Here is a 57671-nt window from a genome sequence, read left to right as displayed (position 1 = left end):
ATCGCGCAAAGCGCGGCGGCGGCGTTCAACCCGGCGAAGAAGTTGATCGACCAAGTGGTGGAGGGCGCGCTGATTCATGGCCTGGGCACTCGTGCGGAGCTTGAAGCCAAAGCCATCCAATTGTTCCGAGACCTGGCGCTGCCGGCCCCGGACAATATCGGCCAACGCTACCCGCACCAGGTGTCTGGCGGGCAACTGCAAAGGGTGATGGCGGCCATGGCGTTGATCAGCGACCCGTTGCTGGTGGTGCTCGACGAACCGACCACGGCCCTCGATGTCACCACCCAGATCGATGTGCTGCGAGCCTTCAAACGTGTAGTGCGTGAACGCGGGGCGACGGCGGTCTATGTTTCCCACGACCTGGCAGTGGTGGCGCAGATGGCTGATCAGATCGTCGTGCTCAACGGCGGCCAGATCTTCGAACAGAGCGCCACCGCGCCGTTACTCAAAGGCCCGGCCCATGAATACACCCGCAGTCTGCTGGCGGCGGCGCGGCCGGATACGACGATTCGCCCGCCCTGCGATATGGCGCAAGACACGCCATTGCTGACCATCAAGGGCCTGACCGCCGGTTACGGCAACAAGGACATGCACGGCATGCCGGCGATCCGCGTGCTGGAAGACATCGACTTGACTGTGCGCCGGGGCCAGGCCATCGGCGTGATCGGTGAGTCGGGGTCCGGCAAATCGACCCTCGCGCGGGTAGTGGCGGGGTTGCTGACACCGGCCCTCGGTGGGCTGACTTTCGATGGTCAGCCACTGGGCGGCAGCCTGTCCGAGCGCACCGACGAACAGTTCCGTCGCATCCAAATGGTCTTTCAAAACGCCGACACCGCGCTCAATCCGATGCACAGCGTCAGCACCATTCTGAGCCGGCCGCTGAAGATGTATTTCGGCCTTAAGGGCGCGGCGTTGCGTGAGCGTATCGGCGAGTTGCTGGACCTGGTGCGCTTGCCCCGAACCCTGGCCGAACGGCGCCCGAATGAACTGTCTGGCGGTCAAAAGCAACGGGTCAACCTGGCCCGGGCGCTGGCGGCAAAACCTGATCTGATCCTCTGTGACGAGGTGACCTCGGCGCTGGATACCGTGGTCGGAGCAGCCATTCTTGAACTGCTGCGCGACCTGCGTCAGGAGCTGGGGGTTTCCTATCTGTTCATCAGCCACGATATCTCCACGGTGCGGGCGCTATGCGATGACATTGTGGTGATGTACAGCGGCCACAAAGTCCAGGCCGGCACTCGCCAGTCATTTGCCCAGGCACCCTTCCATCCGTACACAGACCTGTTGATCCATTCGGTGCCGGAACTGCGTCAAGGCTGGCTGGAAACCTGCAGCACAACCTGCGGCACGCTGCCGCCGATTGGCGCCAAGGCCAATGTGCCGGAGTTGTGCACCTTTCTCAGCCGCTGTCCGGTGCGGGTCGATGGCTTGTGCAATAGCACGGCGCCGAACCGCCGGACCATTGATGGCGGTAGTGAAATCCTTTGCCATCATGACAGCGCCGAGTTGCTGAAAACCCAGCTGGATTTGATCACCATGACTCAGGGAGCCTATGCATGAAGGGGCGTTTTGTGAGGCTGGCCGAGCAGGGCCGGCCAACCATCAGTTTGAAGGTGGACGGTGTACCCATCGAGGCGTTGCAGGGCGACACGCTGATGGTGGCATTGCTGACCCAGGGCAACGCGTTGCGCCAATCGGAGTTCGATTCCGGCCGGCGCGCGGGTTTCTGTCTGATGGGCGCTTGCCAGGATTGCTGGGTCTGGACCCGCAGTGGCGAGCGTCTGCGTGCTTGCTCCAATGAAGTCCGTGAAGGACTGGACATCGTTACCACACAACCGGAGGCGACATGGCCACTGCACGGATAGTCATCGTTGGGGCCGGGCCGGCGGGTATTCGCTGTGCCGAGACCTTGTTGGCAGCGGGCTTCAAGCCGATCCTGATCGATGAGAATCGCCGCGATGGTGGACAGATCTATCGCCGGCAGCCCGAAGGTTTCACCAGGGATTACGCCACGCTGTACGGCACCGAAGCTGCCAAGGCTCGGGACCTGCACGAAAGTTTTGATCACCTGCGCGAACGGATCGACTACCGCCCGGACACATTGGTGTGGAACCTGACACCGAGGCAGTTGTGCTGCGTCAGCCAGGGCAAACACTCGACGGTGGATTACGATGCGCTGATCCTCTGTACCGGTGCCACCGACCGCCTGATGCCGATTGAAGGTTGGCAATTGGCGGGCACCTACAGCCTCGGCGGGGCGCAGATTGCGCTCAAGTCCCAGGCAGTTTCCATTGGCCGCAGCGTGGTGTTCATGGGCAGCGGACCGCTGCTGTACCTGGTCGCCAGTCAGTACGTCAAGGCGGGTGCGAAGGTGGCGGCGGTGCTCGACACGTCACCGCTGAGCAAACGTATCGGTGCCTTGTCGAAACTGCTGGCGCGTCCAGGATTACTGCTCGCCGGGATGAAACTGTTAGCGCAGCTATATCGGGCGAAGATTCCGGTGCACCTCGGCATCAAGCCGCTACAGGTGCTGGGCGATGCGGCCAGTGGTGTCAGTGGTGTGCGGGTGCTGACCGCACGCGGCGAGACGTTGAATGTGCAGAGCGATGCCGTGGCGCTGGGTTATCACTTGCGCCCGGAAACCCAACTGGCGGATCTGGCCGGTTGTCGCATGCGCTTCGACGAGGCGTCCGGCCAATGGTGGCTGGCGGTTGATGAGGAAGGTCGGACGTCGGTCAGCGGTGTGTATGCCGCGGGTGACGGTTCGAAGATTCGAGGTGCGGACGCCGCTGAACACGCCGGACGCCTGGTGGCCATGGCGTTGCTGGAAGACCTGCACCAACCGGTGAACGCCGGTTTGCGCGATGAACAACGCCACGCCTTGGCGGTGATGGACCGGTTTCGCCTCGGTTTGGCTCAGGCGTTTCCCTGGCCGGCCGAACTTGCCAAAGCCTTGCCGGACACCGCCATCGTTTGCCGTTGCGAGATGATCAGTGTTGGTGAACTGCGCCGTACAGTCAGCGAGAAGGGCGCCTGCGAAGTCAATCGTGCCAAGGCATTCAGTCGGGTCGGCATGGGCCGTTGCCAGGGCCGTTATTGCTCCCAGGCCGGTGCGGAGGTGATCGCTGCAGCGGCCGGTGTCAGCGTGCAACAGGTTGGACGCCAACGCAGCCAGGCGCCGGTCAAACCCCTTTCGATGCTCACCGAGGAGGTGTCGCCATGACCGTACACAAAGCCGATGTCGTTATCGTCGGCGGTGGCCTGATGGGCTCGGCGGCAGCGTTTTTCCTGCGCCAGCGCGGGCAATCGGTGATCCTGCTGGAGCGCGACCAGATTGGTCAGTACGCCAGCGGCGTGAACTTCGGCAATGTCCGGCGTCAGGGGCGGTATCTGGGCCAATTGGAACTGGCCAACCGTTCCTGGGCGCTGTGGAAGCGCCTGCCGGAATTGATCGACGATGACCTTGAGTTCATCGCCAGCGGCCACATGCGTGTGTGTTATCGCGAAGATGAAATCGCCGAGCTGGAGGCCTATGCCGCGGCGCCTGAGGCGGCGCAACTGGATCTGAGGATTTATCGCGGTGCCGAGTTGCATCGGCGTTTTCCATTCCTCGGGCCGGATGTGAAGGGTGGCTCCTATGCGCCCCACGACGGTCACGCCAATCCACGTCTGGCAGCCCCGGCGTTTGCCCGGGCGGCACGGCGTCTCGGCGCGCAGATCGAGGAGCAGACTGAAGTGGCCGAGGTGCAAAAGGTCGGTGGCGAGTTCAGCGTCACCACCACTGACGGTCGCCAGTTCAGCGCCGCACAACTCTTGATCACCGCCGGGGCCTGGGGGCAGAAGCTGTCACTGCAATTCGGCGAACCGGTGCCGCTGGACACCCACGGCCCCCAAATGGCCGTGACCGAACCGGTGCCTTACGCCTTGCCAACAGTGATCGGCGTGTACACCAAGATTCCCGAGGAAGTGATTTACTTCCGCCAGATCCCTCGCGGCAACATTGTCATCGGTGGCGGCTATCGCAGTAAACCGGACATGCTCAATCGTCGGGCCTACGTGGAGCCGCGCAGCATTCTCAACCAGGTCAATCAAATGCGCCGCCTGCTGCCGGGTGTCGGCAACCTGAACATCATCCGGGTCTGGAGTGGCATCGAAGGCTACCTGCCGGATTCCCTGCCGGTGATGGGCCCGAGTGGCACCGTCGACGGCTTGTTCTACGCGTTCGGCTTCTGCGGTCACGGCTTCCAGCTCGGCCCGGGCGTCGGCGACGTGATGGCCGAACTGATCAGCACCGGCAGCACCAGCACTTCGATTGAGCCGTTCTCCATCCGCCGATTTGCCCTTTCAGCCGAGCAACGGAGCATGGCCTCATGAAACCCCGCGTACTGGATATCCTCAAACGCTTGATGGCCTTCGACACCGTGTCGTCGGAGTCGAACATGGCCCTGATCGACTACGTGCGCGACCTGCTGCTGACCAAGGGCATCGAGTCGCTGATCGTCAAGGACGAGACCGGCAGAAAAGCCAATCTGTTCGCCAGCACCGGCCCGCGAGAGTTGCCAGGAATTCTGCTGTCCGGGCATACCGACGTGGTGCCTGCGGCGGGGCAGGCGTGGACCTTTCCAGCGTTCCAGGCGACGGTGCTGGATGGCAAGATTTACGGTCGCGGCAGTTGCGACATGAAAGGCTTCATCGCCTTGGCCATCGACGCGATGCTCGACGCCGCCGACCATTCCCTGAGCCGACCGTTGCAACTGGCGCTGTCCCATGATGAAGAGATCGGTTGTGTCGGCGTGCGACGGTTGCTGGACGTGTTGCATCTGGCACCGGTGCGGCCGTTTCTGTGCATGATCGGTGAACCGACCAACATGCAATTCGTGCTCGGGCACAAGGGCAAGGGCTCCTACCGCACCTACTGTCGTGGCCTGGAAGCGCATTCTTCCCTGGCACCGCGCTCGGTCAATGCTATTCACGTGGCGTGCGATTTCATCACGGCACTTCGCCAAAGTCAGCTCCAACTGCAAGAGCAGGGCGCCCAGGATGCGGACTACGACGTACCCTACAGCACCGTGCATGTCGGGCAAATTGTCGGCGGCAAAGCTCTGAACATCGTGCCGAACCTGTGCACCCTGGATTTCGAAGTGCGCAACTTGCCGGCCGACGACCTGGATCAGTTTCTGGAACAGATGCGAGAGCGTGCAGAGGTGATCGTTCGTGAGGCCAAGCGCCTGTCCAGTGTTGCGGACATCGAGATCGAAACCCTGAACGTCTACCCCGGCCTCGACACCCACCCGAGCGTCGAAGCGGTGCGCTTTCTGAAGAGCTTCGCCGCGCCGGATACCGGTACATCCAAGGTTTCGTTTGGTACCGAAGGCGGGTTGTTCAAGCAGCGTCTGGATGTGCCAGTGGTGGTTTGCGGGCCGGGGTCGATTGAACAGGCGCACAAGCCGGACGAGTTTATCGAGATCAGCCAGATGGAGGCTGGGGAACGGTTTCTTGAAGGGTTGCTCGGTTCCCTGAAATTGTAGAACGGTGGTGTTGATAGGTTCTAGGGCAAACAGAGATCAAGTGTGTGAGCGAGCTTGCTCGCGATTGCGGACTATCAGTCAACATCAATGTTGAATGTCGGGCCCTCATCGCGAGCAAGCTCGCTCCCACAGGGTTTTGCGTTTGTCTGACAGGCCTTATATCCCCTCGGTAGAGCCTGCCGTCCCACCCCGATTTTCAGCATCCAACACCGCCCAAATGGCGCTTTCAGCATCCTCATCCGAAGCATCACCCTAGACTGGAACGTGTCTCGGATCAGGACTCGACCATGCTCAAGAATCGTTTGAAAGACCCCAGCCTTTTGGCAGAACTCGCGTATGTGGACGGGCAGTGGATCGGCGCCGACAACGACGCGACCCTGGACGTCATCGACCCAGCCAGCGGCCAGTTGCTGGCTCGCGTGCCGGCCATGCAAGGCGCGCAAACCCGTTGTGCCATCGAAGCCGCCGAAAAAGCCTGGCCCGCCTGGCGCGCACGACCGGCAGCAGAACGTGCGGCGCTGTTGGAGCGCTGGTATCAAGCCATGATCGACAACCTCGACGACCTGGCGCTGATCATGACCTGCGAACAGGGTAAACCGCTGAACGAGGCCAAAGGCGAAATCCGCTACGGTGCTGGTTTCGTCAAATGGTTCGCCGAAGAGGCCCGGCGGGTCTACGGCGAAACCATGCCGGCCCCCAGCAGTGACCGCCGACTGCTGACACTCAAGCAACCGGTTGGAGTTTGCGCCGCGATTACCCCGTGGAACTTCCCCAACGCGATGATCACCCGCAAATGCGCACCTGCCTTGGCGGCCGGCTGCCCAATCATCGTCAAACCCTCGGACCTGACGCCGTTGTCGGCCCTGGCCCTGGCGGTACTGGCCGAGCGTGTCGGCATTCCGGCCGGGGTGTTCAACGTGTTGACCGGCATGCCCGCCGGGATCGGCGAGGAGCTGACCGGCAACCCGGCGGTACGGAAAATCTCCTTTACTGGCTCGACCGCTGTCGGTCGGCTGCTGATGCGCCAGAGCGCCGAGCACATCAAGCGCTTGAGCCTGGAGCTGGGCGGCAACGCGCCGTTCATTGTGTTCGACGACGCTGACCTTGAGCAGGCTGTGGCCGGGATCATGCTCAGCAAGTTTCGCAACGCAGGCCAGACCTGTGTCTGCGCCAACCGGATTCTGGTGCAGGACGGCATCTACGAGCGCTTCGCTCAACGTCTGGTGGAGGAGGTGGGCAAACTCAAGGTCGGCAATGGTCTGGACGCCGATGTCACCATCGGGCCGCTGATCAACCCGGCTGCCGTGAGCAAGGTCGCCCGACACATCGACGATGCCTTGAGTCAGGGCGCGCGGTTGCTCTGCGGCGGTATTCCTGATGGCGACAGTCAGTTCGTGCAGCCCACGGTTCTGGGCGATACCCACGCCGGCATGCTGTTGGCCAACGAAGAAACCTTCGGCCCGGTGGCGCCGCTGATGCGCTTTACCGACGAAGCCGAAGCGCTCGCGCTAGCCAATGCAACCCCTTACGGCCTGGGTGCCTACTTCTTCACCCAGGACCTGCGCCGTTCCTGGCGTTTCGGTGAGGCGCTGGAGTTCGGCATGGTCGGGCTCAACACCGGGATCATTTCCATGGAAGTCGCCCCGTTCGGCGGCATCAAGCAGTCAGGCCTGGGCCGTGAAGGCAGCAAGTACGGCCTGGACGAATACCTGGAAGTCAAAGCCTTCCACATCGGTGGGCTGTAACCCGACCCACGATGGCACAGACATTTTGCGAGGCATGATCGATGAGCAAGACATTCAAAATCGCCGCGATTGCCGGCGATGGTATTGGCAAGGAAGTGCTGCCGGAAGGGTTGCGGGTGCTGGAACAGGCCGCGAAGAAATGGCAGCTGGATTTGAGCATCGAAGTGCTCGACTGGGCACACTGCGATTACTACCTGGAACACGGGCAGATGATGCCCGATGACTGGTTTGAACAGCTCAAGGGTTTCGATGCGATCTACTTCGGTGCCGTGGGTTGGCCGGACAAGGTGCCGGACCACATTTCGTTGTGGGGTTCACTGCTGAAGTTTCGCCGCGACTTCGACCAGTACGTGAACATTCGCCCGGTGCGCCTGTTTCCTGGCGTGCCGTGCCCACTCGCCGGACGCAAACCGGGGGACATCGATTTCGTGGTGATCCGCGAGAACACCGAGGGTGAATATTCCTCGGTCGGCGGCAAAATGTTCGAAGGCACCGACCATGAGTTCGTGCTGCAGGAATCGGTGTTCACCCGCCGTGGCGTCGACCGGATTCTCAAATACGCCTTTGACCTGGCACAGACCCGACCCCGCAAGCGGCTGACGGCGGCGACCAAGTCCAACGGGATCTCGATCAGCATGCCGTATTGGGATGAGCGCACCGCATTGATGGCTGAACAATACCCGGACATCACCTGGGACAAACAGCACATCGACATTCTGTGCGCGCGTTTCGTGCTGCAACCGGACCGTTTTGATGTGGTGGTGGCGTCGAATCTGTTCGGCGACATTCTTTCCGATCTCGGGCCGGCCTGCGCCGGCACCATCGGTATCGCGCCGTCGGCCAACCTCGATCCCGAGCGGCGCTTTCCGTCGTTGTTCGAGCCGGTGCATGGCTCGGCGCCGGACATATACGGGCAGAACATCGCCAACCCGATTGCGATGATCTGGTCCGGGGCGTTGATGCTGGATTTCCTGGGCCACGGTGATGAGCGTTATCGCGCAGCGCATGACGGCATTCTCAAGGCCATCGAGCGGGTTATCGCCGAGGGCCCGATTACCCCCGATCTGGGAGGGCAGGGCTCGACCCAGGATGTCGGTATGGCAATCGTTGCAGCACTTTGAACTGAGGCAACAACAGATCGGCTTGGAAGCCTTCTTCATTTCTGCTACTTCACCCTTTTAGCCCGTCCACACTGCGGGCTTTTTTTATCACATCCAATATATGAACCTTGTTTTTCGCTCAAAATACTGAGCCGCAGAGTTCCACGGAGTTCTGTAAGTGAGTGAAATCGGGAGCTGGCGGGAACTGCTGAAATGCAGGCTCGTGAGGTAATAACCTCACAGCCTGACACCCGGATTGTTTGTGAGCCGCAATACCGGCAGCGGCAAGTATGTTCTATGCGCGCGAAGGGAGGCCTGGCGCTTCGCCAAACCCGATGATTGCTTTGGTTTCCAGGTACTCTTCAAACCCGTAGACACCATACTCACGACCATTACCAGAGCGCTTGTAGCCGCCGAACGGAGCCATTGGATTCCACGCAGGGTAATTCAAATGCACTTGTCCGGCTCGGATACGAGAGGCAACGGTACGTGCAAGATCAAGGTCCTGAGCCTGAACATGGGCACCCAGACCATATACCGTATCGTTTGCGATAGTGACCGCCTCATCGACCGTCTCATAGGGAATGATGCACAGCACTGGACCAAAAATTTCTTCTTGGGCGATCCGCATTCCGGAATCCACCTCGGAAAAAACAGTCGGTCGGGCGTAGAAGCCCTTTTCATGGCCCGGCACACGTCCTGGTCCGCCGCAAACGAGTTTTGCGCCCTCATCAAGGCCAGCCTCGATCATTGCTTGCACGCGATTGAACTGGGCTCCGTTGGCGATAGGACCCAGCACCGTATCTTCCGACTGCGGGTCACCAACGATGATTGCATTGACGGTTGCTGCAGCCAGAGATTCGACCTCGGCCAGCCTGTCCTTTGGGACGATCATTCGTGTCGGGGCGCTGCAGGACTGTCCGACGTTGCGAAACGCAGACATCACTCCCAGCGGGACCGCTTTGGCGAAGTCGGCATCGGGAAGCAGAAGATTCGGCGACTTGCCTCCCAGCTCTTGTGTGACGCGTTTCACCGTATGGGCGGCCGCCTGTGCAACCAGAGCGCCTGCGCGGTTTGAGCCGGTTATGGAAATCATGTCGATATCGGGATGCGCCGCCATGGCTGCGCCGACCTCGGGACCACTTCCGTTCACCAGATTGAAGACGCCGGGCGGTAGGCCTGCGTCATGCACCAGTTGTGCAAAAAGAAGGGCGCTCAGAGGCGACAGTTCGCTTGGCTTCAGGACTACTGTGCATCCGGCAGCAATAGCCGGAGCGACTTTCGCGGTGATTTGATACAGCGGCCAGTTCCACGGGGTGATAAGGCCGCAGACGCCTATTGGTTCGCGTTGGATCGCGGTGCCGTCTTCAACCGTTTGGAAACGATAGGTCGACAGGAGATCACGTGCGACCCGAACGTGTTCGGCCGCCAGTGGCACTTGCATCGCCCGTGCGAATCCGATGGCAGCGCCCATTTCGAGAGAGAGGGCCTGTGCAAGAGCCTCTTTGCGCTCAAGGATAAGTTCGTAGATCTTTCCAAGGATAAGCGCACGCGATTCTGTCGAGGAAGCAGACCAACCAGGAAACGCTGCCCGTGCCGCGGCTACTGCCTGATCAACATCCTCGGCAGACCCTCGCGCGACCTGCGCAACGACCTCTTCACTTGCCGGATTGACCACCGGCAAACTTGCCGGGATTGCAGGGGAAGACCAACGGCCGTTGATATAAAACTTGTGAGATGTTTCCGGATCAACGCTGTAGCTATTCGAAGATTGTGTTGTCATCCAACTAGCTCCTTGGAGCGGTAATAGGCACTGCGAACAGCATGGCCGGGGAGGTAGTGAGTCACCAGAGCATCGCCGTCGCGACCAGTACATCCTTATGCCCTGTTTCCTCAATAAGCTAACAAAGCGGGCCAGGCAACATATGCCGTTATTCAAGTCGGCAAGGGATAATCTGCTGTATCTGCCTCGCTAACGTTGCATCAATGCAACTGAGCCGTTTACGTTGGTATTGCGTGCGATAAAATCCTTGCTGGTGGTCGTGATCGCTAGCCGATAGCTTGTGTAACCAGAGCAAACTGCTTGATTCCACCGCTTGATTGCGGGGGGACTCCGAGAACCATTCGCGGTGCTCTGTCGACGCATTGCAACCCCAGGCTCTCCAGCCAGTCGGCCAACCCGCAATCGGCCAGAATGTCGAAGCGAACAAAGGCACCAGGTATCAAGCGCAGAAGGTGGGTAATCAAGTGTTGGGCCTGTTCCAGGTTTTGCGCGACAACCGGACCAATGATATGGCCACGACCAAAACGACGGAGCAGGGCAGTACCTTGCAGTTTTCCATCCACGTCGATGCCGACCACGTACTCGGCCATCGGGAGCAAATCGTTAAGTACCGTTGTGCGGTCCAGGCCGCTACCAGCATTGGCCAATTCAATCAGCTTCGGGTAATCGGCCGGGCCTGATGCGCGGCAATACGAGCCCTTGATCAAAGGGATCAGCGCAGGTACCTGTGGCACGCCTTGATGCTGCTGGATTCGCGCGAAGTCGACGAATCCCATGCTTGCATAAAGCGGTGCGCCTGACTCGGTGGCATTGAGAATTGGCGTGCGTGGAGCAGTGGCTTCCAGGCACAGGTTCATCAGTCGACGTCCGATCCCCTTACCTTGGTGCTCATCACTCACGATCACTAGGCCGATTGAGGAATAAGCGCCTTGATGGCAGGCGAATGCTACGCCGACCAACTGTCCGTTATGTTCCGTGACAAAGCCTTCGGACGTGCGCTGTACCATGGCCCAGTCTTCTTCTCGGTGAGGCCATTTCAGGTGCAAGGAGAGGGCGTGTGCCGCGGGCATGTCCGCCGCGGTTACAGCGCGGTACAGATAGGCAGAGTCTGACGTTGCAGGCATGTAGCCTCCTTGAAGATGGCGACCTTGAGCGGGGCGATCAGGGCGTTGCGGTGTGCGGCTCATATAAGTTTGCCTGTGCTGAGGAGGCTCGCAGATAAAGGCATCGCAATCGCGGATGGGTCAGTAAACCGACGGATATCGAATGGACTGATCAAGGTGCTGGTACTGCCGGTGCTGATCAGTTCGGCCATCACGTCGCCGACGCCCGGGCCAAGCTGGAAGCCATGGCCGCAGAAGCCGAAGGCGTAGAACAAGCCGTCGACGGTGCCGCTGGGGCCGATGACCGGCAGGGAGTCTGGCGTATAGCTCTCGATGCCGCTCCACACCCGGATGATGTTCAGCTTTTCGGCCCCTGGCAGCAGGCGGCGCATTTGCCGCATCTGGTTGAGCAGGCTTTCCGGCTGGAAGTAGGCTCGCCGGTTGAGCATGTCCGGTTTGCAGCGGTTGCCGCCGCCGATGATGATGTTGCCGCGGGGGATCTGGCGGAAGTAGATCACCTCTTCCTTGATTTTGGTAAACACGCCAATCACCGTCGGCAAGGCGTAGGGCACCGGCTCGGTCACCGACATTTGCGGACCATTGGGTTCCAGCGGCACCGGTTCGCCGAATTGTTCGGACAGCTTGGCGGCCCAGGCGCCCGCGGTGATCAACAGTTGCTGGGCGACGAACAGCTGACCATCGGTGGTCGTGACGTGGAATTCGTCATCGACCTTCTGCACCTCGGCGACCTCGGTGCGTTCTTCGATCCGCGCGCCGAGGCGCCGGGCTGCCCGGGCAAACGCCGGCGCTGCCAGACGCGGGTTGGCGTGACCATCGTGAGGCGCGTAGGAACCGCCCTTGACCTCCGGGCCGAGGAACGGGAAGCGTGCATGCAAAGCCTTGCCCGTGAGGATCTGCAAGTCCAGTTCACGGGCCTCCGGGGCCGCCGCATAGTCCTCCAGTTCAGCAATTTCATCTTCGCGATAACACACACGCATATGGCCGCTGGCGATGAACTCTAGGTCGTCGTCGATCAGCTCCGGCAGTCGTTTCCACAGCGCCCAGGAACGGTTGGCCAATTCCAATTGGCCCAGATACCGCCCCTGGCGTCGCACGTTGCCGAAGTTCACGCCACTGGCGTACTGACCGATCTGGTCACGCTCCAGCAGGGTGACTGAGTGCCCACGCCGGCGCAGGAAAAACGCCGACGTCGAGCCCATGATGCCGCCGCCGATAATCAGAACATCGCTTTTTTGCGGTTTCATAATGGCTCCTCGATGATCGTCATTGGTAAGGGTTTGACCGGGGCCTGACTCCGTTGCCGACCGACCTGTTGCACACTGACGCCGGCCGCAGCGGCAATCACTTCGGCCCCGGCCTGAGAGCAATACCGGCCCTGGCAACCGTCATTGGCAGGTTTCCTTTTGTTCACCGCGGGCCAGCGCTTCGATTTCGATCAAGTAACCATGATGCAGGACCGGAACGGGCACCACGGCGCGTGCAGGCCGATGTTCACCCAGGTAACGGGCATAAATTCGATCAAAGGTGGGCCAGTGTTCTATCCCTACGACATAGACCGTGACCTTCAGGAGATCACTCGTGCTCCGGCCCGCTTCGCGGAGGATCGCCACGAGGTTGTCGAGGGCGATTGATGTTTGAACCTCAAACGGTTGGTCGGCACTGTGGTCGCCATTCGCGCGTACCGGCAGTTGCCCGGACACATATAAAACACCCTCGTGCGCGACCGCCTGGGAGTAATGTCCACCCGGAGCTGCGGCGTTAGCCGTTTGGATTAAGTCGATCGAACCTGCTTGATTACCAGCCATGTAAGCGACTCCATGTGTGCACGACGCCCTCGGCGTCACAAGCGTGATAGTCCGGGAATTGCGCGCCTGTGGCACATGCATGGTTGGGCAGAATGCGCAGACGGCTGCCGATGGGGAAGCGCGTTACGATGTTGGCGCTCTCGGCCGTTCCAAGAGTGATGATGCCGTGTTCCTGGTTGGCGCCAGTGACCAGCGCGCCCTCGATCCAGTCGCCAGCTTCGGTACACACCTGTCCGTAACCGAAGTCCTGTCGCTGGCGCTGCGTGCCTCGATCACGACTCATGGCCATCCAGCCGGCATCGGTGATGATCCAGCCTTTATCTTGCTGGTGGCCGATGACGGTGGTCAGCACGCTCAGTGCCAACTCGTCTGTCTGGCAGACGCCGATGTTGCGCATCACCAGGTCGAAGAACACATAAACGCCTGCGCGTACTTCAGTGACGTCTTCCAGGCTCAGTGCCGATAGTGCCGTGGGAGTGGAGCCGATGCTGACCTCCGGGCACACCAGCCCGGCTTCGCGGATTCTTTTGGCGGCACTGACGCAGAGGAAGCGTTCTTGTTCGGCCAAAATCTGCAGCGCTTCAAGATTGTCGAGTTCGTAGCTGGATCCGGCGTGGGTCATCACGCCTCGCAATTGCATGCCCCCTTCGGAAAGGACCCGTGCGACGTCTATGAGTGCATTGTCTTCAACGGTCAGACCTGATCGATGGCCGTCGCAATCTATTTCGATCCAGACCTCGAATCGTTCGTCGTTCTGCTGTCCGAAGGAGACGATGGCTTGAGCCCCGATGACGCTGTCGGTGAGCATGCTCAGCCGGCAGCCTTTGCGCCTGAGTGTCAGTGCCTGGGCCAATTTGCCAGGCGCTATTGCAACGGCATAAAAAATGTCGCTGATGCCTTCAGCGAAACAATGCTCAGCTTCTTTCAGGGTGGAAACTGTGACGCCGCTTGCGCCAGCGGCTATCTGTGCCTTGATCACGGGGAGGCATTTGCTGGTCTTGATGTGCGGGCGCAAACGCACACCCAGGGTGTCCATGCGTTGCTGCATGCGCTGGATATTGCGCTGCATTCGCGAGACATCGACTATCGCGACGGGGGTATCGAGGGAGGCAATAGAAGTTGGCATGACAGAACTCGGGTGGCTGGGTACAGGGGCCACTCTACTCAGCTGTCATTAAGTTATGGTTCAATGGATAGTCATCAATCATTAAGTAAAATTGAATGATCTCCGTCGAAGACCTACGTCTGGCTGTAACGCTGGCGCGCTCCGAGTCTTTAAGCGCTGCTGCCAGAATTCTGAATGTCTCACCACCGGCGTTGTCCATGCGTCTGCGTAAGCTGGAGACGCTGCTCGGTCTGACCTTGGCTAATCGCGATGCCCGGCGCCTGAGTCTCACCGCCGATGGCGAGCGTTTCTCCCGAGAAAGCGCGCTCTTGCTGGAACAGTTGGAGGCGCTTCCGGAATCTTTCAAGCAGCAAGACGAGCGACTGGTTGGCACACTCAGGTTAGCGGCGCCGTTCGGCTATGGTCGACAACGCATTGCGCCGCTGCTGGCTCGTTTTGCCAGGTTGCACCCACAACTGTGCCTGCACCTGGATTTGCGCGAAACGCCATGGCCAGATCGTCACGACAGCGATGCTGTGATTCACATCGGTCACCTCAATGACAGCCTGTGGATCGCCAAGCCTCTCACGCAAAACAACCGATGGTTATGCGCCAGTCCGGCCTATCTAGAGCATCACGGTGTGCCGTCGTCGCCGGACCAACTCACCGAGCATCGTTACATTTGCATTCGTGAAAATGATGAAGATGTCACGCTGTGGCATATGCGTAAGGGGGCGGAGCGGAAAACGCTGCGCATCGAACCCATGTTGTTGAGTAACGACGGAAGCGTAGCTCGGCGTTGGGCCGAGCAAGGCTTGGGGTTGGTTTTACGTTCGCAATGGGACGTAAGTGACGCTATTGCCAGCGGCAGCCTGATACGGGTGATGGCGGATTGGCAATTCGACAGCGCTCCGATCAACCTGTTGGTCCCCTCACGCAAACTTCGCAGTCCGCGTGTACAGGCGTTAGTGGCATTTCTGGAAGCTGCGTTGAAAGCATGATCGGGGTGATCGCCGAGGTGCCAATCACGCCGGACGTGGGCGGGAAGGGCTCAACACAGAAGGTGGGCGGAGCAATTGCCGAGCGACTTTGATCCACGCCGCTGATCCACCGTGGACTTGACCATGCCTGCTCCCACAGTGGATTTGCGCGGTATTCAGTAACCCAGGGTGCGGTCGATCTCACCCACCATCGGCTCTCCACGTTGATGTCGCCGAATATTCTCCAGCAACACCCTGAACGCACTTTCCGGCTGGGTCATGGCCGCGATGTGCGGGGTCAGCAGAATCTTTGGATGGTGCCAGAATGGATGATCCGCCGGCGCCGGCTCTTGCTGTAGCACGTCGATGACCGCGCCGCTGAGTTGCCCGGTGTCCAGGGCCGCCAGCAGATCACTTTCCACCAGATGCCCGCCACGGCCCATGTTGATCAGCGCCGCGCCATGGGGTAGTTGGCGAAACAGTTTTTCATCGAGAATGCCCTGGGTTTGTTCGGTCAGCGGCAGCACGCACAATAAAATGTCGCACTGGCTAAGGAACGCAGGCAGTTGCTCATTGCCGGCATAGCAATCCACATCAGGAATCTGATGGACACTGCGGGCCCAACCTGACAATGCAAACCCCAGGGGGCGTAACGCCGCCAGAATCTGCTGGGCCTGGGTGCCGAGGCCCATGATCCCGATCCGACGCTTGTTCGCCGGTTGCAGCAAGTGCGCCTGCCAGCAGCGAGCCATTTGTTGCTGGCGATAACGGAGCATGTCCCGATGCAGGCTCAACACAGCGAAACAGGCGTACTCGCACATGCCCCGGGTGATGCCCGGATCCAGCAGGCGCACCAGCGGCAAACTGATGGGCAAGCGTGCGAGATCCAGTTGATCGACCCCGGCGGACAGGGCGAACAGCACTTTAAGATTGGGCAGCAACGCCTCAAAATCGTCGGGCGCCTGCCAGGCGGCCAGATACTCGATGTCCGTGGGGTCGCCGATGTCCGGCCAGGCGCGCCATTCGATATCCGGGGCGTGCTCGGCGAACAGCGCTTTCCACTGCTCGCCGCGTACAGGGTCAGCTTTGTAAAGCAGGGCCATGGGCATTTCCTGAAAGGGTGAAGGTGCTCTCCATCCTCGCGCAATGCCAGCGCAGGATCTGTCGAAAGCACCGGGTTAAACGGGTTGCACGAGGTTTTATTGGCGATGCTCCGGCAGATTCGGCCTGCTGAAGGAATCTGCCGTTTGGCAGGGTGAAAACAGTTGATCCGAATTTCTCAGGGGCCAAGTTCGGCGTAGATCGTTTCGCGCAAGGCTTAACCTGAACACCATCGCAACCACCTCCCGGTTGCCGGACTCACGATGGGATATGCCATGAATAGCAAAGTCGACGAAACCCCTCATTTGCTCCGTCAGCGCGATCAATTCGTGCCACGTGGCCTGATTACCGCTCACCCATTGGTGATCGATCGCGCCCAAGGTGCCGAATTGTGGGATGTGGACGGCAAGCGCTACCTGGACTTCGTCGGCGGTATTGGCGTGCTAAACATCGGCCACAATCACCCAAAAGTGGTTGCGGCCGTGCAGGCACAATTGCAAAAGGTCTCCCACGCCTGTTTCCAGGTGGTTGCGTATAAGCCTTACCTCGATCTGGCCCAACGCCTGTGCGAAATGATAGGCGGTCAGGACGCTTATAAAGCAGCGTTCTTCACCTCAGGCGCCGAAGCCGTGGAAAACGCGATCAAGATCGCCCGCGCCCACACCAACCGTTCGGCCGTTATCGCCTTTCGCGGCGGCTTCCACGGTCGCACCTTGCTTGGCACTACGCTGACCGGCATGAGCCAGCCTTACAAGCAGAACTTCGGGCCGTTCGCGCCGGAGGTGTTCCACACCCCGTACCCGAATGCCTATCGCGGTGTCGGCAGCGACATGGCGCTCAAGGCTCTCGACGAGTTGTTCGCCACTCAGGTGGCGCCGGAGCGGGTCGCGGCCATCATTATCGAGCCGGTGCAGGGCGATGGCGGTTTCCTCTCGGCACCGGCGGAGTTTCTCCAGGCTCTGCGTGCTCTGACTGAAAAGCACGGCATTGTGTTGATCCTCGATGAAATCCAGACCGGTTTCGGCCGTACCGGCAAATGGTTCGGTTTCCAGCATGCCGGGATTCAGCCGGATCTGGTGACGGTCGCCAAGAGTTTGGCAGGTGGATTGCCGCTGTCGGGTGTGGTCGGCAAGGCAGCGATCATGGACGCCCCGCTGCCAGGCGGTCTGGGCGGCACCTACGGCGGTAACGCGTTGTCCTGCGCTGCGGCACTGGCGGTGATAGAAGCCTACGAGCAAGAACAATTGCTTGCCCGGAGCGAAGCACTGGGCGAGCGTTTGCGCCAGGGGCTGTTGCGTTTGCAGGCTCGTCACTGGCAAATCGGCGACGTACGCGGCACCGGTTTCATGTTGGCGCTTGAGCTGATCAAGGATGACGAGGCTCGCACACCAGACGCCGACTTGAATCAGCGGCTGATCGATGAAGCCCGGGCCGGCGGCTTACTGGTGATCAAATGCGGTGTCCACCGAAACGTGCTGCGCTTCCTCGCGCCGTTGGTGACAGCAGATGAACAGGTCGACGAAGCCTTGCAGATTCTGGAAGCCGCATTGGCACGCGTCTTGAAATGAGTTCGTGCCCGCTCGAGGCGGTGCCGCAAGGCATCGCCCGTGCGCGTTTATGGAGCATGGATGAAATGCATCATCGGAGGCTTTGCACATCATGGGGCTGACTGAATATCGAGCGTTGCTCATTCATTGCGACGAGGTTCTGGTCGATCGGGATTCGGGAGTCTGGGCGGCATTGCAACCCTTGCTCGACAGCCGGGGCGGACACCCGGACAAGGAACAGGTGCTGGCCGAATACAGCGAGGTGTTGCGCGCACTGTATCCGCGCTTCGGTGAACTGGGTTTTAGTGGTCTGCTGTGTTTCGCCCATCGCCAGTTGGCTGAATGCTGGGGGCTCAAAGCCAGCTGGGAGGAGGGCATGAGCTTTGCCCGTTCGGTCGCCAATTGGTCGCTGTTCGAGGATGCGCCGGGGGCGATGCTGTACCTGCGCAAGTTCTATCGCCTGCTGGTGCAGGGCGATCGGGATGTTGAAGATCGAGCGCTGCTCTGTGAGCGGCTGGGGATTATGCCCGACGATTTCATTTCACTGGCCAGCGATCCATTGCAGGATCAGGATTGGTTAAAAGCCAACGGACTTGAAGCCGGAGATATCCTGCAAGTGACGCGGCCTTCTGCCGGTCGGCGGTTGGCCGCCAATGTATGCCTGATCAGTCGTGCACGTGAAAATAAGCCATCCCCTTGCGCGGCGGATTACTGCATCAACAGCATGGCGGATCTGGTGGCTCAGCATCAGCTGTCTTTACGGCGCTGATTTTGCTAGAAGATTGTCCTACAAACGGCAGTCACGAGGTACGCAATGGAAGGTTTAGTGAAACTGGACCGGATCGACATCAGCATTTTGGTTGAGCTGCAAAAAGACGGCCGCATGACCAACGTCAGCCTGGCCGATGCCGTGGGATTATCGGCCAGTCCCTGCCTGCAACGGGTCAAGCGACTGGAGTCGGCGGGGTATATTTCCAGCTACAAGGCGCACCTGAACCTGGCGAAGATCACTGACTCGGTCACGGTCTTCACCGAGATCACCTTGAGCGACCACAAGCGCGAAGATTTCGCCAAGTTCGAGTCCAACATCCGCCAGGTGGATGAAGTGCTTGAATGCCATTTGATCAGCGGTGGCTACGATTACCTGGTGCGCTTCATGACCCGCAGCATCCAGCACTACCAGGAAGTCATCGAAAGCCTGCTGGACAAGAACATTGGCATTTCCAAGTATTTCAGTTACATCGTCATCAAATCACCGGTGCTCAAGGACGGCGTGCCATTGCGCAAATTGCTGCGTCATTGACAGACTTCATTCTCGATCCGTTATGAATAACCTATGGGAGCGAGGTTGCTCGCGTTGAGGGCATCACATTCAACATCCCCGTTGAATGTTGCACCGCCATCGCGAGCGCTCCCACAGTCGTTTTGATCTGAAGCAATGCACTGGGTTGGGGCGTTGAACCTCGGGGCCTCACTGTAAAATTTTGGAAGCTTTCAAGAGGTATGAAAAAGGAGATGGGGGGCTAGGGCGTGAGTGTTCGAATCACTCCGTCCCGAACATTATTCCCGATTAATATCAGACATTTAAGCCGATCAGTTAGATCGGCTTTTTTGTGCCTGCGCAAAACTACCCGGTGATTTCGCTGATATTCAGGTCCGCAATTGCTTCGGGGACCAGACGATTTTCTCGTGGTCCCGCTCGGGCTATGCCCGGATTCACGGAGCCTCCCAACTCGGAGCAAAGGGTGTGGTGGAGCCGAAAACAAAAAAGCCGCGGTCGAGTCAGTAGCCCTCTATCATGTCTGCCGCCTGCTGAGTCGCCTGACTGGTTCGGGTGGCGAGTTTGCGAACCTCGTCGGCGACCACGGCGAAGCCGCGTCCTGCCTCGCCTGCGCGTGCGGCCTCAATGGCCGCGTTCAGGGCCAACAGATTGGTCTGGTTGGCGATTCCCTGTATGGCGGCAACGATCTGCGTCAGTTTGGTGAGGTTTCCCTGCATGGCCTGATGTTGTCGTTCTTGGGTCTCACGCAACTGGCTCTCCTCGTGACTCGCGTGAATGTCGGTGATAGCGCCAACTACACGTAGTGGCGAACCGTCAGCCGTGCGTCGGGTCTGGCCACGGCCGCGGAACCAACGGTATTCACCGCTCTTGTGTCTGAGTCGGTAGGCGACGTCGAAGGGGGTCTTTCCTGTACGGTCATCGACGTGTGCGACGAAGGCGCCTATAGCGCGTTGGCTGTCCTCGGGATGCAGGCGTGACGACCAGGCTTCCAAAGTATTGGGGAATTCTTCGGCCGTAGTGTGGCCGAGCAGGCGTCGCATCTGTGAAGACCACCAGATGGCGTTCTTCGGATTGGCCGGATCGCCAGCCACTACCTCGATGTCCCAGAGCCCGTCGTGGAGCATTTCCCGGGCAATCTCGAAACGGGTGGCCGCCAGTGAAAGCGCTTCGTCCTGCAAGCGTTGCGCGTGGATGTCGCGCAACACTCCGGCGATGGCCACTGGCATGCCCTGGGCATCGCGACGGGATTCACCGCGGATGCGGCACCAGCGATATACACCTTCGAAGGTCATTCGAACATCCAGATCGTAGCTGGTCCGGCCGCTGCGATCTGCGAGATGTTTCGACAAGGCATCGTGGTTGCGCTGGCGGTCATCCGGGTGTAGTCGCTCGCTCCAGAGATTGAGCTGGGCAGGCAACTGTGTCGGGATCGTCCAGGAACCTGACCAGCGCAGTGCGCTACCGGGATCGGGCTGGGTAGTTGTGCCTGGATCGAGTTCCCAGAACAGGTCTCCTGTCCCTTGAACGGCGAGTTCCCAGCGTGTCTGGAGTTGTTGCAGTTGAGCGTCGCGCTCAGCGAGCCGTAAGGTGATTTGTTCCAGGTTTTGGCTCAGGTTCTCTTCTCGCGCTAGCAGGCCTCGTCGCTCGTTGAGGAGACTCTCCACCCTTGTCAGAATGTGCCGCAACACCGGGCGGTCGGAAGGGATTGCCGAGCCAGCGATCTCGGGTCGATCCAGCCTGTCGGCGAGTGAGGCCAGTGCCCGATGGGTAGTTCTGTTGAAGAACAACATACAGCGCCTCTCAGTCCGTGAAAATTGAAGTTAAAGGTCATAACGAGGCTTGCCCGGCCTCGCTAAAGTGGGTGCATTGGTAGGCAGACTGCCGAGCGGTCAGGGCGACAATGCCTTGAGGTCAAAGGATGTTGCGCCTGGCAAGGTTGGCCACGTCTGTGGACCTTCCAAGATCTCCTGCGGAGTCAGCAGGCAAGCATCCAGTTGCAGCTTCAAATTATCCAGGTCGATACCCTGGCCGATGAAGACGATTTCCTGTCGGCAATCCCCGGTGATTTCGTTCCATTTGGCCATTATTCCTTCGCGGCGATAGTCGTCCTGAGGCCATTGCGATTGGGCAATGAATGTCCACCAGCGCCCGACATAGTCCCAACGAAATTGCCCACCACTTTGCACCAGCATGCCAATGTCCAGATGCCGACTGGCAACCCAGAAGTAGCCTTTGCAACGCAGTAGCCGCCCGTTTTGCCAAGGCCGCTGCAGGAACTCCAGCAGACGTTGCGGATGGAATGGCGCACGCTCCTGATATACCCACGAAGCAATTCCATAGGTGTCCGACTCGGGAGGACGATCGTCACTCGATTCCAGGCTTTTCATCCAGCCGGGTGACTGCACCAGACTCGGCAAATCGAAGCGGCCGGTGTCGAGGATCTTCGACAGATCGACGTCACCGTGGTCCATGGGCAGGATTTCGGCCTGCGGATTGAGGCCCGCAAGAACGGCGCTCAGTTCCAGAAAGCCTTTCTCGCCAATCACGTCCAGCCGACTGACGAGGATGACGTTGGCGTATTCAACCTGTTCGATCAGCAGGTCGGACAAGTGACGTAATGGCGTGCCCGTTTCGTCCTCGTCGCCGACTGTATCCCGTGAGGCCAGCAGCGCCTGGAAGTTGCTGCCATCGACAACGGTGACCAAGGTGTCGAGCCGCGCCAGTTCGCTAAGACTGAATCCTTGCGAATCGAGGAAGGCGAAGGTCTCGGCGACCGGCATCGGTTCGGAGATGCCGGTGGACTCGATCAGCAGGTAATCGAAGCGCTGCTGACGCGCCAGCAGGCTGATCTGCTCAAGCAGATCAGCGCGCAGCGTGCAGCAGATGCAACCGTTGCTCATCTCGACCAGTTCATCGCTACCGCGGTGCAGCGACACGTTGCGTGCCACGTCCTCGGCGTCGATGTTGACTTCGCTCATGTCGTTGACGATGACCGCCACCCGCATACCTGCGCGGTTGCGCAGGATGTGGTTGAGCAGGGTCGTCTTGCCGGAGCCGAGGAAGCCCGAAAGGACCGTCACCGGCAATCGAACCAACTGGGCCCCGTCAATCATGCGGCCACCGTTTTCGCATCGACGGCCTTGTCCAGATAGCTTTCGAACAGGTCGACGACCACGAAGCCATCGTCCGCGGCATCGCCCCACAGATCCTTTACACGGAATTCAACGTGATAGGTCGGCTGGTGCGCCGCGCTCAAATCGCCGTGACCGATGGCATCCGGGAACGGCCATTTTTCCGAGGTGCGGTGTCGGACGATGCCTTCCTTGCCGCGTACATAGGCCGGCATGCGCACATGGCCGGCCACGTATTCGTCGCGAACCACTACCCGGTCGCCGACTTCAAATGGCGGGCGGCCGGTGATGGCAGGGCGGCCCTTGTCGTGGGGAGAGTTGGCCAATTTGAAGGGTGAGCCCAGCGCCTGATCGAGTTCGTCCTGGGTGATGAGGCCGGTTTCGACCAGCAACGTGGCCGTGGCGATGACGTAGCGTTCGTAATATTGCGTGCCGACGTGCTGGCGGACATCAAGCCGTTCGACGGCGTGACGGATTTCGTCGACGCTGAATTTTTTCAGCTGGTCGGCGCCGATAAACATCAGGCTGTAAGCCAGGTGTTCCCACTCCTGTTTGAATACTTGCTTGTAGTCCTGAGTATTGATGACATGGGGAACCTTGCCAAAGCCTTGAAAACCGCCGAGATCGTGAAAGCCATCCATAATAAAAACCTCCGAAAGTTAGAAGAAGATGAAGAGTCTTTTGGGTCAACGTACGTGGGGCAGGGCAACCCCGATCAGCACATCCTTGGTCACCAGTTTCTGAAGCTCTTCTTCACTCATGTGCTCGGAGCCTTCGGGCCTTAAGGGCAGGACCAGATAGCGGCTTTCTGCGCTGGTATCCCAGACTTTGACGACCACATCGCTTGGTAACTCTGTGCCCATCTCACGCAGCACGGTACGTCCTTCACGAACCAGACGTGCACGGAATTCAAAACCCTTGTACCACTCCGGCGGCAACCCCAGGACGGGCCAGTTGGTGCAGGAGCACAGGCTGCAGACGATGACATTTTTCAGCTGGGGCAAATCCTCCAGAGCCACGATGTATTCGCCTTGCGGGCCGGTGAAACCAAACTGCGCACACGCTGCGGTGCCGTCTCTGAGCAACAGTTCCCGGAACTGTGGATCGACCCAGGCTTTGGCGACTACACGGGCGCCGTTTTCCGGGCTCCATTGGTGCTCCATCAGTTCGGTTAGCTGCTCGATATAGCCCTCCGGAATCAGTTCCTTATCTTTCAAAACCTTGAACAAGGCCCAGGCCCGCTCGCTGGGCGTCGAAGTGGATGCTGGGGATACAGTGGCGCTCATGATGTAACTCCTCGGTTAACACGGTTAAAAAAAGTGAAGATCAGCCCCGGTTTTTATTGATGTACGGGAGGCTTGGGGTAAGCAGCCTTACAACGTCTTCCAGTCGACGGCGGCCTCGAACGCTGCCGCTGCCTGGTAAATCGTGCCTTCGGCATAGTGTTTGCCAACGAACATCAGCCCCACCGGCAGACCGTTCACCAGACCGCATGGGATCGACATGGCCGGATGACCGGTAATGTCCTGAGGCGCTGTGTTGCCGATCATTTCCAGCGCCCGGGCCACGTACTCAGTGATCGAACAATCGGGTTCGGGGTGGGGCTGGGCGATGATCGGTACGGTCGGCATGACCAGTAGGTCGTAGGTCTCCAGTGCCTTGTCATAACCGGCCCGGGCGAAGCGTGCGATGTTCTGTGCCTTGGCGTAGAAACGACCGTTGTAGCGTTCCAGGCCGTACTGGCCGACGAACATGCAGAGCTTGAGCGACGCGGATAAAGCGTCCGCTTGTTCGCGCCAACCGACCTGTTTATCCAGCAGGCCGACGTCGTAGAGACCCTTCCAGTTAAAACCTGCGCCATTGCCATGCATCATCTGCATGGTCAGGCCTTCGCAGCCGATGGGGTGCCACAGCGAACCCGCCAGATTGTGCTCTGGAACAGAGACTTCCTCGACGCGAGCGCCCAAAGCCTCAAGGCGGGCGATGGCGCTGCGTACCTTGTCGGCAACGCGTGGATCCTGATTGGCCAGCTGGAAGCCTTCCTGCAGGACGCCGATCCGGAGCCCGCTCACACCTCGATCCAGGTAGTCGCAGTAGGCGTCGACCTGAGGTGCGGCCTGGCGAGGATCGAGTCCATCGGCACCGGCCATGACTTCCAGCATCAGCGCGTTGTCACGTACGTTGCGGGTGATGGGACCGACATGGTCGATGGTGGCTTCGATCGCCATGATCCCGGTGTAAGGCACCAAACCGTGGGTCGGCTTCATGCCATAGGTGCCGCAGAACGCTGAAGGGATGCGGATCGAACCGCCTTGATCGCCGCCAACCGCCAGGTCCACCTCGCTGGCTGCCACCAATGCAGCGCTACCGGAGGAGGAACCTCCAGCAGCGAAACCGTTCCGGTATGGGTTGTGTACGGGGGCCGGATCAGACGTGTGGCTACCACCGGAGAGGCAGTAATGCTCGCAGGTCGCCTTGCCCAGAATGGTGACCCCGGCGTCCAGCAAGCGGGTCACCACGGTGGCGTCAAACGACGGTACAAACCCTTCCAGGATTGAGGCGCCGTTCATCATCGGGACGCCAGCCAAGGCGATGTTGTCCTTGAGCGCAACAGTCTTGCCTGCAAGCTTGCCCTCACGGGCGCCATTGACTTCAGTCCTGTAATACCAGGCGTTGAGCAGGTTCTGCGGGTGTGAAGGGCGGTAGCCCGAACTGCGGTCGTACCGCACCGGCGGGGTGAAATCCGGCAACTCGTCGACCAAGTCATAGGCGTCGAAACTTGGCTGCATAAGTGCCAGGTATTCCGCTGCCTGCTCATGGTTCAGCTGCATATTCAGCCGGCCAGCGATGTCCTGCAGTTGATCGAGGGTAGGGCGAACAATGGCCATGATTTTCCTATTCTTTTTGTCTGTGATCGACGACGGGTCAGTCAGTACGGGAGCGTTCGATGGTGTTTGCAAAACACTCGGCCGGTACCTGGAGCGACATCAATCGATGTGGGTAACAAGGTTCAAGTTAGGCATCCGTCTTGGCATTTGCTTGGCTGAGAAGGACAGCCATTTGGTTGAAAAGGACAACCTGCCGAGCGTGGCGCGCTCAGAACACTTTCAAGACGCGCAGGTTCAGGCGTGCGCCTTCCTTGAAGCCTTGTTCGACCTCGATGTCAGTGCCGATCTGGGCCTGAATCTGCAGCGTGGGCTCGATGAAGTGCGTGACGGTGAAACGGCCATAGGAGGTGGATACCCCATCGTGCTGATCGACCCCGTTGACCGTGGTCGCCGAGCCGGTGATGTAGCCGCCGCCAACGGCGAAGGTGGTGCTCGGCGTCCAGTTGTAGCGCACGGCGGCCTGGTACTCGTAGCGGGTGTTTTCTTCCAGCTTTGCCCCGGTCGAGCCGAAGTCATTGTTGGCCGACACCCATGAGGCTTCAGCCACGGTGTCCAGGGCCCATTTCGGGGAGAAATGGTGGATGTACGCCGCCTGTAGCGTGGCGCGCCAGCGGTTCTCGCCAAGGTTCAGGGCATCGTTTTTATCGTAGCTCCCCACCGGAAAGGACAGGTACGGTGCCAAAGAGAAGATGTCCTTGTTCGCGGTCGGCAGCGTCCACTTCAGCGGGGCGGTGATGATCGGGTCGCCGATGCCACGAGTATCGCCCAACGTACCGACATCTCCGGAAGCGTTCAGTTGACCGAAGGGCAACAGAATCTGCGGTTCCCATGAGAGGTTTTCTGACAGGCCGATGGCGTGCACATAACGCAGGATGCCAATGTCAGAACTGAGCCGGGCGTCGTCGGAGACCTTATGGCCGTTCTGGTACAGATCCGAGCGGTCGGCATGCTGGTAGTAGAGCAGCAAGGCGTTGGCGCCGGCCGGCAATGGCTCGAAATCGCCTGGAGCTACCTCGATGGCCTGGCTTTTGACAAAGGGCAGCATGCCCAGCACGAGTAAAAAGTGACTCAACTTCATGATCGATTTCCTGGCAAAAGGGCCCCCAACCCCATGCGCTAGAGATGGGGGGCCGAAAAAACTGTGCGGGGGGGATAACGGTGTCAGGGCGGAATTCGAATCAAGACCGCCCGTGAACGCCGGGTTGCGTCAGACGTCAGGTCTTAGGGATCAACGCGTCACGCAACATGCCGGTCTGCGGGTGGCAGTTGATGTACTCGAACACTTGATCCTTGGCGTCGGATACCGAAACTTCGTGGTAGAGCCGAAGCTTCGACAGGCTGGTGGCAACACGAAAGAAGGTGACGAAGATCCGCAGATGGGTCGGATGGGATTCGGCCCAGCGCTCGAGTTTTTCCAGGGAGCGCCAGTGGCCAATGTTGTAGCTGAGGTTCAGGAAATTGCCCTCCAGGTCTATGTAGTTCACGAAGCGATTGCTGTAACAACCCAGGTCCTTGCCACTGTCGCGCAAGAAGTCCATACCCGCCTGCAGCGTCGGCAGAATTTCGTTGAGATAGAGCGATCGTTCGTCGTCGCCGGCATCCGCCCAATCCTGCCCGGAGCGGATCAGCGCGATATTGTCGTGGCCTTGCACGACCACGCGCCCACCTTTGGCCGGGTCGCCAGCGATGACCGTCAGTTCGCCGCAAGGAGCCATCCAGTCGGTCTGGGATATCGGGAAGCGGTCACGCATCGATCCCCAGTAACCGTGCTCTTCGATTTCGTCGCTGATGCTGTCCATCACGGCGCCAACACCGGGCAACTCATCGCGAAAGCCATACAGCGTCTCGAACTGCTCGGCTCGCGGCGCGACAATTTCCCGAAAGTAACCCAGGCCTTCGCTCACCCGATCCTCTGAAGACCACCATTCGATGACCTCAGGCGTGCGCAGCCAGAGGCAATACGCGGCGGGGTCTTTCCAGTAACCGACGATCATCAGGTTGTCGTAACCACTGTTGTCAGTGTGGTGAGTCAGGTCATGGCTCAGAGGGCCATCGGGCAAACTCAGGCTGGCGGCAATGTGGCGCATGGCGTTCAGGGCTGCTTCACGCTGGTCCTCCCCGCGGTATTGCACACCCCAATACCCCATCACTACTTGTTCCAGTTGCTCATCGGCGCGTCCAACCCACATGGGGAAGGGTGGTTGGTATTCATCGGGGACGCGACGAGACAACGTGCGCGGGCATTTGAGGTGCTTATCGATCGCAGATTCCATGGTGGGCTCCTTTGTTTTTTTTGGTATGCGGTTATCTGTTCAACGTTTCGACGGGCGCGGCTGTCTGGCGGTTGGTGCAACCAGTCGACGCCGCAGCACCTGAGTCCCCAGCTCTAACAGGTAGGTGGCGAACTCTTCAGGTGCCAGGTCGCGCATCTGCAAAAGCCAGGATGAATCGGACTGTCGCTGCTGCTCTGGCGGTTGCATGGGACACCTCATCAGCTGTGGTTGGAGTGGCACGGTGTGGGGTAGAAGTTAGGCGGGGACGGCACCGTACGCTTGGCTCGAACGGACAACCGTTTGGCTAGAAAGGACAGGGCCTGAAAACAGGATTAGGATGGGCTGAATGGGTGCGTGCACTGCGAATGCATGTAACGATAACGGGCAGGAGTCGTCCGTGTGACAGCCTCACGCAGACTCTTTCCCGAGCGCGCGCGGGTCTGATATCTCAAGCTCACATAACCTTGGCAGTACAAAAGTGGAGTGGCCTGCTATTTGCTAAACAGGGAACCAATGTTTCCGTCACCCTTATTGTTCAGTCGCCGCCGTGAGGTGAATGCCATGAGTCATAGCAATCAGTATTCAACCCTCGCCGTTGCGGCTCCACGTCGCTTTGATTACTGGAAAGAAGTGGTGTGCCGTCACTGCCTGGCGGCGGACAGCAAACCATTGACGCAGAGCGATTTCGACGGGGCGCTGGAAGTGCACGGCATGGGGCCGCTGGACATCTGTACGCTGTCCTCGCCACTGCATTTTTGGGAGCGTTCACCCCAGCATTTGCGCAGCGGTCCTGATGAGGATTTATGGCTGGGTTTCACCCGGCGAGGCTTTGGTGAACTGGAGCAGGCAGGGCGCAGGGCAACTCTGGCAGCGGACAATTTGTTTCTTTATGACGCATCCCAGACGTTCCGATTCAGCCTGGGTGGTACCGAAAACCACCTGGTCCGCATTCCGAGACAGTTGCTCAGCCAGCGGTTGCCAGGTATTGGAGGCTGCACAGCCGTGGTTCTGGACGATCGCCGTCCAGGGGTGATTCCGTTGCGCGAGATGTTGCGTCAAGCGGCGAGCATTCCCGCGAGCTTTCAAGACGAGGGGCTATCCAGTCGCTTCTCCAACACCTTGCTGGATCTTCTGGCGATCAGCCTGGAGCTCCAGGATCTCAAGACGACCCATGAGGAGCTGGATCTTTATGGTCGGATCATGAACTACATCCACCAGAATCTGACCGATCCGGACCTCTCGATCGAGCGCATCGCTCAAGTGCATTATGTGTCCACGCGAACCGTCACGCGTGCTTTCGCCCGTTACCAGAAAACGCCGGTTGCGGAGATCTGGAAAGAGCGCCTGATCGCCAGCCGCGAGGCGATCGAACGTGGCCAGGTTCGCAGCATTTCCCAAGCTGCACTGGATTTCGGATTCTCCGATTTTTCCCATTACAGCCATGCTTTTCGCAAAGCTTTTGGTGTGGCTCCTCATACACTCTTGCGCCGGAGTTGAGCTCGGACGCTCGCCATTTTCCCGAGCAAAAACCGTTGAGCATTCCCGACGCTTGCGTAAGCACAAGCTCTAGCAGGCTTAACATAAGCCTCTTGTAGCAATGCTCGATCACCTCTTCCAGGTGGACGCAGAGGCAACCGACCCCGAACTGACACTCGTCAACGTCAGCTCAGGGTCGAAAGCTGCTTGCTCCGCTATTGCAGCGGAACATACACATCTGTTTGCCATTGATCCTGTGGTGTCTCGGGATAGGCGCTCAGGTAATTGAAGAACAGTGGATGGTCACGAAGCTCCTCTCCGCTGGCAGGAAGCCAATCGCGGTAAATCGGATAGATCGTTTCGCCGATGTGATCCGGTGACCCCGTGTGTCGCACCACGACGCAGCGGCCGGCGGGAATGACGATCTCGTGCACGCCGAACTCATTCGGCTTCACGACCTCGTGAATCTCGCCGCAGATTGCGAAGCGGAATGCTTGTGGAGGTGTCGTATCGGGGTTGCTATAGGGAATGCCAAAGGTGCGACTCGATGCCACCGGCGACTGTCCGCTCTGCATGCGCCACTCAATGAACTTGCGCACACTTTCATTGACGAGCCCGGGTGGTCCACGGTGCTCAAGCGCTGCTACTTTGACGTCAGGGAAATCTACGATTCTTACTTGCATGACGATAGTCCTGGAAAAGTGGGGGATTGCGAATACCGCATTCCAGACCTGCCAGTTCGGTTCCTTCCTGAACGCACTCGGCGTCGTACCGAACGCCCGCCTGAACGCCCTGCAAAATGCTTCGGGACTTTCAAAGCCGGCACTGAGTGCGGCGTCCAGTACCGAATGATCAGTGACGGCGGCCAGGCGATGTGCCGCGCGACGTAGTCGCATCAGTTGCACATAACGTGAGACAGGCACTCCAACGAACGCCGTGAATTGTCGATGGAAGTGAAACGCCGAAAAGTTCGCCACATGGCTCAACGTCTTCACCGACAGGTCACCTTCGAGATTGGCATCAATGTAGGTGAGTACGGCATTGAAGCGTTTTGTGTAAGCGAAATTGCTCGGCATGTCAGACACTGGGAAAAGCTCCTGGAAGTACGGTCATTCATAGAGTCGACTATAGCGGCGCGAACGCGCCTAGCCGCACTTGCTCAAGGCACGATGGCCAATGCGATCTTGTCCAGAGCGATGTAAAGGTCGGGGGGCATTTCAGGTGTCTACTTCTGGCCGATTTCTGCCTGTGAGCGATCACTCTGGTGTCATCAGTACAGCAAAAATGCCTTCCGCCGATCGCGCTCATTTTTCCGTTTCCTTGTTCGAAAAACCGTCTCTCGAAAGCTTGACGATATGGACGTAATTGTCCATTATGGAATTATTAATCCAGATTAGACCTGTATAGATAATGGCAGAGCCCACCGTGGTTTTTTGCTTAAAGGAGAATCTGAATACTCACACCAAATAACTAGCGTCCACCGACCACAGAAATGATCAGCCACTAGAAATTTTCTGGAGAATTACAATGAATAAAAATTCTAAAAAGCGAACATTTGTACTCTCAAAAGGTTTGTTACTTACAAGTTTGGTGTGGGGAGTTGCGTGTCATGCCGCGCCGTTCTCGAGCGCCCATGAAGTCGATGATGTTATGGGTGCCCTTATGAAAGAACAGGGTATTCCGGGGGCAGCAATTACAATTCTTAAAGACGGGAAGCCGCTTTATACCTCTGCTTACGGGTTTAGTAATCTGGAAACCAAAACGCCTGCAACGACGGCGACTGTCTTCCAATCAGGCTCAGTTGGAAAAATGTTTACCTCTTCCGTCATTATGCTCTTGGTACAAGACGGCAAGCTTCAGCTTGATGATCCTATTGCACCCTATTTTCCCGAAGCCAAAGGCATGTGGGACGGTATTACCATTCGCCAGGTCATGCAGCAGCGTTCTGGCATACCCGACTATGAGCAGTTCAATAGTATTGATATAAAACAAGACTACACCGACGAACAACTTATCGGTCTTCTTGCGTCCAAGAAACTGGATTTCGCACCGGGAACTCAGTACCGCTACAGCAACTCAGGCTATGTCGCGCTGGGGATGCTGATCAAGCGTGCGAGCGGAAGATTTTACGGAGATCTGCTTCGGGAAAGGTTGTTCAGCCAGTGCGATATGCAAACGGCACACGTCAATATGCTGAAAACTATTATCCCCAATCGGGCGTCCGGCTATGTCTCCAGTGATGGACAGCTGGAAAACCCGGGGCCGGTCTCGCAGAGCCTGGCTCAGACAGCCGACGGGAGCCTGTTGTTGACGATCAATGACCTGGCTGCCTGGGACACGTGCCTTTCAAAAGGCAAGCCATTGTCTAAAGAGTCAATTAATACCGAGTGGGAAGTGCCGTTGATGGCTGACGGCAGTCAACCCATTACCGGTTATGGATTCGGATGGCGCAACAATATCGTGAATGGTCATCGGTTGATCGATCATGGGGGATCGTTCCAGGGATTTCATGCGCACTACGCCAGGTTCGATAACGGTATTTCCATAGGTTTTCTGGCGAATCTCGAGACAGCTCGTAGCAATTATATAGTTAAGCGCATTGCCGGGATTATTGATCCAAATCTGTTGCCTCTTGAAAGAGAAATCGAAGGCTCAGCGGCTGAGACTCAAAAGACTAAGGCAGCAGTTATTGCCTTGATGGATGGTAAAAGCGATCCAATGTTAAGCCCGGAAATACGCAAGGCATTTAACGATAAACACGTGTCAGAGATAGAGGCGTCATTCAGCAAGGTCTCCAATGATACTCAGTTGGTGCAAGTTGGGGAGACAAAGGAGAACGCAGTTACTCGCCGGACCTACAAGGCAATTGCCGGAAAAGTAAATTATCTGGATGTTGCGTTCCTGGAAAACAAAATCGTGGATGTGAAATTTTCATCCGAGTAGTCGAGGCTTTTTTGGTCGTCTATCAGTGACTGTTTTTGGCGAAGAAAAAGACTCCGTGGCGAAACACCACGGAGTTTTTTTTGCCTATTCGGCGAGGTTGGAGAGAGCCCGTCTCAAATCCGAAAACTAATGCAAAGGCTCACCTCTAAATCCGAAACTGCCCAACCAAATGGCCCAGCCGATTGCCCAAATCTGTGAGGCTCAGGGAGGTTCGTGCGGTGCTTTTGGCGTCATTGGCGACCACATCAGCCGCCTGGGAGATATGAGTCATGCTGCGGTTTACTTCCTCGGCGACGGCAGTCTGTTCTTCGGAAGCGCTGGCGATCTGAGCATTCATGTCATTAATTGTATAAATGAGTTGGCTGATGGCATCCAGAGATAACCCTGCCTGGTTTGCCAACTGTCCCGTTGTTTTTCCTGATTCGCTGGAGCGGCCCATCGTGATCATGGCGTCTTGAGTGCCTTTTTGAAGCAGACTGATCATCCCATGGATTTCCTGAGTGCTCTTTTGCGTACGGCTGGCCAGGGCTCGAACTTCGTCAGCAACCACCGCAAATCCACGCCCCGCGTCACCGGCTCGTGCTGCCTCTATTGCAGCGTTCAAAGCCAATAGATTGGTTTGTTCTGCAATAGAACGAATGACGTCAACTACACCGGCAATCAACTGCACGTCATTGTTCAGGCTGTCCAAAGACGTGCTGCTTTGCCCGATTTCCTCAATTAACAAATGAATGCTTTCGATGCTCTTGTTGACGACATCTCTTGCTTGCCCACCTACATCGCTGGTTTCTCGTGCTGCGTGTGAAGCACCTTGGGCACTGACGGAAACCTGGTGCGCCGCCGTGGACATTTCATGAATGGCTGTCGCTACCTGATCCGTCTCATGGCGCTGACGATCCATGGCCTGCTCCGACCGTTGTGCCTGGGCCGACATATCTTCGACCAGCTCGGATAGTTGCCCGGTCATCTCGGCAATCTGACGTACAAGGCTATGAATTTTTTCCACAAATACGTTGAACGAGTGAGCCAAATCGCCCAGCTCATCATTGCTCGAAACTGGCAAACGGTGTGTCAGGTCGCCATTTCCAGCGGCAATGTCGTCCAGGTTTTTTTTGATAGCGAGTACAGGTTTCACCAGTCCGTTGCCAAGCCAGATTCCTACTAAGGCGACCAGTACCAGCAAGAAACCGGCAAGGGCAAGTACGTACGCTGTGTACTGGCCGATTCGCTCGTAACGCTTACTGGCAATGGCCTGCACCTGAACTTCCAGATCGTCCAGGTTCACTTGGGTACCCACGGTCAGGTCCCACTTGTCCAGGTAAACGGTGTAACCAAGTTTGGGCGTAGGTTTAGGGCTGGTGGGCGTCTGCCAGTCGTAGCGAAAAAAATGAGTGCCGGTCTTGGCTGCTTCAACCAGCCCGCGAATGACATACACGCCGTTGGCATCTTTGCTATCGACAAAACTCTTGCCGATATCGGTATTCAGGTTTGCAGAGAACACTCGAACAGACGAGGAGTCATAGCCGTAAAAGTAGTTTTGTTTATCGAAACTCAGCGTCCGCAGAATTTTGACGGCCTGATCGCGAGCCTCCAGATCCCCATAGCGGGAAGCGTCATAGATCGGCTGAATCGACGTTTGGGCAATTTCCATATAGTGCTTTAGTGAAGTTTTTCGCTCATCGATCAGGAGCTCGCGCGTCTGCGCGACCTCTTCGGATGCCAGCTTTTGCAAAACCCAAAAGGTGGTGCCACTGACCATCGCCGCTAGTAAAAGGCCGGGGATGATCGCCAGAAGGATGACTTTGCTACGAAGATTAAGCGTCACGATGAGTTTCGCCTCACTCAAGAGATTTTATTGTGACCCACCCATTTTTACCTCGAGCTCATTGGCTCAGCGTTGCATAAAAGCAGGGGGTGTTTTTGGTTGAAACTGCTGAGCCTGGAGAGGTGAAGGCGCTCCATTTTTATGAAAAAGGCCTTTTAATGATCGGTCGATCAATAGTAGTCTACGCCCAGCCGGATCGGCTTGTCGATGCCCGACCATAGACGGTGGTTTCGCCTCATTCAGGCCTGGTATCGATATCAAAAGTTATGAGGAGGAGGGGCCGACAATGCGGCATCTCGATCAATTCCCCGTCATTGATTCAAGCGGAGGTATTTGACTGACCCCGTTTATCTCTTGCGCACGACGCAACACGACGTTGCGTCCTCTCCATATTCTCTCGAGGTGCACTGCCGCCTATGTTGTTGTCCTGGAAAACATGAATGCGAGTGATCTTCCACTGGAGAGTCACCGCTGTCGAAACTCAGGAGTCTATGGCATGGGCCTTTCTACAAGTGATACAGCAGCGACGATACAAAAAGCATCAATGACAAAGGGGCTGGTGCTTCTGTTTGCCTTTTGTTGTGGAGCCATCGTCGCCAACATCTATTACGCACAACCGATCATTAGCTTGATTGCCCCGGATATCGGCATGTCGAGTGGCAGCGCGAGCTTCATCGTTTCGCTGACCCAGATTGGTTATGCGCTCGGTTTGTTTTTCCTGGTGCCCTTGGCGGACCTGGTAGAAAACCGTCGGCTGATGATCACGACAATTGTGATTACGATCTTCAGCCTGGTCGCCGCCGGTTTGTCCAAGCAGCCGAGTGTATTTCTAGTGGTATCGGCGCTCATCGGTTTCAGCTCAGTCTCCGTGCAAATGCTCATCCCGTTGGCCGCACATCTGGCACCGGAAGAGTCGCGCGGTCGGGTGGTTGGCGGGATTATGGGGGGCTTGCTGCTGGGGATTCTGCTTGCGCGGCCGCTGTCGAGCTTAGTTGCCGATCATTTCGGCTGGCGGGCAGTGTTTATCGGGGCCGCAGCCTTGATGCTCGTTATCTCCATCGTGATTGGCATGACCATGCCCAAATGGCAACCGACCCATCGCGCATCGTACGGTCAATTGCTGATGTCCCTGGGACAACTGTTTTGCCGCGAGCCCGTGCTGCGTCAGCGCGCGCTCTATCAAGGGCTGATGTTTGCCGCGTTCAGTTTGTTCTGGACCGCTGTTCCGCTGATATTGAGTCGTGAGTTCGGCCTGACGCAAAGTCAGATTGCGATTTTCTCTCTGGTCGGCGCCATCGGTGCAATTGCCGCACCTATCAGTGGTCGACTCGCTGATGCGGGGCATACTCGACGAGCGTCGCAGTTGGCCATGGTGCTGGGTGTATTGAGTTTCCTCCCGGCCTTCATCAATCCCTTTTACGGTGTGATTGGATTAGCGGTCACCGGTGTGGCGCTGGATTTTGCAGTGCAGATGAACATGGTGCTGGGTCAGCGAGCCGTCTATGCCTTGGGCACTGCCAACAGAGGCCGTCTGAATGCGTTGTACATGATCAGTATCTTTATTGGTGGTGCAATCGGTTCTTCGGTGGCCAGTTCGCTTTATGAACATGCCGGCTGGTTGGCGATTGCTGCGGTGGGAAGCGCATTGTCGCTGGTAGCTTTGGTCGTCTTTTCGGTGGTGTCTCGTCGGGCCCGAATTGGCGCCATGCTCAAGATGAACAACGGATGAGTCAAGGAGTGTCATGGACAAGCTGCTCGCATTGAAGATGTTCGTCCAGGCTGTAGATTCGAAGGGTTTTTCTTCTGCCGCTCGACATCTGGGCCTGGCTACATCTTCTGTCACTCGAATGATCGATGGACTTGAGGCTGAGTTGGGCGCTGTCCTGCTCAACCGTTCCACCCGTCAAATCTCATTGTCTGACGCTGGGGCCGCCTATTATTTGAAAGCACGGGAGGTGCTGAATGCAGTGGCCGAGGCGGATGCCTCGGTCACTGACCGTGGGGAACTCCCTGCAGGTCACCTTCGTATTTCTGTGCCTGTAGCACTTGGGCGCCGTCTGATTGCCCCTCATATCGCCTCGCTCTTGAAGCGATACCCGCAACTCGTGTTGGACATGACGCTCTCTGACGACATCGTTGAATTACTGGGTGAGCGCGTCGATCTGGCGATCCGATTGGGATCGGCAGCAGCCATGGACGGTGTCGTCAGTCGTCCCGTCGGTCATTTCAAACGCCGAGTGGTGGCCAGCGCCGAGTACCTGAGTGCACAGGGTTTTCCTGAACATCCCATGGACCTCATGCAGCACGAGTGTCTGCGTTTTAGCTATGGCCCAAAGCAACAGGTGTGGACTTTCTTAAAGGACGGCGAGGAGACTCGAGTACCGATTGAGGGCCGCTTCAAAAGCAATAATGCGGAGGTTTTACGTGAGGTTGCGCTGGCGGGTGGCGGTGTGGCTCTGTTACCCGACTGGCTCGTCAACGATGATATTGGCAGCGGTGATTTGACTTCATTATTCGAGTCTTTTGTTATCAATCCGAACGATGCCAGTTCCGCCATTTCCGCGCTGTATCTTCCCAACCATCGTGGCTCCAAACGCGTCAATGCGTTTATCGATTTCATCAGCGAATTGCTCGGGCCTGAAGGCTTAACCGAGAGCTGATCTCCTCATTGCTGTTTTCAGGCCGTGTAGGCACGGCAGATCCCGGAGATTTGAATGAACACTGCGACACTGCATTACGTCTACGACCCGTTCTGTGGCTGGTGTTATGGCGCGGCGCCGATGATCACGGCGGCCACCGCTGTTCCTGGCCTGGAAATTCAGGCCCATGGCGTGGGCATGCTCTCGGGGGACAAAAGCAAGTTGATGTCGGGTGAGTGGCGCGATTTTGTTCGTCCTCACGAAGCTCGGATTACGGCATTCAGCAAGCAAACCTTCGCAGACGCCTATGTTCAAGGCGTACTGGAACATGAGAACGTCCAGCTGGACTCTTCACCACCGATTGCCGCGATGTTGACCGCTCAACAGCTGTCCGGACGTGGCATCGAAATGCTCAAGCGCCTGCAAATTGCTTACTACCAAGAGGGGCGGGCTATCGCTGATCGAGGCGTAATCGCCGACATTGCCAGTGAGCTTGGGTTTGAGCCCGATACGTTTATGGCAACGTTTGATTCGATCACTGCAGACTCATTGCAGGACCACATCAACCGCAGCAACGGGATGCTTGAAGCGCTGAATGCGCGAGGCTTTCCGGCATTTGCGCTGGAGATCGATGGCCAAATGGAAGTGTTGGCCATGGGGCATTATTTAAGCCGACCCACCTTGTTCAAGAAGGATATTGAAAGCCGCCTTGCCAAATAGGTGTGGTTCATAGCCAGTGCGTTCCTTTGTTTTGTATGATGCCTTAATGAAGCTCCAGTGAGGCGTTATGCAAGACTCAAAAAATAGAGACGAGAACGAGTCGGGGAAATCAGCGAAATCAGCAGACCCCGTCAAATCGACGACTCGACGCCTTTCGCCTGAGGTCAGGGAAAAGCAAATCGTGCAGAAAGCCGTTGAGCATTTTGCGACGTGCGGATTCTCGGGCAGTACCCGTGAGCTGGCGCGACAACTGGACATTACCCAACCTTTACTCTACCGGTATTTCCCCAGCAAAGAGGCATTGATAGACCGCGTGTACGACGAGGTCTATCAGTGGGATTCCTCGTGGGAGGCGATGATCAAGGATCGCTGCGAACCCCTTCAGTCTCGTCTGGTGCATTTTTACACCTCATATGCGCGTGTGATTTTGCGCCGAGAATGGATTCGTATCTTCGTATTCGCCGGGCTGACGCGTGAAGGTATCAATGATCGGTATCTGGCTAAATTGCGTGAGCGGGTCTTCATTCCTGTCATTGCAGAAATCCGCCACGCTCATGGATTGGCGCCGTCCTCCGGTGAAACGATCAATGAAAAAGAGCTCGAACTGATCTGGAGTCTGCATGCCAGCATTTTCTATATTGGCGTGCGCAAATGGATTTACGATCTTCCAGTGACTGAGGACATTGATGCGCTGATCGAGCAAATGGTTGATGCGTTCCTCAACGGCAGTCCCCACGTACTGCAGCAAGTCGATAACGACCTCGGTGAGAAGTCTCGCTTGAATTGATCGGTTGAGATTCCCCTGTTTCTTGCCTCCTGATCTCCAGTGTTGCCTGCTTTTTTGTCGACCACTCATCACCTGTTTCAGCCTTCAACTGAGCAGGTGGTAAGGGGGACGCACGCGCCTTTTTGCCCTGAAAAGCCCTTTCTCAACACCTGAAGCCCGTCCTCTGTTGGCGGCGCCGCGACGTGGTTCAGGTCTGTCCGTAAAAATTTGGTCCTCCACCTATTTACTTCAATTTCGTCAGGTCGTATTGTTTATCAACTGATAAATAAATACAAAAAACTGTTGGAGGCACCATGCAAGTCGTGAAGCTCGCTCATTACTCGATCCGGTCATTCGACCTGGAAAAGTCCAGTCGATTTTATGAAAGGGTGCTCGGTTTTACTCCTGGCTACCGGCCGCCATTCGATTTTCCTGGCGTCTGGTTGTACATGGGAGGGGATGAGAAGGACTACGGCACGGTCCACATTATCGGGATTGATCCTTCCAACCCTGAAGGCCTGAAGAAATACCTGGGCGATAAAGAAGTCCCGCTGACAGGCACTGGAACGGTTGATCACATTGCTTTTTTAGTCACCGGCCTGGTCGAGTTCTGGAACGTCTTCAAAGCCGAAGGGATTGCGTGGCGCGATCGCACCGTGCCGAGCCTTGGCCTGCATCAGGTGTTCATCGAAGATCCGTCGGGTGTCACCATCGAGCTCAATTTCCCGGCCTCCGAGATTGAGGCAGTGGGTTCTTACGCCTCCCATGTCGCTGCAACGGTGGGAGAGCAGCCATGATGAATTCCTTGAACAAGCCCCGCGCCATTGTCGTCGGCGGCTCGCTGGGCGGCCTGTTTGCAGCAAACATGCTGTTGCGCAAAGGTTGGGACGTAGAGGTCTTCGAACGCGTACCGGATGAACTCGCTGGACGAGGCGCAGGAATCGTTACACACCCTGAATTGTTCGAAGCGATGGCCGCAGCAGGAATTCCCCTCGACGCATCTGTAGGTATTAATGTGCTTTCGCGCGTCACTTTGGCCCAGGACGGCGATGTCGTACTTGAGAACGCACTCCCACAAACGCTAACTGCGTGGGGGAAGATGTACCAAGTGCTCCGCTGCGCATTCCCGGATTCACTGTATCGCTGTGGTGGCAGTGTCGTGTCGGTCGAAAGTACTGAAACCCATGCCAGCGTTACATTGGCCGATGGGACGACTCATCAAGCAGACGTCATTATTGCGGCTGATGGGTTTCGGTCGACGATTCGCCAACATTTTTTACCTGATGTGCACTTGCAATATGCCGGCTACATCGCCTGGCGCGGGTTAGTCGATGAAAGTGCTCTGTCTGACGCTGCCCACGCCGCACTGTTCGATAAATTCGCGTTTTGTTTGCCCCCGCATGAACAGATCTTGGGGTATCCAGTTGCCGGGCATTCCAACAGCACTCTCGTCGGCGAGCGCCGTTACAACTTTGTGTGGTACCGCACCAGCGGTGACGATGAATTGAAGGATTTGCTGAGGGATGAAAGCGGTAAACAATTTGAAGGTGGGATTCCTCCTGGCCTGATACGCCGTGACGTGCTCGACAATATGTACACGTGCGCAGAGACATTACTGGCTCCGCAGTTTGCCGAAGTCGTAAAGAAAGCTGCCCAGCCGTTATTCCAGCCCATTTACGATCTGGAAGTTCCCAAGATGAATTTCGGACGTGTCGCGTTGCTCGGCGACGCCGCATTTGTGGCGCGTCCTCATTGCGGGATGGGGGTTACCAAGGCCGCTGGTGACGCTTTGGCAATCGTGGAGGCACTGGAGCGACATGCATCCGTTGAAGAGGCATTAGCGGACTACAGCGAACAACGTTGTCGTTTCGGTGCATCGATTGTTCAACACGCCAGGCATCTTGGCGCATATATGCAGGCGCAACTGAAAAGCGAGGAAGAGCGCGAAATGGCGGAGTTGTACCGGACTCCGGAAGCCGTGATGCGTGAGACTGCAGTGCCCGTGAAGTTCTAACTCAGCCAAAAGCTATTTGCAGGAGATCACCATGGAACATGCATATCCGCAAGACGGTGGCCCGACCATGCCCGCTGAACGGGTTGACGACACTATTCAAAATCCGATTCTCGTAAATCCAGAGTTTCGAGCTTTGGTAAAACAGCGCCGATTATTTTCGTGGAGCATGACGGCGCTTATGCTCACTGTCTATTTTGGTTTTATTCTTTCCCTGGCCTTTATACCTGCCCGTTTGGGTACGCCTATCACAGTAGGGCAGCCGATGACGTGGGGCGTGCCAATCGGTTTTGGAATGCTCGCTTTCACGACTCTCCTCGTGGCTGTCTATGTCTGGCGCACTAACACCTGCTACGACCCTAAAATAAAAACAATTATCAGGAGCTTCAACAAATGAAGCGTCTACTTATTGCAATCTCCGCCATGCTTGCTTCGGTAACGGTATACGCGGCCGACGCCCCTGTTGCCGTACAAAAACATAATCCCATTGCCATCGGCCTGTTCTTGGCGTTCGTTATTTTCACTCTGTTCGTCACACGGTGGGCGGCACGCAAAAACAATAGCGTCGCGGATCACTATGCCGCAGGAGGAAAAATTACCGGCTTCCAGAATGGGTGGGCTATCGCGGGCGACTATATGTCCGCAGCGTCTTTGCTGGGTATCTCCGCCTTGGTTTTCACCAGTGGATTTGATGGTCTGATTTACTCGATCGGCTTCCTTGCCAGTTGGCCGATCATTCTGTTTCTGATTGCGGAGCCATTGCGAAATCTGGGGCGCTATACCCTGGCAGACGTACTGTCCTATCGGCTGAAACAGCGACCCATTCGAGCATTTTCGGCCTCCAGTTCCATTGTGATCGTGTTGCTTTACCTGGTTTCTCAACTGGTAGGTGCCGGGAAACTGGTGGAGTTGCTGTTTGGTTTTGATTACACCGCGGCGGTGCTTCTCGTGGGCACGCTGATGGTGATTTATGTTTTCTTTGGCGGGATGTTAGCAACCACCTGGATTCAGATTATCAAGGCCGTATTGCTGCTGACCGGCTGCGTCTTTATGGCTTTCATGGTGCTGTCTCAATTCGGATTCAGCCTGAACCAGCTGTTTACTCAAGCGACCCAGGTGCATCCTTCCCATGTTGCAATCATGAGCCCAGGTGGTTTGATCACCGACCCGGTGTCTGCGATTTCCCTGGGATTGGCGTTAGTCTTCGGCACGGCGGGCCTTCCACATATTCTCATGCGGTTTTTCACTGTCGGTAACGTCAAGGCTGCGCGCCAAAGTATCCTTTATGCCACCGGTCTGGTCGGCATTGGTTATGCCCTGATCGTTATTATCGGCTTCGGCACCATCGCCCTGGTTGCCAGCAATCCCGATTATCACGATGCATCAGGTGGCATATTGGGCGGCGTTAATATGGTTGCGATTCACCTCGCACACAACGTTGGCGGCAATGTTTTCCTTGGGTTTATGTGTGCTGTATCGTTCTCGACGATATTGGCGGTGGTGGCAGGGCTTACCCTTGCAGGCTCGTCTGCTGTTTCACATGACCTCTACGCACATGCCTTGCGCCGGGGCACCGCCAGCGACCGTGAAGAGATGCGCGTCTCTCGCGTTACAACCATCGTGCTGGGTGTGTTGTCGATTCTATTGGCCATTGCTTTTGAAAAACAGAACATCGCATTTATTGTGAGCTTAACGTTCTCCATCGCCGCAAGTTCCAATTTCCCCGTGCTGTTATTGTCGATTTACTGGAAAGGCCTGACGACACGAGGCGCCGTAATTGGCGGATCGCTGGGGCTGCTATCAGCCATTACGCTTTGCATTCTTAGCCCAACCGTTTGGGTCAAGATTCTCCATAATCCGCAAGCCTGGTTCCCATACGAATATCCGGCCTTGTTTTCCATGGCCGTGGCATTTGTCGGGATCTTTTGGTTCTCCATTACCGATCGCTCGGTCAGTGCCATCGGTGAGCGCAATCGATTCGATAATCAGCTGGTCGATTCTGAACTGGGTACGCCAGCCACGTGGAATGCGCAGCTGAAAGCTGATTAGTTCGGGTTATTACTGTTCACGTTAACTAGTTGCTGCATGAAAGTGCAGCTGATGTGAATACCTGCGCCTGAAAGTCGCTGAATAGTTTAGACAAAAATAATAATCTCAACTTTGGTGCAAAAACAATGAAATGTACTTTGACTGTTGCAGCCGCCCTGTGTGTATTGGCGCAGCAAGCCCATGCGGCGGGTTTTATCGATGACAGTAAAGCTGCGCTTAAACTGCGTAACTTTTATATTAATAGTGATTACCGAGACTCGGCAACACCTGCTCAGAAAGCCGCTAACCAGAGTTATCAAGCTGAGTGGGGACAAGCCTTTCAGCTCGAATTTATCTCAGGTTACACCCCGGGGCCAGTAGGTTTCGGTGTTGACGCGTTGGGCATGTTGGGTGTCAAGCTGGATTCTAGTACTGGCAAGCATGGCAACCCAACGGGGACAAACTACGGTGGCATCGTATTTCCAAGCGACGGCAACCATGCTGTTGACGAATTTTCCAACCTGGGATTGACCGGCAAAGTAAAAATATCCAAGACCGAGCTGAAGCTGGGAACGTTGGTCCCGAAACTGCCGGTGATCTTCAGTAATGATGGAAGATTATTGCCGCAAACCTGGCAAGGAACCCAGGTTACTTCGACAGATATCAAAGATCTGACGTTGGTGGGAGGCCAAATTGATGAGGTGAAGGGGCGTAACTCCAGCAACAATGAAAACATGTCCATCGCGGGTGCGAATAATGCGGTCACGGGGCGCTTCAGTAATAAATTCACCTACGCCGGTGGCGATTACAAACTGACCAAAGATCTAACCTTGCAATACTATTACGGCAATCTGAAAGATTTTTATAAGCAGAATTTTCTCGGCCTGATTCACAACTGGGCAATTGGTCCTGGCGTACTGACCAGCGATTTTCGGTACTTTAATAGCAGGGATGATGGTGCAAACGGCCATGACCCGGCGTACTTCACGACAGGCTACTACGGCGGTAATACGTTAAAGGGCAAAGTCGACAATGATCTGTACAGTGGATTATTTACCTACGCGGTTGCGGGTCACACTTTTGGCGCAGGCTATGAAGTCAGTGATGGGAAAAGTGACTTTCCCTATTTGAACCAGGGCGATGGGCCGACCACCTATACCATTACGGAAATGCAGGTTCAAAAGTTCGTTCGTGCCGGCGAGAAGTCATGGCAAGCCCGCTACTCTTATGACTTTGCAAAACTGGGCTTGCCCGGTGCGACGGCGGGGGTTGTATACGTTAAAGGCGATGATATCAATACTGTTGCTTCCAGCAATTCCAGTGAATGGGAACGAGATATTACGCTGGCCTATGTCGTGCAATCGGGGCCCTTAAAAGGCGTTGGCGTGATGTGGAAAAATGCAATGGTGCGCAACAATATTCCTAATGCCCGTCAACAAGACGAGAATCGCGTGATTATCAATTACCAATTGGCGTTGTTTTAGTTTTTTGATCGAGGCCGCTTCGTAACTGATATCCAGATATCAAAAACGTATTCGGCGGTCCGGTCGTGTGTGACTGGCCGCTGTAACTGACAGGCAGCACTTTAACGAGTGCTGCGTGTACATGTCGTTCTCTTCCAACGGCGTGTTTTATAGAAGAGCAACATTTCCCTTAGTTGGGGTAGGGCGGTGCAAGTGATCCTTCACCGCCTTTTTTTATTCCGTCACGCTGATAGTCCATTGAATCGACGCAGCAGCTGCGTCAGCTGTTCCAGATCCTCATCGTTCCAGTCGTCGATACGCTGCCGAAAAACGTCGCCCTTGTGAACAATAGCCTGGCGGATTCTGGCCCGGCCTTGATGGCTCACATTCAAAAGGGTGCCTCGACCATCCGAAGGAGGACGCTCAACTGGTTGGACATCGGTGATCCGCAACGTGGCGCGGACATCATCGTACGCCTGGCTACCTATTCAGACCTTTCTCCGGCATCGGGCGGCTACTTTTCGGTGAAGGACGCAAAGCCCATACGGCCGACGCCTCCAGCCGACAACGCCGCCGCCTGCCAAGCACTTTGGACAGCGACGTCAGCCCTGCTCGCCAAGTAATAAGGGCATAACGTCGACACCGCCCGGATCGATCATGAGCCCAGTGCATCCTGCCAGCCACGTCGCGCCAGCGGCAGATCCAGCAAGCGCTTGCCGGTGGCATCGTTGATGGCATTGCCCAACGCTGCGGCCATGGGGCCCTGGACGATTTCCGCAGCGCCAAGAAATGGCTGATCCGGCTGATCAATCATGTGGACCTCGACCTGTTGCGGCACATCCGGAAAACGCATGATCGGATAGCCGCTCCAGTCGAAGCTGTGCATGCCACTGGCGTCATAGAGGATTCGTTCATAGAGCGTCCAACTGGCGGACTGCACGATGCCGCCCTGGACCTGATTGAGCAGGCCGTCGGGGCTGACAATTTGCCCCACGTCGACGGCGGCGACAACGCGATCAATCGTCACCTGCCCGGTCTGGCGCTGCACATGCAACTGCACGGCAATCGCGCAGTAACCCATGATGTTTTTGTAGCGGGCGAAGGCGAAGCCGATTCCGCTGCCGGGCCCTGTTGCTTTTTGCGGCCAGCGAAACTCTGCGGCCACGCGCTCGACCACCGCCCGTGCTCGCGGATCGCTCAAGTGATTGAGGCGAAATTGCACCGGGTCCACGGCAGCCCGAGTCGCCAGTTCATCGACGGTGCTCTCGATGGCGAACACGTTGATATGGGCACCGAGCGAACGCATGGCCGAGGTCCTGAATGGCATGGTCAGCACAAAGTTCATATCGACCTTCAGGTTGGGTATCTCATACAACGGAACGGCATTGCGGTCGCCGTCACCTTCTGGCTGTGCGATCGGGACCGAAGGCGCTGGGGTGAAGGGGTTGGCCAACAGCCACGCCGGCAACAGGCGCCCGGCATTGACGATACGTTCGTTGTGCGGAGTACTCCAGAGTTCGTATTTCCAGTCACGAAGCCGCCCGCCGTCGTCCAGTCCCGCTTCCACTTCGGCAAGCATGGCCGAGCTGTAGGGCTCCCAGAGATTTTCCTGTTCGCGCATCCATTGCACCCGAATCGGCTTGCCGGGGACGGCCATGGCGATCAGCGCGGCATCGGCGGCAGCGTCATCGGCGCCGTTGTGGCCGTAGCAACCGGAGCCTTCAGCGTGGATGCAACGCACCTGAGCCACCGGCAGGCCGACCATCTCGGCGATGCCCGCGCGCAACGGATACACACCTTGCGTGTGGGTCCAGACGGTCAGTGTTCCATCCTTGAACCAGGCCACTGCGCAGGAGGGCCCGATGGAGCCGTGCATTAAGTATTGCTTGGTCACCCGGGCCTTGTAGGCACTCGGCACCGGTTTCGGGAGGTCACCCTTGGCGCTCACCGGGTAGCGCCGCGCCGGCAATTCGGTGAGCAGTTGATGGATATGCGTCGAGTCAGGTAGCGGGTTACCTGCTGTCCAGCGGGCCGTGGCGTAGCCCTCGCGCATCGCTTTGATCGCCAGCCATTCATCGGTGGCGACCACGGCGAGGTAGCTGCCGTTGCGGATCAGTTTCACCGCGCCGGGGAGTTTCCTGAGGGCGGTCTCGTCAATGTCCAGAAGCTGACTGCCGCGCCGGGGTGGGCGAATCACACGGGCGTGCAGCATATCGGGCAGGCGCATGTCCTGCACATAGGCCGCACCGCCGCTGACTTTGGCCGGGATGTCCAGTCGAGGCAATGATTTGCCGATCAGAGTGAAACTGCTGGCTGGCTTGAAGGGCGAGTTGGCCGATGCAAAGCGATGCAGTTGAACGCCTACCACGGCTTGTGCGTAGGTCATGCTGCGGCCTTGTGCATCGTAGATCACCGCGTCCCGCGTGGTCAGGCTGTCGATAGTGAGCTGCCATTGGCGTGCCGCGGACTCGAGTAACAACTGACGAACCTGGGCCGCCGCGTTGAACAGCGCGGTGCCGCTGTCGACGATCGTATGGCTGCCGGCGGTATACCCTTCATTGGGTGTCAGTGCGGTGTCGGCAGTGAGAAAACGGATGAGCCCAGGTGAGACCTCCAGGCGTTCGGCGGCGATCTGCAGGAGTGCAGTTTTGACGCCAGTGCCCAGCTCCACTTTGCCGGTGTAGACGGTGATGCCATCTTTCGCATCAATGCGTATCCAGGCGTCCAGATAGGGCGTGGCCCGCAGGCTGCCGGGCAGATCGGGTGCCAGGATTGCCGTCCCCAAGGTGTCCACTTCGGTGTCGGCGAAGGCGCGGGGAATGCCCGGAAGCATCGCGAATCCCATCACCAATGCCCCGTTTATCACGAAGGCACGGCGGCTCAGATTGACGTTTTGCGCGGGAGTTTTCATACCTTGCCTCCCTGCGCGACAACCGACTTGATTGCCGCGAGAATCCGCACATGGGTGCCGCAGCGGCACAAGTTGGGCGCCATGTGGCGGAGGATCGTTTCATCGTCTGGATGAGGGTTGGCCTCCAGCAGCGCCTGTGCCCGTACGATCATTCCCGCGATGCAATAACCACACTGGGCGGCCTGTTCGTCGATGAAGGCTTTCTGCAACGGCCCCGGATGGTCGGCGCTGCCCAGGCTCTCGACGGTGCGTACCGATTTACCCGCCAGCGCGCCGCACGGCGTCAGGCAGGAAAACACTGGTTTGTCATTCACTAACACAGTGCAGGCGCCGCATTGACCCAGGCCGCAGCCGTATTTGGCGCCATTGAGCCCCACCTGGTTGCGCAAGGCATACAGCAGAGGCATGTCGTCCGCGATGTCCAGTTCGTGAGTCTTGCCGTTGATGTCGAGTGTGATCACGGTTGCTGCTCCTGAGCCCGAATGCTTTTGATGGTCTTGTCGAGATCCGTCCAGGGTCGGTTCGCACAGCTCTCGTTGCGCAAGTACTCGGCAAGTGCAGCCACATGGGTGTCGTCCAGGCTAGGGGCGAAGGCAGGCATGTAGTGGCTGGATGCGGCGCTGGACATCGGGATGCCCTGCAGGATGGTCTGGATCAAATTGCGTGGCGAGTCCGCCATCACCGCCGAGGTGTTCGCCAGCGCCGGCCGCGATTCAACGACGCGCATCGGTGCCGAGCTGCCGTGGCAACTCGCGCAGGCCCCGTCGAACAATGAGGCGCCCAGAAGCGCCCTGGCGCTGGGCTTGACCCCAGAGGTGCAGGGCGGCGATGGGGCATCCGATGAGGTTTTCTTGAGGTCAAGAATGTACTGCGCGATGGCATGGGCGTCTTCCGCTGACAATTGCGCGATGCTCAGGCTGACCGGCAACATCGGGCCCGCCGCTGCGCCGTGTCCTTCGGCGACCTCGCCCGTCAGATAGGCAACCAACTGGGCTTCATTCCAGGGGTGTTGCGCCTCGGTCATTCCACGCAGGGCAGGAGCGGTCCAGCCGTCGACGACGCCACCGTTGAACAGTTCGCTGCCTTTCTCTCCACCAATCAGATTCAAGGGCGAATGGCAGGATGAACAGTGTCCCGCTCCTTCGACCAGATAGCGTCCGCGGTTCCATTGTGCTGACCGGTTGGGAAGTGGCTCCAGCGGATCCCCATGCAGAAACAGCAAGTTCCAGAAAGACACCAGCGGACGGAAGTTCATGGGGAAGACCATGTGGTTTTGCGGCGCGGTGTATTTGATCGGGTCCACGCTCATCAGGTAGGCATAGGCGTCGGAAATATCGGCATCGCTCATCTTTCGATAATGCACGTAGGGGAAGGCCGGATAGAGGAAATGACCGTCACGCGCGATGCCTTCACGCATGGCCCGTTCAAAGGCGTCCAGCGACCACTTTCCGATACCGGATTCCGGGTCTGGGGTGATGTTGGTGGTGAAGAGGGTGCCGAAAGGCGTTACCAGCGGCAAACCGCCGGCCATGTAGGCGCCCCCTGGCCGTGTGTGGCAGACCGCACAGTCTCCCGCTTCGACGACGCGGCGGCCTCTGTCCAGGGTTTCTCGAGCGGCATTCAAGGGCTGGCTGACCGTGGCAATTTCCGGCCTCCACATCATCCAGAACGCAAACCCTAATCCCACGACGCCGATTGCCAGAACGGCACCGATGATTGTCTTGCGCTTCATCGCCTTACCTCTCGAGCTGAATTAACGACAGATTTTTCAATCCACCGCGTGCGATTGGCGTACGGCGATTTTCCATGGCGTGAGCTTAGAGAGGGCAGTTGTGATGGAGTACCCCATCAGGGCGCAACGCTACATTGCGCCAGGCGCAACGGCAGCAGAATTAACAACCGTTAACTCGCGCAGCGTGCGCCCATGCCCAAAGATAGACCCTCAAGGATCGTACCGATGCTGCTGAAGGGGTTTCATGGACAAGCTGCTCGCACTGAAAATGTTCATCCAGTCGGTAGATTCCAAGGGCTTTTCGTCTGCCGCCAGGCAACTCAATCTGGCGACCTCTTCAGTGACCAGAATGATCGACAGGCTTGAGGGTGACCTGGGTGCAGTGCTGCTGAATCGGTCTACCCGGCAAGTCACGTTGACGGATGCCGGGGGTGTGTACTACCTGAAAAGCCGGGATATTCTGAGTGCCATGGCTGACGCGGATGAGTCAGTCTCGGACCGCGGTGAAGTGCCTGCGGGACAGTTGCGCATCTCGGTGCCCGTGGCGTTGGGTCACCGTCTCATTGCCCCCCACATCGGCGAGCTTTTAGCGCGCTATCCACTGCTCGCACTGGATATGACGCTGTCAGACGAGATCGTCGATTTGCTCGGCGAACGCATCGATCTATCGATCCGGATGGGGTCGCCAGCAGCGATGGAAACGCTGGTCAGCCGCTGCATCGGCAGCTTTCGACGCCGAGTCGTCGCCAGCGCCGAATACCTGAATGCTCGAGGATTTCCCGACCAGCCCATGGACCTCATGCAACACGAGTGCATGTGCTTCAACTATGGCGCGCCGCAGCAGTTCTGGACATTTTCAGAGCAGGACCAAGAGCTGCGCGTGCCCGTCGAAGGGCAATTCAAGAGCAACAATGCCGAGGTCCTGCGCGAAGTGGTACTGGCCGGGTGCGGGGTGGCGTTGTTGCCCGATTGGCTGGTCAATGACGACATCGACGGTGGTCGCCTCACGTCCTTGTTCGACGCTTTTGTCGTCAATCCGAACAGTGCCAGTTCGGCGATCTCGGCGCTGTACCTGCCCAATCACCGCGGCTCGAAACGTATCAATGCGTTCATTGATTTCCTCACCGAATTACTCAAGTCGCAACGTCAATCCAAGGCGTGATCGGCTCATCGTTGCGTTTTGCGAAAAGCAACGTTGTGCAGCGGGTGGATTCTCTGACGGCGCTCCGGCACCTACCTTGGGGGGGTGAAACATTCAACCACGGAGACCGTCATGAGTTTGCACGCATCCGAAATTCAGGTGACTTACGACTTCATCTGCCCATGGTGCTGGATCGGTGAGGAAAATCTTGAACGCGCTCTTGCCGCTTCGGATTTATCAACGGACCGCCCAATCAGTTTCCTGCCTTATCAGTTGAACCCGGACATGCCTGTTCAAGGCATGGATCGCAAAGCCTATCGCTCTGGAAAATTCGGCAGTTGGGCGCGTAGCCAGGCCATGGACGCACAGGTCACCCACGCCGGTAAGGCCGTCGGTCTTGAGTTCGATTATGAGCACGTCAAAAAAACGCCCAACACCCTGGCCGCGCATCGGTTGGTATGGCGCGAACAGCAGGCGGGCCGAGACGCGTCCCCGCTGGTCAAGGCCATTTTCAAGGCGTACTTCGGCGAGGGACGGGATATCGGCGACCTCGCTGTGCTGGCCGACATCGCTGCCGAAACCGGGCAGGACCGAGCGGCCATTGTCGACTTTCTCAAGGCCGATGAAGGCATGGCTGAAGTCTTGAAACTCGAAGCCAAAACCAAGGCGTCCGGTGTGCGCTCGGTGCCGAGTATTCAGATCGCGGATGACGTGATCAGTGGCGCCCAGCCCATCGAAATAATGATCCAGATACTGAAACGAAGCCAAGCCGCTTAAGGCGTTTGTTCAATCCCTATCCATTCAGGAAATCATCATGACTCATCACTTGTTCAGCCCGATCAAACTTGGTCAATTCACTCTCAATCACCGTGTCGCCATGGCGCCTCTGACTCGCTCGCGGGCGGGACAACCGGGCAACGTACCGACCTCGATGAACGTCGAGTACTACCGTCAGCGTGCCAGTGCCGCATTGATCATTACCGAGGCTACGCAGATTTCGCAGCAGGGCCAGGGTTACGCCTGGACGCCCGGCATCCATAGCGACGAGCAGATTCAGGGCTGGAAGGCTGTCAGCGAGGCTGTGCACGCAGAAGGCGGGCGGATTTTCCTGCAGCTCTGGCATGTGGGGCGAGTGTCGCACCCGGTGTTCCAGCCCAACGGCGGCTTGCCGGTGGCGCCGACCGCGCAGCCGGTGCCCGGCAAGACTTTTATCCTGAATGAACAAGGCGAGGGCGTCTGGGGCGATGTACCTGTCCCTCAGGCACTGGACATTCCAGGGATCGAAGCGATCGTTGCCGACTTCCGCAAGGCCGCTCGCAACGCGATGCTGGCCGGCATGGACGGTGTGGAAATTCACGCGGGCAATGGCTACCTGCTCGACCAATTCATCAACAGCGCCAGCAATCAGCGCAGTGATCGCTACGGTGGAAGTATCGAAAACCGTGCGCGGTTACTGCTCGAAGTCGTGGAAGCCGTGACCGCGGAAGTCGGTGCCGAGCGCGTTGCTGTGCGCCTGACACCGATGGGACGTTTCATGGGGATGGGCGATGACACCCCGGAGCAAACCTTTGGCTACATTGCATCCCGGCTCAATCACTGGAATCTCGCTTACCTGCACCTGGTAGAACCGATGATGGTCGGCACAGTGCTCGATGAAAGTAACGATCCACGCTGGGACGCGATCATCAAGCAGCTGCGTAGTGACTTCCACGGTGTTCTGATGCTGGCGGGTGGTTATTCCGGCGAAACGGCCGAACAGGCCATCGCACAGGGCCGTGCGGACCTTATCGCTTTTGGTCGCCCGTTTATTGCCAACCCCGACTTGCCGGCTCGTTTGCGCGGTCGCAACGAACTCAACGTGGCCGACGGCAACAGCTTTTTTGGCGGCGACGCCAAGGGGTACATCGACTATCCGGTGTTGGCATAACGCAACGGTAAACCGGAGTTTGGGGAATCACCACGCAACGAGGAGAAAGGTAATGAAGAGTTCAGGCGTTCCGAAGGCCTTGGTCATTGGTGGTTCCCTGGGAGGGCTGTTCGCCGCCACGGCATTACGTGCGATTGGGTGGCAGGTCGATATTTACGAGCGATCCCCGGCGGCGATGGATAGCCGAGGTGGGGGTATCGTTCTGCAAGCAGAAGTCCTGCACCATTTTCGCTTTGCGGGCATTCATCCGGCAGGTGCGCTCGGCGTTCGGTCCCATGATCGTCTCTATCTGGATCAAGCCGGTAGCGTCATGCATAAAGAGCCGATGCCGCAAACCCAGACGTCCTGGAACACACTGTACAGCTCATTGTTTTCTGCATTTCCTGCCGAGCATTATCACCGTGGCAAGACGCTGGTGGATCTGACTCAGAATGAGCGCCGAGTGACTGCGATTTTTGCCGATGGCAGCACGGCCGAGGCCGATCTGCTGATTGGCGCTGATGGCGCGGGCTCAACCGTGCGAAGCGTGGTGTTGCCTGAGGCAGAACCCACGTATTCGGGGTATGTGGTGTGGCGTGGGCTTGTCGATGAAGAGCAACTTCCAGACTTCGCCAAAACGCAGCTTTACGAGGACTTTGTTTTTCAACAAGACCCTGAATCGCTGATGCTGGAATACATGGTGCCGAGTGTGAATGGCTCCGTTAATCCTGGCGAGCGTCGGTTCAATTGGCTGTGGTACTTGAAAGCTGCGCAAGGGGCGGAACTGGACGCTGTGCTCACTGACAGCGATGGCCATCGGCGTAGTCACTCCATTCCACCTGGGGCCTTGGCCACCGGGCAGGATGCTTACATACGGGGAATGGGGGAGCGGCAGGCGAACCCGGCTTTTCGGGAACTGATTCGCCAGACCAAAGATATTTTCGTGCAAGCGATCCTTGATCTCAACGTCCCGCAAATGGTGTTTGGTCGTGTGCTGTTGACTGGCGACGCCGCTTTTGTGCCGCGTCCTCATACCGCCGGAAGTACGGCCAAGGCGGCGCGCAACGCATTGTCTCTGGCTCAGGCAATCGACGACGTCGGCGACATTGATAAAGCCCTGCTAGCCTGGCAGAAACAACAACTTGCAGAAGGCAGTCGCATGGGCGATTGGGGGGTGAGGATGGGCAATCGAATTATGGGGATCGCCCAGGTCTGAAAGTGTGGCTCACATCGGATTTATTCGCGGGATGAAAGTGGGCTGTAATCGTAGTGTTAGTGCAGTTTTTATAGGCTGAATATAAAAGAGGAGATTAGCTTCAGATCGAAGCTATCTCCTTTTTTGTTCCTGTGTCCATTGAAACATTAACCATTCTGACAGGCGCTGCTCAGTATCTTATATTGCAGATCGTGCGTTACGCCCTTGTGATCTACATACACCATGTGCGCGCCCACGGGACCGCAAACATTCTGTGTGTCCTCTACCGTCGTGATGTCGATGACCTTGGCAATATCCAGGTGTTCGGAATAATTGTACTGCTCTGGCTCAGGGGCAGAGGCAGTGCTGTGGGCGCCATCATGGGCTGAAGCGTATACGCTAAACATCATGAGCGAGGCGAGCATTGCATATTTCATTAGGGTGTTTTCCAGTAAGAGTGAGAAAGAAAGCAAGGTTTCTTTGTTTGCTTCTGGAACTGATTATGGTGTCGTCAGGATGTTTATAAAAATATTAAGACTGGATATTGAATATTACCGAAAGTGATGTTTCTGCAAGTTTTCCCAGTGATGAGTTAATTAATTAGTATTTACTCAATTTGGTTTTAGTAACTGGATTGTATTTCCTGGCAGAACGACAAATACCATTTGAAGAAGTCTTGAACGACACGCAAAAAAAAGGCCGGTCAGACCGGCCAAAGGGAAATCGAGAGTTTTGCCAAGGCTATGCGGGGAGTCCCAGGATTCTGGCTGCGTTGGCGCCGAGCACTGCCGCCTTCTCGCGGGGACCCAGGCCTATGCTTTCGACAAAACGCACCGGCTGCTCATAGCCCATATCGAAGCAGTAGTCGCTGCCCAGCACCAGATGGTCGATGCCGACGTTGGCGATCAGATAGTCCAGCACCGGCCCGGAATGCGACACGGTGTCATAGCTGAATCGCGTCAAGTAGCTGCTCGGCTTTTGGGCCAGGCGCCGAGTCTCAGGACGTGAGGTCCATCCGGCATCGAGACGCCCCACGAGTATCGGCAATGCCCCACCGGCGTGAGGCAATGACACATGCAGTTGTGGGTATTGATCCAACACTCCGCCGAGGATCAGGTGTGATGCCGCGATAGCGGTATCGAACGGGTTACCCAGCAGGTTGCTCAAGTAATAGTTGCTCAGGCGGCTGCCGCCGACCGTTTGTTGCGGGTGCAGGAATACCGGGAGTCCCAGCTGTTCAATGCGGGCAAAGACGGGCGCGAAGAGCGGATTGTCCAGGTCCAGGCCGTTGATGTTGGTGCCCATGTACACGCCCCGAACCCCGGGTAATTCGGCTGCGCGTTCCAACTCCGCAATGGCATCGTCAGCCTCCAGCATTGGCAACGTGGCCAGCACCACAAAACGTTGCGGATGTTGGCGATGGACAGTCGACGCGGCATCGTTCCAGGCACGTGCCAGACGGGCATTGAGTTGTCGATCTGCCCAGTACACCATCGGCACGCTAAGGGACAGCGCCTGTACATCGACGCCGGAGCGGTCCATATCGAGCAAGCGCGCCTGCACGTCGATAAATTTCAAGGGCAATGGTCCTAATCCGCCGGCCGGTGTGGCGAAGCTGAAAGTAGTCTCCTGGCGGGTATAGCTTGCACCGAACGCTTTGCCCTCACTTCCCAAGAGGTGTAAGAAATCTTCAGGGTAGTAATGCGCGTGGATGTCCACTGATCGCACCGGGACATCGGCGCCTCTCTTGATCGGTGCCGCCGAGGCGGGTGATAAACGGGTAACCAGCAGGCCACCCGCGGTAGCTGCCATGATGCCCAGCAGTTGGCGACGGGTCTTTGAAAGACAGCAGGGGCATTGCATCGTCGATCTCCTTTTTATTGTTGTCTTCGCGAGTTCAGGTACGCGTCTTGGTGCTGCGCAGGTTAAGAGCGACCGGTCCACGCGATGGGCATGGACCTGTTCCGACACGCTGTTCTATTAATCAATCGATCATTTGATGGATTTTGATTATCATCCGATCAATTGAAGATTCGCAAGCCTCTTAATCAATCAGGCCATTGAGCACAGCCATGCAAGACTTTCATTGACTGGTTATGCACAGTCGCTACCTTTACCTTTCGATCTCGGAATCCGTTCATGGACAAGTTGCTGGCGCTGAAAATGTTTGTCGAAACGGTGCGCTGTGGGGGGTACTCGTCCGCGGCGCGTAAGCTCGGCATCTCCACGTCGTCCGTGACGCGGCAGGTCGCGGGGCTGGAAAGCGAATTGGGTGCCAGCCTGCTCAATCGCACCACGCGCAACACGAGCGTTACGGTGGCGGGGCAGCACTATTTCGATAAAGCCGTGGCGATCCTCGAAGCCATCGACGAAGCCGATGCCGTCGTTGCCGACCGTGGCAGCGAAGCTCAAGGGCGTTTGCGGGTCAGCGTCCCGGTGGAATTTGGCCGGCGAATCATCGCTCCGCACTTGGGGCGGTTGCTTGAGCGCCATCCCGGCCTGGAAATCAGCCTCTCGCTGAGCGACGAGGTCAGTGACCTGCTCAGCGAACAAATCGACGTGTCCGTGCGTCTCGGTTCATCGGTCGTCAGTGATGACATCGTCAGCAAGCGGCTGGGTGATTTCCAGCGTTGGGTTGTAGCGAGTCCCGAATACCTGACTCGAACCGGTCTGCCCCGACACCCCAGTGACCTGCTGGAGCATCAGTGTTTGCGTTTTGATTACCGCACGGGCCACCACAACTGGACATTCCAGGGCGATGAGGACGTCATCCGCTTGAATGTGCAGGGACGGCTGCAAAGCAACAATGCCGACATTCTGCGCGAAGCTGCCTTGGCCGGTGGCGGGGTGACGCTATTGGCCGATTGGCTGGTGCGTGAGGATGTCAGCGCGGGTCGGCTCACTCGGGTGTTGGAGCAATATGAGGTCAACCCCGGTAGTGCAAGCACCTGCATCAATGCGCTGTATCTGCCTAACCACCGTGGCTCCAGTCGCATCAATGTATTCATAGAGTTTCTTCAGGAAATACTCGCGCCCTAAGCACGTCCTGTGCAGTTGGCAAGACCGCCTTGCGCGTCGCCTTTGATCGAATCGAATGCCAGCCGATACCACCGAGGCACGAGGCTGGCCGCCCTGATAACCCGCTCGGGTAAAAGCAGCGTTGCCGAATGCGCAATGAAGCCTTGCAGAGGGCAGCGATTCTCCCCGCATGCCCGGGTTCGTACAGTGGCACCCATCAACTGACCCCGGTCGTCAAAGCAGCATCCCGCGGCCACTGACAAAAATTTTCGTTTAGAACCCGCCCCGATTCGGCCGGCAACGGCTTGCTATCGCCTGGCGAAAGTATGAGGAATGCCCGATGAAACATACACAGACGGTTCCCTTGATCGTCTCCGCCCTGGCGCTGTCGATCGTGTTGGCTGGCTGCAAGCAAGAGGCGCCCGTGCAAGTCGCCAAACCGCCCCAGGTTGGAGTCGTCACGCTGCAATCACAGACTTACACCGTGCAAAGCGAACTGCCGGGGCGTACCGCACCCTTTCGCGTTGCTGAAGTGCGGCCACAAGTGGACGGAATCATTCAGCAGCGCTTGTTCGACGAAGGAAGCGAGGTCAAACCCGGCCAACCGCTGTACCGCATTGATCCATCGCCGTATGAAGCAGACGTAGCTCGTGCCCGCGCCTCGTTTCAGCAAGCCCGTTCCCTCGCAGACCGCTATCGACAGCTGATCGGAGAAAGGGCCGTGAGCCGTCAAGAGTTCGAAGATGCGCAGGCGCGACAATTGACGGCGGAGGCTGATCTCAAGCGTGCCGAGATCAACCTGCGTTACACCCGTGTGCTCGCGCCGATTGCCGGCCGCATTGGCCGCTCCAGCGTGACCGAAGGGGCGCTGGTGAACAACGGCCAAACGGGAGCCATGGCGTCCATTCAGCAGCTCGACCCGATTTACGTCGATATCACCGAGTCCTCTGCGAACCTGCTCAAGCTGCGTGAAGATCTCAAGCAAGGCCGCCTTGAGAACGCGGGTGCGGACGCCGCCGTGGTGACTCTCGCGCTGGAGAACGGCAGCGCGTACGGACTGCCTGGGCGCCTGAAGTTTTCTGAGGTGTCAGTCGATCCCTCCACCGGTTCGGTGACCCTGCGTGCCGTGTTTCCCAACCCTGAACATCTGCTTCTACCGGGCATGTTTGTGCGGGCAAAACTCCAGAGCGGTGTGCGGCAGGCCGCCATTCTCGCTCCGCAACAAGGGGTGACTCGCGACCTGAAGGGCAATCCCAGCGCACTGGTGGTCAGCGCTGACGGAACCGTGGAACAGCGTCCCCTGACGGCCAATCGCACAGTGGGCAACCAATGGCTGGTAGAGCGTGGCCTCGAAGCGGGGGATCGCTTGATTACTGAAGGGCTGCAGTTCGTCAAGCCGGGCATGAAGGTCTCCGTGACCGCCGCTCAAAACGTGGCACCGGCGTTGGCCGGTGCCGTGGCTGGGGGTAACTGAGCATGTCCAGATTCTTTATCGATCGGCCCATTTTTGCCTGGGTACTCGCGTTGATCGTCATGCTGGTGGGCGGGCTGGCGATCCTCAAGCTGCCCGTCAACCAATACCCTGACATCGCTCCGCCAGCGATCTCGATTCAGGTGACCTACCCAGGGGCATCGGCCCAGACTGTGCAAGACACCGTAGTCCAGGTCATCGAGCAACAGCTCAACGGCATCGACAACCTTCGCTACGTGAGTTCGGAAAGCAACTCTGATGGCACCATGGCGATCACGGTTACGTTCAACCAAGGGACGAACCCTGACATTGCCCAGGTTCAGGTTCAGAACAAGCTGAACCTGGCCACGCCCCTGTTGCCGCAAGAAGTGCAGCAGCAGGGCATTCGGGTGACCAAAGCGGTCAAGAATTTCCTGATCGTCATTGGCGTTGTCTCTGAAGACGGCAGCATGTCCCGCGAAGACTTGGCCAACTACGTGGTGTCCAATATGCAGGATCCGCTGGCACGTACTTCCGGTGTCGGTGACTTCCAGGTGTTCGGCGCGCAGTACGCCATGCGGATCTGGCTCGATCCTTCGAAGCTGGTCAGTTTCGGCCTGACGCCCGTCGATGTGAAAAGTGCGATTCAAGCCCAAAACGTGCAAGTGTCGTCCGGTCAGATCGGCGGCCTGCCAGCACTGCCGGGCCAACAGCTCAACGCCACCATCATTGGCAAGACCCGCTTGCAGTCGGCGGATGAGTTCAAGGACATCCAGCTCAAGGTCAACCCTGACGGCTCCGAAGTACGACTGGCCGATGTCGCCGAGGTAGCGCTGGGTGGCGAAACCTACAGCGTCAACGCCCAGTTCAACGGGATGCCGGCGTCCGGCATCGCCATCAAGCTCGCTCCCGGGGCTAACGCGCTGGATACCACCAGGGCGATCCACGACACCCTCAACCAACTGCAACCGTTTTTCCCTCGCGGTATGAAAGTGGTTTACCCCTACGACACCACGCCCGTCGTGCGCGACTCGATCCATGGCGTGTTCCATACC

General features: G+C 57.5%; 48 protein-coding genes and 4 pseudogenes (2 of these 52 cut by a window edge). 29 read left to right on the top strand and 23 right to left on the bottom strand.

All coding sequences use genetic code 11. The features are described from left to right. The 7 genes from QRN31_RS16320 to QRN31_RS16290 form a co-directional block, all read left to right on the top strand. Positions 1-1560: the 3' portion of an ABC transporter ATP-binding protein gene (locus QRN31_RS16320; protein WP_259150079.1), read on the top strand. Its footprint begins 282 nt before the window's first position; only the last 1560 of its 1842 coding nucleotides appear in the window; its start codon lies beyond the left edge, outside the window; it ends in the stop codon at positions 1558-1560. Then, positions 1557-1865: a (2Fe-2S)-binding protein gene (locus tag QRN31_RS16315; protein WP_222585763.1), complete on the top strand. Its 309-nt coding sequence runs from the start codon at positions 1557-1559 to the stop codon at positions 1863-1865. Before QRN31_RS16320 ends, QRN31_RS16315 begins: the two co-directional genes overlap by 4 nt. After that, on the top strand, positions 1847-3223 hold the full coding sequence (locus QRN31_RS16310; protein ID WP_285433097.1) for an FAD/NAD(P)-dependent oxidoreductase: 1377 nt from the start codon (positions 1847-1849) through the stop codon (positions 3221-3223). The genes QRN31_RS16315 and QRN31_RS16310 overlap by 19 nt, the downstream gene beginning before the upstream one ends. Further along, positions 3220-4374 carry an NAD(P)/FAD-dependent oxidoreductase gene (locus QRN31_RS16305; protein WP_285433096.1) on the top strand — a complete coding sequence of 385 codons (1155 nt, stop codon included), beginning with the start codon at positions 3220-3222 and terminating at the stop codon, positions 4372-4374. The genes QRN31_RS16310 and QRN31_RS16305 overlap by 4 nt, the downstream gene beginning before the upstream one ends. Continuing rightward, positions 4371-5528: an acetylornithine deacetylase gene (argE, locus tag QRN31_RS16300; protein ID WP_285433095.1), complete on the top strand. Its 1158-nt coding sequence runs from the start codon at positions 4371-4373 to the stop codon at positions 5526-5528. Before QRN31_RS16305 ends, argE begins: the two co-directional genes overlap by 4 nt. 287 nt (positions 5529-5815) lie before the next feature. Next, positions 5816-7273: an NAD-dependent succinate-semialdehyde dehydrogenase gene (locus QRN31_RS16295; protein ID WP_285433094.1), complete on the top strand. Its 1458-nt coding sequence runs from the start codon at positions 5816-5818 to the stop codon at positions 7271-7273. A gap of 41 nt (positions 7274-7314) precedes the next feature. Further along, positions 7315-8394 carry a tartrate dehydrogenase gene (locus tag QRN31_RS16290; protein ID WP_285433093.1) on the top strand — a complete coding sequence of 360 codons (1080 nt, stop codon included), beginning with the start codon at positions 7315-7317 and terminating at the stop codon, positions 8392-8394. Between the two features lie 274 nt (positions 8395-8668). Here QRN31_RS16290 and QRN31_RS16285 read toward each other — a convergent pair whose 3' ends face one another. The 5 genes from QRN31_RS16285 to QRN31_RS16265 all read right to left on the bottom strand — a co-directional run bounded on the left by QRN31_RS16285 (position 8669) and on the right by QRN31_RS16265 (position 14211). Further along, positions 8669-10156 carry an aldehyde dehydrogenase family protein gene (locus tag QRN31_RS16285; RefSeq protein WP_285433092.1) on the bottom strand — a complete coding sequence of 496 codons (1488 nt, stop codon included), beginning with the start codon at positions 10154-10156 and terminating at the stop codon, positions 8669-8671. 266 nt (positions 10157-10422) lie between these two features. Further along, positions 10423-11280 carry a GNAT family N-acetyltransferase gene (locus QRN31_RS16280; RefSeq protein ID WP_285433091.1) on the bottom strand — a complete coding sequence of 286 codons (858 nt, stop codon included), beginning with the start codon at positions 11278-11280 and terminating at the stop codon, positions 10423-10425. Between the two features lie 59 nt (positions 11281-11339). Continuing rightward, positions 11340-12524: an NAD(P)/FAD-dependent oxidoreductase gene (locus QRN31_RS16275; protein ID WP_285433090.1), complete on the bottom strand. Its 1185-nt coding sequence runs from the start codon at positions 12522-12524 to the stop codon at positions 11340-11342. A gap of 141 nt (positions 12525-12665) precedes the next feature. Next, positions 12666-13085 (bottom strand): RidA family protein, encoded by a 420-nt coding sequence (locus tag QRN31_RS16270; RefSeq protein WP_285433089.1) that lies wholly within the window; start codon positions 13083-13085, stop codon positions 12666-12668. Next, positions 13075-14211 carry a DSD1 family PLP-dependent enzyme gene (locus QRN31_RS16265; protein ID WP_285433088.1) on the bottom strand — a complete coding sequence of 379 codons (1137 nt, stop codon included), beginning with the start codon at positions 14209-14211 and terminating at the stop codon, positions 13075-13077. The genes QRN31_RS16270 and QRN31_RS16265 overlap by 11 nt, the downstream gene beginning before the upstream one ends. A gap of 95 nt (positions 14212-14306) precedes the next feature. On the opposite strand from QRN31_RS16265, the gene QRN31_RS16260 reads away from it, so the two are divergent. Next, positions 14307-15191: a LysR family transcriptional regulator gene (locus tag QRN31_RS16260; RefSeq protein ID WP_285433087.1), complete on the top strand. Its 885-nt coding sequence runs from the start codon at positions 14307-14309 to the stop codon at positions 15189-15191. Positions 15192-15346: 155 nt separating this feature from the next. Here QRN31_RS16260 and QRN31_RS16255 read toward each other — a convergent pair whose 3' ends face one another. Beyond that, positions 15347-16273, bottom strand: coding sequence for a 2-hydroxyacid dehydrogenase (locus tag QRN31_RS16255; protein ID WP_285433086.1), 927 nt, complete (start codon positions 16271-16273; stop codon positions 15347-15349). A 273-nt stretch (positions 16274-16546) separates the two neighbouring features. On the opposite strand from QRN31_RS16255, the gene gabT reads away from it, so the two are divergent. The 3 genes from gabT (at position 16547) to QRN31_RS16240 (ending at position 19121) form a co-directional block, all read left to right on the top strand. Next, positions 16547-17839: a 4-aminobutyrate--2-oxoglutarate transaminase gene (gabT, locus tag QRN31_RS16250; RefSeq protein ID WP_285433085.1), complete on the top strand. Its 1293-nt coding sequence runs from the start codon at positions 16547-16549 to the stop codon at positions 17837-17839. Between the two features lie 91 nt (positions 17840-17930). After that, entirely contained in the window at positions 17931-18587 is a 657-nt protein-coding gene (locus QRN31_RS16245) for a 2-haloalkanoic acid dehalogenase (protein ID WP_222585777.1), read from the top strand. 45 nt (positions 18588-18632) lie between these two features. Then, complete coding sequence (locus QRN31_RS16240; protein WP_090182530.1) at positions 18633-19121, top strand: Lrp/AsnC family transcriptional regulator; 489 nt, start codon at positions 18633-18635, stop codon at positions 19119-19121. A 491-nt stretch (positions 19122-19612) separates the two neighbouring features. Here the strand turns inward: QRN31_RS16240 and QRN31_RS31585 are convergent. The 9 genes and pseudogenes from QRN31_RS31585 to QRN31_RS16200 form a co-directional block, all read right to left on the bottom strand. Further along, positions 19613-19867, bottom strand: a pseudogene (locus QRN31_RS31585) (methyl-accepting chemotaxis protein); the annotation flags it as partial. A 30-nt stretch (positions 19868-19897) separates the two neighbouring features. After that, positions 19898-20890 (bottom strand): annotated as a pseudogene (locus QRN31_RS16235) (PAS domain-containing protein); the annotation flags it as partial. A gap of 99 nt (positions 20891-20989) precedes the next feature. Then, positions 20990-22213: a GTP-binding protein gene (locus QRN31_RS16230; protein ID WP_285433083.1), complete on the bottom strand. Its 1224-nt coding sequence runs from the start codon at positions 22211-22213 to the stop codon at positions 20990-20992. Further along, the gene (gene nthB / locus QRN31_RS16225; RefSeq protein WP_285433082.1) at positions 22210-22872 is read right to left on the bottom strand and encodes a nitrile hydratase subunit beta; all 663 of its coding nucleotides are present in this window, start codon (positions 22870-22872) and stop codon (positions 22210-22212) included. Before nthB ends, QRN31_RS16230 begins: the two co-directional genes overlap by 4 nt. 45 nt (positions 22873-22917) lie before the next feature. Then, a complete protein-coding gene (gene nthA / locus QRN31_RS16220; RefSeq protein WP_285433081.1) occupies positions 22918-23517 on the bottom strand; it encodes a nitrile hydratase subunit alpha in 600 nt (199 codons plus the stop codon). Positions 23518-23604: 87 nt separating this feature from the next. Next, the gene (locus QRN31_RS16215; protein ID WP_285433080.1) at positions 23605-25119 is read right to left on the bottom strand and encodes an amidase; all 1515 of its coding nucleotides are present in this window, start codon (positions 25117-25119) and stop codon (positions 23605-23607) included. Positions 25120-25327: 208 nt separating this feature from the next. Beyond that, positions 25328-26197: a transporter gene (locus tag QRN31_RS16210; RefSeq protein ID WP_285433079.1), complete on the bottom strand. Its 870-nt coding sequence runs from the start codon at positions 26195-26197 to the stop codon at positions 25328-25330. Positions 26198-26333: 136 nt separating this feature from the next. After that, positions 26334-27392, bottom strand: coding sequence for an aliphatic aldoxime dehydratase (gene oxdA / locus QRN31_RS16205; protein ID WP_285433078.1), 1059 nt, complete (start codon positions 27390-27392; stop codon positions 26334-26336). Positions 27393-27431: 39 nt separating this feature from the next. Continuing rightward, entirely contained in the window at positions 27432-27599 is a 168-nt protein-coding gene (locus QRN31_RS16200) for a hypothetical protein (protein WP_285433077.1), read from the bottom strand. A gap of 354 nt (positions 27600-27953) precedes the next feature. On the opposite strand from QRN31_RS16200, the gene QRN31_RS16195 reads away from it, so the two are divergent. Continuing rightward, the gene (locus tag QRN31_RS16195) at positions 27954-28889 is read left to right on the top strand and encodes an AraC-like ligand-binding domain-containing protein (protein ID WP_285433198.1); all 936 of its coding nucleotides are present in this window, start codon (positions 27954-27956) and stop codon (positions 28887-28889) included. 194 nt (positions 28890-29083) lie between these two features. Here QRN31_RS16195 and QRN31_RS16190 read toward each other — a convergent pair whose 3' ends face one another. Beyond that, positions 29084-29953: an AraC family transcriptional regulator gene (locus QRN31_RS16190; RefSeq protein WP_285433076.1), complete on the bottom strand. Its 870-nt coding sequence runs from the start codon at positions 29951-29953 to the stop codon at positions 29084-29086. A gap of 442 nt (positions 29954-30395) precedes the next feature. Here QRN31_RS16190 and QRN31_RS16185 point away from each other — a divergent pair, with 442 nt between their 5' ends. Further along, entirely contained in the window at positions 30396-31811 is a 1416-nt protein-coding gene (locus QRN31_RS16185; protein ID WP_285433075.1) for a serine hydrolase domain-containing protein, read from the top strand. A gap of 145 nt (positions 31812-31956) precedes the next feature. Here QRN31_RS16185 and QRN31_RS31580 read toward each other — a convergent pair. Further along, positions 31957-32472 (bottom strand): annotated as a pseudogene (locus QRN31_RS31580) (methyl-accepting chemotaxis protein); the annotation flags it as partial. A 342-nt stretch (positions 32473-32814) separates the two neighbouring features. Continuing rightward, positions 32815-33570 (bottom strand): annotated as a pseudogene (locus QRN31_RS31575) (cache domain-containing protein); the annotation flags it as partial. Between the two features lie 562 nt (positions 33571-34132). Here QRN31_RS31575 and QRN31_RS16175 point away from each other — a divergent pair. From QRN31_RS16175 to QRN31_RS16135, 9 genes are all read left to right on the top strand, one after another. Next, entirely contained in the window at positions 34133-35365 is a 1233-nt protein-coding gene (locus QRN31_RS16175; protein ID WP_285433196.1) for an MFS transporter, read from the top strand. Between the two features lie 13 nt (positions 35366-35378). Further along, the gene (locus tag QRN31_RS16170; protein ID WP_285433072.1) at positions 35379-36296 is read left to right on the top strand and encodes a LysR family transcriptional regulator; all 918 of its coding nucleotides are present in this window, start codon (positions 35379-35381) and stop codon (positions 36294-36296) included. 54 nt (positions 36297-36350) lie between these two features. Then, positions 36351-36995, top strand: a complete 645-nt coding sequence (locus QRN31_RS16165) for a DsbA family protein (protein WP_285433070.1) — start codon at positions 36351-36353, stop codon at positions 36993-36995. A 67-nt stretch (positions 36996-37062) separates the two neighbouring features. Further along, entirely contained in the window at positions 37063-37782 is a 720-nt protein-coding gene (locus QRN31_RS16160) for a TetR/AcrR family transcriptional regulator (RefSeq protein ID WP_285433068.1), read from the top strand. A 293-nt stretch (positions 37783-38075) separates the two neighbouring features. Further along, entirely contained in the window at positions 38076-38558 is a 483-nt protein-coding gene (locus QRN31_RS16155; RefSeq protein ID WP_285433067.1) for a VOC family protein, read from the top strand. Beyond that, a complete protein-coding gene (locus QRN31_RS16150; protein WP_285433066.1) occupies positions 38555-39775 on the top strand; it encodes an FAD binding domain-containing protein in 1221 nt (406 codons plus the stop codon). The genes QRN31_RS16155 and QRN31_RS16150 overlap by 4 nt, the downstream gene beginning before the upstream one ends. 31 nt (positions 39776-39806) lie before the next feature. Then, positions 39807-40169: a DUF485 domain-containing protein gene (locus QRN31_RS16145; protein ID WP_285433065.1), complete on the top strand. Its 363-nt coding sequence runs from the start codon at positions 39807-39809 to the stop codon at positions 40167-40169. After that, complete coding sequence (locus QRN31_RS16140; RefSeq protein ID WP_285433064.1) at positions 40166-41821, top strand: cation acetate symporter; 1656 nt, start codon at positions 40166-40168, stop codon at positions 41819-41821. Before QRN31_RS16145 ends, QRN31_RS16140 begins: the two co-directional genes overlap by 4 nt. A 125-nt stretch (positions 41822-41946) precedes the next feature. Beyond that, complete coding sequence (locus tag QRN31_RS16135) at positions 41947-43284, top strand: OprD family porin (RefSeq protein ID WP_285433063.1); 1338 nt, start codon at positions 41947-41949, stop codon at positions 43282-43284. Between the two features lie 634 nt (positions 43285-43918). On the opposite strand, the gene QRN31_RS16130 is transcribed toward QRN31_RS16135, so the two are convergent. The 3 genes from QRN31_RS16130 to QRN31_RS16120 are packed head-to-tail and all read right to left on the bottom strand — an operon-like array spanning position 43919 to position 47906. Further along, the gene (locus QRN31_RS16130) at positions 43919-46174 is read right to left on the bottom strand and encodes a xanthine dehydrogenase family protein molybdopterin-binding subunit (protein ID WP_285433062.1); all 2256 of its coding nucleotides are present in this window, start codon (positions 46172-46174) and stop codon (positions 43919-43921) included. Then, entirely contained in the window at positions 46171-46635 is a 465-nt protein-coding gene (locus QRN31_RS16125; protein ID WP_285433061.1) for a (2Fe-2S)-binding protein, read from the bottom strand. The genes QRN31_RS16130 and QRN31_RS16125 overlap by 4 nt, the downstream gene beginning before the upstream one ends. Further along, entirely contained in the window at positions 46632-47906 is a 1275-nt protein-coding gene (locus QRN31_RS16120) for a c-type cytochrome (RefSeq protein ID WP_285433060.1), read from the bottom strand. The genes QRN31_RS16125 and QRN31_RS16120 overlap by 4 nt, the downstream gene beginning before the upstream one ends. 244 nt (positions 47907-48150) lie before the next feature. Between QRN31_RS16120 and QRN31_RS16115 the strand changes: the two genes are divergently transcribed. From QRN31_RS16115 to QRN31_RS16100, 4 genes are all read left to right on the top strand, one after another. Next, entirely contained in the window at positions 48151-49068 is a 918-nt protein-coding gene (locus QRN31_RS16115; protein ID WP_285433059.1) for a LysR family transcriptional regulator, read from the top strand. Positions 49069-49179: 111 nt separating this feature from the next. Beyond that, on the top strand, positions 49180-49824 hold the full coding sequence (locus QRN31_RS16110) for a DsbA family oxidoreductase (protein ID WP_285433058.1): 645 nt from the start codon (positions 49180-49182) through the stop codon (positions 49822-49824). A gap of 37 nt (positions 49825-49861) precedes the next feature. Beyond that, the gene (locus QRN31_RS16105; protein ID WP_285433057.1) at positions 49862-50974 is read left to right on the top strand and encodes an alkene reductase; all 1113 of its coding nucleotides are present in this window, start codon (positions 49862-49864) and stop codon (positions 50972-50974) included. A 52-nt stretch (positions 50975-51026) separates the two neighbouring features. Continuing rightward, on the top strand, positions 51027-52169 hold the full coding sequence (locus QRN31_RS16100) for an FAD binding domain-containing protein (RefSeq protein WP_285433056.1): 1143 nt from the start codon (positions 51027-51029) through the stop codon (positions 52167-52169). A 146-nt stretch (positions 52170-52315) separates the two neighbouring features. On the opposite strand, the gene QRN31_RS16095 is transcribed toward QRN31_RS16100, so the two are convergent. Then, on the bottom strand, positions 52316-52585 hold the full coding sequence (locus QRN31_RS16095; protein WP_285433055.1) for a DUF2790 domain-containing protein: 270 nt from the start codon (positions 52583-52585) through the stop codon (positions 52316-52318). Positions 52586-52889: 304 nt separating this feature from the next. Beyond that, entirely contained in the window at positions 52890-54011 is a 1122-nt protein-coding gene (locus QRN31_RS16090; RefSeq protein WP_285433054.1) for an amidohydrolase family protein, read from the bottom strand. Positions 54012-54287: 276 nt separating this feature from the next. Between QRN31_RS16090 and QRN31_RS16085 the strand changes: the two genes are divergently transcribed. The 3 genes from QRN31_RS16085 to QRN31_RS16075 all read left to right on the top strand — a co-directional run. Then, complete coding sequence (locus QRN31_RS16085) at positions 54288-55187, top strand: LysR family transcriptional regulator (protein WP_285433053.1); 900 nt, start codon at positions 54288-54290, stop codon at positions 55185-55187. Between the two features lie 319 nt (positions 55188-55506). Continuing rightward, the gene (locus QRN31_RS16080) at positions 55507-56640 is read left to right on the top strand and encodes an efflux RND transporter periplasmic adaptor subunit (protein WP_285433052.1); all 1134 of its coding nucleotides are present in this window, start codon (positions 55507-55509) and stop codon (positions 56638-56640) included. A 2-nt stretch (positions 56641-56642) separates the two neighbouring features. Further along, positions 56643-57671 carry the beginning of an efflux RND transporter permease subunit gene (locus QRN31_RS16075; protein ID WP_285433051.1) on the top strand. The gene runs 2130 nt beyond the window's last position, so 1029 of the gene's 3159 nt are visible here — the first part of the coding sequence; it begins with the start codon at positions 56643-56645; the stop codon falls past the right edge of the window.

Source organism: Pseudomonas sp. fls2-241-R2A-110 (genome assembly GCF_030209165.1).
Lineage (GTDB): Bacteria > Pseudomonadota > Gammaproteobacteria > Pseudomonadales > Pseudomonadaceae > Aquipseudomonas.
The sequence above is the reverse complement of the archived record's forward strand: the minus strand, read 5'-3'. Positions and strand labels throughout refer to the sequence as shown.

Excerpts from the sequence above, each read along its gene's own strand:
- QRN31_RS16315 (WP_222585763.1), top strand. The coding sequence starts at position 1,557 with ATGAAGGGGCGTTTTGTGAGGCTGGCCGAGCAGGGCCGGCCAACCATC.
- QRN31_RS16310 (WP_285433097.1), top strand. The coding sequence starts at position 1,847 with ATGGCCACTGCACGGATAGTCATCGTTGGGGCCGGGCCGGCGGGTATT.
- QRN31_RS16305 (WP_285433096.1), top strand. The coding sequence starts at position 3,220 with ATGACCGTACACAAAGCCGATGTCGTTATCGTCGGCGGTGGCCTGATG.
- argE (WP_285433095.1), top strand. The coding sequence starts at position 4,371 with ATGAAACCCCGCGTACTGGATATCCTCAAACGCTTGATGGCCTTCGAC.
- QRN31_RS16295 (WP_285433094.1), top strand. The coding sequence starts at position 5,816 with ATGCTCAAGAATCGTTTGAAAGACCCCAGCCTTTTGGCAGAACTCGCG.
- QRN31_RS16290 (WP_285433093.1), top strand. The coding sequence starts at position 7,315 with ATGAGCAAGACATTCAAAATCGCCGCGATTGCCGGCGATGGTATTGGC.
- QRN31_RS16285 (WP_285433092.1), bottom strand. The coding sequence starts at position 10,156 with ATGACAACACAATCTTCGAATAGCTACAGCGTTGATCCGGAAACATCT.
- QRN31_RS16280 (WP_285433091.1), bottom strand. The coding sequence starts at position 11,280 with ATGCCTGCAACGTCAGACTCTGCCTATCTGTACCGCGCTGTAACCGCG.
- QRN31_RS16275 (WP_285433090.1), bottom strand. The coding sequence starts at position 12,524 with ATGAAACCGCAAAAAAGCGATGTTCTGATTATCGGCGGCGGCATCATG.
- QRN31_RS16270 (WP_285433089.1), bottom strand. The coding sequence starts at position 13,085 with ATGGCTGGTAATCAAGCAGGTTCGATCGACTTAATCCAAACGGCTAAC.
- QRN31_RS16265 (WP_285433088.1), bottom strand. The coding sequence starts at position 14,211 with ATGCCAACTTCTATTGCCTCCCTCGATACCCCCGTCGCGATAGTCGAT.
- QRN31_RS16260 (WP_285433087.1), top strand. The coding sequence starts at position 14,307 with ATGATCTCCGTCGAAGACCTACGTCTGGCTGTAACGCTGGCGCGCTCC.
- QRN31_RS16255 (WP_285433086.1), bottom strand. The coding sequence starts at position 16,273 with ATGGCCCTGCTTTACAAAGCTGACCCTGTACGCGGCGAGCAGTGGAAA.
- gabT (WP_285433085.1), top strand. The coding sequence starts at position 16,547 with ATGAATAGCAAAGTCGACGAAACCCCTCATTTGCTCCGTCAGCGCGAT.
- QRN31_RS16245 (WP_222585777.1), top strand. The coding sequence starts at position 17,931 with ATGGGGCTGACTGAATATCGAGCGTTGCTCATTCATTGCGACGAGGTT.
- QRN31_RS16240 (WP_090182530.1), top strand. The coding sequence starts at position 18,633 with ATGGAAGGTTTAGTGAAACTGGACCGGATCGACATCAGCATTTTGGTT.
- QRN31_RS16230 (WP_285433083.1), bottom strand. The coding sequence starts at position 22,213 with ATGATTGACGGGGCCCAGTTGGTTCGATTGCCGGTGACGGTCCTTTCG.
- nthB (WP_285433082.1), bottom strand. The coding sequence starts at position 22,872 with ATGGATGGCTTTCACGATCTCGGCGGTTTTCAAGGCTTTGGCAAGGTT.
- nthA (WP_285433081.1), bottom strand. The coding sequence starts at position 23,517 with ATGAGCGCCACTGTATCCCCAGCATCCACTTCGACGCCCAGCGAGCGG.
- QRN31_RS16215 (WP_285433080.1), bottom strand. The coding sequence starts at position 25,119 with ATGGCCATTGTTCGCCCTACCCTCGATCAACTGCAGGACATCGCTGGC.
- QRN31_RS16210 (WP_285433079.1), bottom strand. The coding sequence starts at position 26,197 with ATGAAGTTGAGTCACTTTTTACTCGTGCTGGGCATGCTGCCCTTTGTC.
- oxdA (WP_285433078.1), bottom strand. The coding sequence starts at position 27,392 with ATGGAATCTGCGATCGATAAGCACCTCAAATGCCCGCGCACGTTGTCT.
- QRN31_RS16200 (WP_285433077.1), bottom strand. The coding sequence starts at position 27,599 with ATGCAACCGCCAGAGCAGCAGCGACAGTCCGATTCATCCTGGCTTTTG.
- QRN31_RS16195 (WP_285433198.1), top strand. The coding sequence starts at position 27,954 with ATGAGTCATAGCAATCAGTATTCAACCCTCGCCGTTGCGGCTCCACGT.
- QRN31_RS16185 (WP_285433075.1), top strand. The coding sequence starts at position 30,396 with ATGAATAAAAATTCTAAAAAGCGAACATTTGTACTCTCAAAAGGTTTG.
- QRN31_RS16175 (WP_285433196.1), top strand. The coding sequence starts at position 34,133 with ATGGGCCTTTCTACAAGTGATACAGCAGCGACGATACAAAAAGCATCA.
- QRN31_RS16170 (WP_285433072.1), top strand. The coding sequence starts at position 35,379 with ATGGACAAGCTGCTCGCATTGAAGATGTTCGTCCAGGCTGTAGATTCG.
- QRN31_RS16165 (WP_285433070.1), top strand. The coding sequence starts at position 36,351 with ATGAACACTGCGACACTGCATTACGTCTACGACCCGTTCTGTGGCTGG.
- QRN31_RS16160 (WP_285433068.1), top strand. The coding sequence starts at position 37,063 with ATGCAAGACTCAAAAAATAGAGACGAGAACGAGTCGGGGAAATCAGCG.
- QRN31_RS16155 (WP_285433067.1), top strand. The coding sequence starts at position 38,076 with ATGCAAGTCGTGAAGCTCGCTCATTACTCGATCCGGTCATTCGACCTG.
- QRN31_RS16150 (WP_285433066.1), top strand. The coding sequence starts at position 38,555 with ATGATGAATTCCTTGAACAAGCCCCGCGCCATTGTCGTCGGCGGCTCG.
- QRN31_RS16145 (WP_285433065.1), top strand. The coding sequence starts at position 39,807 with ATGGAACATGCATATCCGCAAGACGGTGGCCCGACCATGCCCGCTGAA.
- QRN31_RS16140 (WP_285433064.1), top strand. The coding sequence starts at position 40,166 with ATGAAGCGTCTACTTATTGCAATCTCCGCCATGCTTGCTTCGGTAACG.
- QRN31_RS16135 (WP_285433063.1), top strand. The coding sequence starts at position 41,947 with ATGAAATGTACTTTGACTGTTGCAGCCGCCCTGTGTGTATTGGCGCAG.
- QRN31_RS16130 (WP_285433062.1), bottom strand. The coding sequence starts at position 46,174 with ATGAAAACTCCCGCGCAAAACGTCAATCTGAGCCGCCGTGCCTTCGTG.
- QRN31_RS16120 (WP_285433060.1), bottom strand. The coding sequence starts at position 47,906 with ATGAAGCGCAAGACAATCATCGGTGCCGTTCTGGCAATCGGCGTCGTG.
- QRN31_RS16115 (WP_285433059.1), top strand. The coding sequence starts at position 48,151 with ATGGACAAGCTGCTCGCACTGAAAATGTTCATCCAGTCGGTAGATTCC.
- QRN31_RS16110 (WP_285433058.1), top strand. The coding sequence starts at position 49,180 with ATGAGTTTGCACGCATCCGAAATTCAGGTGACTTACGACTTCATCTGC.
- QRN31_RS16105 (WP_285433057.1), top strand. The coding sequence starts at position 49,862 with ATGACTCATCACTTGTTCAGCCCGATCAAACTTGGTCAATTCACTCTC.
- QRN31_RS16100 (WP_285433056.1), top strand. The coding sequence starts at position 51,027 with ATGAAGAGTTCAGGCGTTCCGAAGGCCTTGGTCATTGGTGGTTCCCTG.
- QRN31_RS16095 (WP_285433055.1), bottom strand. The coding sequence starts at position 52,585 with ATGAAATATGCAATGCTCGCCTCGCTCATGATGTTTAGCGTATACGCT.
- QRN31_RS16090 (WP_285433054.1), bottom strand. The coding sequence starts at position 54,011 with ATGCAATGCCCCTGCTGTCTTTCAAAGACCCGTCGCCAACTGCTGGGC.
- QRN31_RS16085 (WP_285433053.1), top strand. The coding sequence starts at position 54,288 with ATGGACAAGTTGCTGGCGCTGAAAATGTTTGTCGAAACGGTGCGCTGT.
- QRN31_RS16080 (WP_285433052.1), top strand. The coding sequence starts at position 55,507 with ATGAAACATACACAGACGGTTCCCTTGATCGTCTCCGCCCTGGCGCTG.